General features: G+C 72.6%; 53 protein-coding genes (1 of these 53 running past the window's edge). 32 read left to right on the top strand and 21 right to left on the bottom strand.

The genetic code is table 11. The annotated features are described in order from the left end of the window. Positions 1–159 carry the beginning of a DUF6221 family protein gene (locus AB0M80_RS22325; RefSeq protein WP_308671184.1) on the bottom strand. 234 nt of this gene lie to the left of the window's left edge, so the window shows 159 of its 393 coding nt (coding positions 1–159); the start codon lies at positions 157–159; its stop codon lies beyond the left edge, outside the window. A gap of 258 nt (positions 160–417) precedes the next feature. Continuing rightward, positions 418–1,434, bottom strand: coding sequence for a DNA polymerase domain-containing protein (locus tag AB0M80_RS22320; RefSeq protein WP_364567886.1), 1,017 nt, complete (start codon positions 1,432–1,434; stop codon positions 418–420). Positions 1,435–1,511: 77 nt separating this feature from the next. Here AB0M80_RS22320 and AB0M80_RS22315 point away from each other — a divergent pair, with 77 nt between their 5' ends. From AB0M80_RS22315 to AB0M80_RS22280, 8 genes are all read left to right on the top strand, one after another. Next, positions 1,512–2,186: a TVP38/TMEM64 family protein gene (locus AB0M80_RS22315; RefSeq protein ID WP_364567883.1), complete on the top strand. Its 675-nt coding sequence runs from the start codon at positions 1,512–1,514 to the stop codon at positions 2,184–2,186. A gap of 115 nt (positions 2,187–2,301) precedes the next feature. After that, a complete protein-coding gene (locus AB0M80_RS22310; protein WP_364568560.1) occupies positions 2,302–3,954 on the top strand; it encodes a protein kinase in 1,653 nt (550 codons plus the stop codon). A gap of 53 nt (positions 3,955–4,007) precedes the next feature. Further along, a complete protein-coding gene (locus AB0M80_RS22305; RefSeq protein ID WP_176176147.1) occupies positions 4,008–4,313 on the top strand; it encodes a hypothetical protein in 306 nt (101 codons plus the stop codon). 19 nt (positions 4,314–4,332) lie between these two features. Next, a complete protein-coding gene (gene msrB, locus AB0M80_RS22300) occupies positions 4,333–4,755 on the top strand; it encodes a peptide-methionine (R)-S-oxide reductase MsrB (RefSeq protein ID WP_364567880.1) in 423 nt (140 codons plus the stop codon). Between the two features lie 90 nt (positions 4,756–4,845). After that, the gene (locus tag AB0M80_RS22295) at positions 4,846–5,751 is read left to right on the top strand and encodes a TIGR04222 domain-containing membrane protein (protein ID WP_364567877.1); all 906 of its coding nucleotides are present in this window, start codon (positions 4,846–4,848) and stop codon (positions 5,749–5,751) included. Positions 5,752–5,817: 66 nt separating this feature from the next. Continuing rightward, the gene (locus AB0M80_RS22290; RefSeq protein WP_364567874.1) at positions 5,818–6,717 is read left to right on the top strand and encodes a TIGR04222 domain-containing membrane protein; all 900 of its coding nucleotides are present in this window, start codon (positions 5,818–5,820) and stop codon (positions 6,715–6,717) included. Next, positions 6,710–7,510 carry a DUF692 domain-containing protein gene (locus tag AB0M80_RS22285; protein WP_364567871.1) on the top strand — a complete coding sequence of 267 codons (801 nt, stop codon included), beginning with the start codon at positions 6,710–6,712 and terminating at the stop codon, positions 7,508–7,510. The genes AB0M80_RS22290 and AB0M80_RS22285 overlap by 8 nt, the downstream gene beginning before the upstream one ends. Continuing rightward, positions 7,507–7,845 carry a hypothetical protein gene (locus tag AB0M80_RS22280; RefSeq protein WP_364567868.1) on the top strand — a complete coding sequence of 113 codons (339 nt, stop codon included), beginning with the start codon at positions 7,507–7,509 and terminating at the stop codon, positions 7,843–7,845. The genes AB0M80_RS22285 and AB0M80_RS22280 overlap by 4 nt, the downstream gene beginning before the upstream one ends. 16 nt (positions 7,846–7,861) lie before the next feature. On the opposite strand, the gene AB0M80_RS22275 is transcribed toward AB0M80_RS22280, so the two are convergent. The 4 genes from AB0M80_RS22275 to hemE form a co-directional block, all read right to left on the bottom strand. Continuing rightward, a complete protein-coding gene (locus AB0M80_RS22275; RefSeq protein ID WP_364568559.1) occupies positions 7,862–9,202 on the bottom strand; it encodes a CoA transferase in 1,341 nt (446 codons plus the stop codon). 59 nt (positions 9,203–9,261) lie between these two features. Further along, positions 9,262–9,954 carry a hydrogen peroxide-dependent heme synthase gene (gene hemQ, locus AB0M80_RS22270; protein WP_013224514.1) on the bottom strand — a complete coding sequence of 231 codons (693 nt, stop codon included), beginning with the start codon at positions 9,952–9,954 and terminating at the stop codon, positions 9,262–9,264. Between the two features lie 76 nt (positions 9,955–10,030). Continuing rightward, a complete protein-coding gene (gene hemG, locus AB0M80_RS22265) occupies positions 10,031–11,431 on the bottom strand; it encodes a protoporphyrinogen oxidase (protein WP_364567865.1) in 1,401 nt (466 codons plus the stop codon). Next, positions 11,428–12,513 (bottom strand): uroporphyrinogen decarboxylase, encoded by a 1,086-nt coding sequence (gene hemE / locus AB0M80_RS22260; protein ID WP_364567863.1) that lies wholly within the window; start codon positions 12,511–12,513, stop codon positions 11,428–11,430. Before hemE ends, hemG begins: the two co-directional genes overlap by 4 nt. Before the next feature lie 88 nt (positions 12,514–12,601). Between hemE and AB0M80_RS22255 the strand changes: the two genes are divergently transcribed. The 4 genes from AB0M80_RS22255 to AB0M80_RS22240 all read left to right on the top strand — a co-directional run bounded on the left by AB0M80_RS22255 (position 12,602) and on the right by AB0M80_RS22240 (position 17,179). Then, entirely contained in the window at positions 12,602–13,165 is a 564-nt protein-coding gene (locus AB0M80_RS22255; protein ID WP_364567860.1) for a DUF3000 domain-containing protein, read from the top strand. 721 nt (positions 13,166–13,886) lie between these two features. Next, positions 13,887–14,603 carry a response regulator transcription factor gene (locus tag AB0M80_RS22250; protein ID WP_033291604.1) on the top strand — a complete coding sequence of 239 codons (717 nt, stop codon included), beginning with the start codon at positions 13,887–13,889 and terminating at the stop codon, positions 14,601–14,603. 98 nt (positions 14,604–14,701) lie between these two features. Then, positions 14,702–15,928, top strand: a complete 1,227-nt coding sequence (locus AB0M80_RS22245; RefSeq protein ID WP_364568557.1) for a ribonuclease D — start codon at positions 14,702–14,704, stop codon at positions 15,926–15,928. Between the two features lie 126 nt (positions 15,929–16,054). Further along, positions 16,055–17,179 (top strand): toll/interleukin-1 receptor domain-containing protein, encoded by a 1,125-nt coding sequence (locus tag AB0M80_RS22240; protein ID WP_364567857.1) that lies wholly within the window; start codon positions 16,055–16,057, stop codon positions 17,177–17,179. A 194-nt stretch (positions 17,180–17,373) separates the two neighbouring features. Here AB0M80_RS22240 and AB0M80_RS22235 read toward each other — a convergent pair whose 3' ends face one another. After that, positions 17,374–18,039, bottom strand: coding sequence for a helix-turn-helix domain-containing protein (locus tag AB0M80_RS22235; RefSeq protein WP_364567855.1), 666 nt, complete (start codon positions 18,037–18,039; stop codon positions 17,374–17,376). Positions 18,040–18,220: 181 nt separating this feature from the next. Here AB0M80_RS22235 and AB0M80_RS22230 point away from each other — a divergent pair, with 181 nt between their 5' ends. The 9 genes from AB0M80_RS22230 (at position 18,221) to AB0M80_RS22190 (ending at position 31,691) form a co-directional block, all read left to right on the top strand. Then, on the top strand, positions 18,221–19,690 hold the full coding sequence (locus AB0M80_RS22230) for an amino acid permease (RefSeq protein ID WP_364567851.1): 1,470 nt from the start codon (positions 18,221–18,223) through the stop codon (positions 19,688–19,690). A 12-nt stretch (positions 19,691–19,702) separates the two neighbouring features. Further along, entirely contained in the window at positions 19,703–20,536 is an 834-nt protein-coding gene (locus AB0M80_RS22225; RefSeq protein ID WP_364567848.1) for an urea amidolyase associated protein UAAP1, read from the top strand. Then, positions 20,533–21,168 carry an urea amidolyase associated protein UAAP2 gene (locus AB0M80_RS22220; protein WP_364567845.1) on the top strand — a complete coding sequence of 212 codons (636 nt, stop codon included), beginning with the start codon at positions 20,533–20,535 and terminating at the stop codon, positions 21,166–21,168. The genes AB0M80_RS22225 and AB0M80_RS22220 overlap by 4 nt, the downstream gene beginning before the upstream one ends. Beyond that, complete coding sequence (uca, locus tag AB0M80_RS22215; RefSeq protein ID WP_364567842.1) at positions 21,165–24,713, top strand: urea carboxylase; 3,549 nt, start codon at positions 21,165–21,167, stop codon at positions 24,711–24,713. Before AB0M80_RS22220 ends, uca begins: the two co-directional genes overlap by 4 nt. After that, positions 24,710–26,314, top strand: a complete 1,605-nt coding sequence (locus AB0M80_RS22210; protein ID WP_364567839.1) for an allophanate hydrolase — start codon at positions 24,710–24,712, stop codon at positions 26,312–26,314. The genes uca and AB0M80_RS22210 overlap by 4 nt, the downstream gene beginning before the upstream one ends. A gap of 31 nt (positions 26,315–26,345) precedes the next feature. Next, positions 26,346–27,578 (top strand): hypothetical protein, encoded by a 1,233-nt coding sequence (locus AB0M80_RS22205; protein WP_364567836.1) that lies wholly within the window; start codon positions 26,346–26,348, stop codon positions 27,576–27,578. 59 nt (positions 27,579–27,637) lie between these two features. Further along, positions 27,638–28,261, top strand: a complete 624-nt coding sequence (locus tag AB0M80_RS22200; protein ID WP_364567834.1) for a DUF998 domain-containing protein — start codon at positions 27,638–27,640, stop codon at positions 28,259–28,261. A gap of 127 nt (positions 28,262–28,388) precedes the next feature. Beyond that, the gene (locus AB0M80_RS22195) at positions 28,389–29,579 is read left to right on the top strand and encodes a thiolase family protein (RefSeq protein ID WP_364568554.1); all 1,191 of its coding nucleotides are present in this window, start codon (positions 28,389–28,391) and stop codon (positions 29,577–29,579) included. After that, positions 29,580–31,691: a 3-hydroxyacyl-CoA dehydrogenase NAD-binding domain-containing protein gene (locus AB0M80_RS22190; RefSeq protein WP_364567831.1), complete on the top strand. Its 2,112-nt coding sequence runs from the start codon at positions 29,580–29,582 to the stop codon at positions 31,689–31,691. Here the strand turns inward: AB0M80_RS22190 and AB0M80_RS22185 are convergent. From AB0M80_RS22185 to AB0M80_RS22170, 4 genes are all read right to left on the bottom strand, one after another. Next, on the bottom strand, positions 31,688–32,116 hold the full coding sequence (locus tag AB0M80_RS22185; RefSeq protein ID WP_364567828.1) for a hypothetical protein: 429 nt from the start codon (positions 32,114–32,116) through the stop codon (positions 31,688–31,690). The genes AB0M80_RS22190 and AB0M80_RS22185 overlap by 4 nt on opposite strands. A gap of 78 nt (positions 32,117–32,194) precedes the next feature. Next, the gene (locus AB0M80_RS22180; protein WP_364567825.1) at positions 32,195–33,319 is read right to left on the bottom strand and encodes a HAMP domain-containing sensor histidine kinase; all 1,125 of its coding nucleotides are present in this window, start codon (positions 33,317–33,319) and stop codon (positions 32,195–32,197) included. Continuing rightward, the gene (locus AB0M80_RS22175) at positions 33,316–33,993 is read right to left on the bottom strand and encodes a response regulator transcription factor (RefSeq protein WP_072480390.1); all 678 of its coding nucleotides are present in this window, start codon (positions 33,991–33,993) and stop codon (positions 33,316–33,318) included. Before AB0M80_RS22175 ends, AB0M80_RS22180 begins: the two co-directional genes overlap by 4 nt. A 35-nt stretch (positions 33,994–34,028) precedes the next feature. Next, positions 34,029–35,531, bottom strand: coding sequence for a PucR family transcriptional regulator (locus AB0M80_RS22170; RefSeq protein WP_364567822.1), 1,503 nt, complete (start codon positions 35,529–35,531; stop codon positions 34,029–34,031). 97 nt (positions 35,532–35,628) lie between these two features. Between AB0M80_RS22170 and AB0M80_RS22165 the strand changes: the two genes are divergently transcribed. From AB0M80_RS22165 to AB0M80_RS22150, 4 genes are read left to right on the top strand one after another with little or no spacing between them, the layout of a single operon-like run. Continuing rightward, entirely contained in the window at positions 35,629–37,074 is a 1,446-nt protein-coding gene (locus AB0M80_RS22165) for a sodium:solute symporter (protein WP_364567820.1), read from the top strand. Further along, positions 37,067–38,011: an agmatinase gene (gene speB, locus AB0M80_RS22160; RefSeq protein ID WP_364567817.1), complete on the top strand. Its 945-nt coding sequence runs from the start codon at positions 37,067–37,069 to the stop codon at positions 38,009–38,011. Before AB0M80_RS22165 ends, speB begins: the two co-directional genes overlap by 8 nt. Continuing rightward, complete coding sequence (locus AB0M80_RS22155; RefSeq protein WP_364567815.1) at positions 38,008–39,660, top strand: thiamine pyrophosphate-binding protein; 1,653 nt, start codon at positions 38,008–38,010, stop codon at positions 39,658–39,660. Before speB ends, AB0M80_RS22155 begins: the two co-directional genes overlap by 4 nt. Then, positions 39,657–41,015, top strand: coding sequence for an aminobutyraldehyde dehydrogenase (locus AB0M80_RS22150; protein WP_364567813.1), 1,359 nt, complete (start codon positions 39,657–39,659; stop codon positions 41,013–41,015). Before AB0M80_RS22155 ends, AB0M80_RS22150 begins: the two co-directional genes overlap by 4 nt. Positions 41,016–41,126: 111 nt before the next feature. Here AB0M80_RS22150 and dxs read toward each other — a convergent pair whose 3' ends face one another. Next, positions 41,127–43,040 (bottom strand): 1-deoxy-D-xylulose-5-phosphate synthase, encoded by a 1,914-nt coding sequence (gene dxs, locus AB0M80_RS22145; protein ID WP_364567811.1) that lies wholly within the window; start codon positions 43,038–43,040, stop codon positions 41,127–41,129. A 175-nt stretch (positions 43,041–43,215) separates the two neighbouring features. Between dxs and AB0M80_RS22140 the strand changes: the two genes are divergently transcribed. Next, the gene (locus AB0M80_RS22140) at positions 43,216–44,685 is read left to right on the top strand and encodes an aldehyde dehydrogenase family protein (RefSeq protein ID WP_364567809.1); all 1,470 of its coding nucleotides are present in this window, start codon (positions 43,216–43,218) and stop codon (positions 44,683–44,685) included. Positions 44,686–44,820: 135 nt separating this feature from the next. On the opposite strand, the gene AB0M80_RS22135 is transcribed toward AB0M80_RS22140, so the two are convergent. Genes AB0M80_RS22135 through AB0M80_RS22125 form a run of 3 tightly spaced genes read right to left on the bottom strand, consistent with a single transcriptional unit; the run spans position 44,821 to position 48,639 of the window. Then, on the bottom strand, positions 44,821–45,384 hold the full coding sequence (locus AB0M80_RS22135) for a TIGR03086 family metal-binding protein (RefSeq protein ID WP_364567806.1): 564 nt from the start codon (positions 45,382–45,384) through the stop codon (positions 44,821–44,823). Positions 45,385–45,415: 31 nt separating this feature from the next. Next, positions 45,416–46,603, bottom strand: coding sequence for a class I SAM-dependent RNA methyltransferase (locus AB0M80_RS22130; RefSeq protein WP_364567803.1), 1,188 nt, complete (start codon positions 46,601–46,603; stop codon positions 45,416–45,418). Then, positions 46,600–48,639 (bottom strand): APC family permease, encoded by a 2,040-nt coding sequence (locus AB0M80_RS22125; protein ID WP_364567800.1) that lies wholly within the window; start codon positions 48,637–48,639, stop codon positions 46,600–46,602. Before AB0M80_RS22125 ends, AB0M80_RS22130 begins: the two co-directional genes overlap by 4 nt. A 121-nt stretch (positions 48,640–48,760) precedes the next feature. On the opposite strand from AB0M80_RS22125, the gene AB0M80_RS22120 reads away from it, so the two are divergent. Both AB0M80_RS22120 and AB0M80_RS22115 read left to right on the top strand, forming a co-directional pair. Next, a complete protein-coding gene (locus tag AB0M80_RS22120) occupies positions 48,761–49,453 on the top strand; it encodes a TrkA family potassium uptake protein (RefSeq protein WP_364567798.1) in 693 nt (230 codons plus the stop codon). Further along, on the top strand, positions 49,450–50,106 hold the full coding sequence (locus tag AB0M80_RS22115) for a TrkA family potassium uptake protein (RefSeq protein ID WP_364567796.1): 657 nt from the start codon (positions 49,450–49,452) through the stop codon (positions 50,104–50,106). The genes AB0M80_RS22120 and AB0M80_RS22115 overlap by 4 nt, the downstream gene beginning before the upstream one ends. A 50-nt stretch (positions 50,107–50,156) precedes the next feature. Here the strand turns inward: AB0M80_RS22115 and AB0M80_RS22110 are convergent, their stop codons facing one another. Together AB0M80_RS22110 and AB0M80_RS22105 are read right to left on the bottom strand one after the other, a co-directional pair. Beyond that, complete coding sequence (locus AB0M80_RS22110; RefSeq protein WP_364567793.1) at positions 50,157–50,876, bottom strand: DUF3159 domain-containing protein; 720 nt, start codon at positions 50,874–50,876, stop codon at positions 50,157–50,159. Positions 50,877–50,885: 9 nt separating this feature from the next. Continuing rightward, positions 50,886–51,266 (bottom strand): OB-fold nucleic acid binding domain-containing protein, encoded by a 381-nt coding sequence (locus AB0M80_RS22105; protein WP_364567791.1) that lies wholly within the window; start codon positions 51,264–51,266, stop codon positions 50,886–50,888. Positions 51,267–51,401: 135 nt separating this feature from the next. Here AB0M80_RS22105 and AB0M80_RS22100 point away from each other — a divergent pair, with 135 nt between their 5' ends. Beyond that, on the top strand, positions 51,402–52,085 hold the full coding sequence (locus tag AB0M80_RS22100) for an alpha/beta hydrolase (RefSeq protein ID WP_364568551.1): 684 nt from the start codon (positions 51,402–51,404) through the stop codon (positions 52,083–52,085). Positions 52,086–52,144: 59 nt separating this feature from the next. Here AB0M80_RS22100 and AB0M80_RS22095 read toward each other — a convergent pair whose 3' ends face one another. Next, positions 52,145–52,813 (bottom strand): DUF3710 domain-containing protein, encoded by a 669-nt coding sequence (locus AB0M80_RS22095; RefSeq protein ID WP_364567788.1) that lies wholly within the window; start codon positions 52,811–52,813, stop codon positions 52,145–52,147. Further along, the gene (dut, locus tag AB0M80_RS22090; protein WP_364567785.1) at positions 52,813–53,316 is read right to left on the bottom strand and encodes a dUTP diphosphatase; all 504 of its coding nucleotides are present in this window, start codon (positions 53,314–53,316) and stop codon (positions 52,813–52,815) included. The genes AB0M80_RS22095 and dut overlap by 1 nt, the downstream gene beginning before the upstream one ends. Before the next feature lie 24 nt (positions 53,317–53,340). Between dut and AB0M80_RS22085 the strand changes: the two genes are divergently transcribed. Continuing rightward, positions 53,341–53,823 (top strand): DUF3093 domain-containing protein, encoded by a 483-nt coding sequence (locus AB0M80_RS22085; RefSeq protein ID WP_364567782.1) that lies wholly within the window; start codon positions 53,341–53,343, stop codon positions 53,821–53,823. Positions 53,824–53,970: 147 nt separating this feature from the next. On the opposite strand, the gene AB0M80_RS22080 is transcribed toward AB0M80_RS22085, so the two are convergent. Then, a complete protein-coding gene (locus AB0M80_RS22080) occupies positions 53,971–54,279 on the bottom strand; it encodes a DUF4193 domain-containing protein (RefSeq protein WP_013224476.1) in 309 nt (102 codons plus the stop codon). A gap of 501 nt (positions 54,280–54,780) precedes the next feature. Here AB0M80_RS22080 and cei point away from each other — a divergent pair. After that, entirely contained in the window at positions 54,781–55,464 is a 684-nt protein-coding gene (gene cei, locus AB0M80_RS22075) for an envelope integrity protein Cei (RefSeq protein ID WP_364567779.1), read from the top strand. A gap of 49 nt (positions 55,465–55,513) precedes the next feature. Here the strand turns inward: cei and AB0M80_RS22070 are convergent, their stop codons facing one another. Next, positions 55,514–56,332, bottom strand: coding sequence for an inositol monophosphatase family protein (locus AB0M80_RS22070; protein ID WP_364567776.1), 819 nt, complete (start codon positions 56,330–56,332; stop codon positions 55,514–55,516). Positions 56,333–56,399: 67 nt separating this feature from the next. On the opposite strand from AB0M80_RS22070, the gene ppgK reads away from it, so the two are divergent. Then, entirely contained in the window at positions 56,400–57,164 is a 765-nt protein-coding gene (gene ppgK / locus AB0M80_RS22065) for a polyphosphate--glucose phosphotransferase (RefSeq protein ID WP_364568549.1), read from the top strand. Positions 57,165–57,193: the final 29 nt, after the last annotated feature.

Genomic DNA, 57,193 nt, shown 5'->3' with positions numbered 1-57,193 from the left:
GAGCTCGAGATCGGTCAGCCCGCGGATCCGCTGCTCCACGGCGACCTTCGTCTCGCCGCGGTTCATCGTCTCGCCGGCCTTCGCCTTGTTGACGGCCTGCATGATCAACGCCTGCCGCGCGCCCACGCGCGCCGCGAGGAAAGCGATCAGGTCGTCCACGAAGGGCCTCCCTCCTCGAACCCGCCCCCCGAACGTCCCGGGGAGTCGTAGATTCGCCGACCGCACGTTACGCCGTCGGAGACCAAGATCGTGACATCGCGATCGGCCGTGCAACATTTGTGACCCGAAAGGCGACAGCGGGCGCTTACGTGATCACTGCGCGCATTGCCGACTGCGGCAATCGGCGCAGCTTGGCTGCGCATTTACGCCCCCGCTGTGGTTCCCGTTACAAAGCACGGACCGCCGAAGTGCAACGGGTCACTCGGGTCGCGCTTTGCTCGGCTGGACCCGCTTCGGTTCACCCGGCATCTTCGGGTAGTCCGGCGGGTAAGGCAGTTCGCCGAGCCCGTGGTCCCGCTCGTCGCGTTCGTACCACTCCAGCGCCGTCTCCAGGCCGAACGGCTCGTCGTCCATCGCCGCGTGCAGGTCGCCGTGCTGGGCGAGGAATGCCGGGATCGTCAGGACGTCGAAGTCGTCCGCGTCCACTTCGGCCAGCAGGTCCCACGTCAGCGGGGTCGACACCGTCGCGCGCGGGGTGCCGCGGACCGACCAGGCCGACGCCACCGTCCGGTCGCGGGCCGCCTGGTTGTAGTCGAGGAACACCCGGCCGCCGCGTTCCTCCTTCCACCACGAGATCGTCGCCTTGTCCGGGATGCGCCGCTCGACTTCGCGGCCGAGCGCGATCACCGCGTGCCGGACCGCGATGAAGTCCCACTCCGGCCGCAGGCGGACCAGCACGTGCACCCCGCGGCCGCCGGAGGTCTTCGGGTAGCCCGTCAGCCCCGCGTCGGCCAGGACCTCGCGGACCACCTGCGCGACCTCGACCGCGTCGGCGAACCCGGCCCGGTCCGGCGGGTCGACGTCGATGCGCAGCTCGTCCGGGTGGTCGACGTCCGCGCGGCGCACCGGCCACGGGTGGAAGTCGAACGTGCCCAGGTTGGCCGCCCAGGCGAACACGGCGGGCTCGGTCGGGCACACCTCGGCGGCCTTCCGCCCCGACGGGAAGGTGATCTCGGCCGTCTCGAGCCACGCGGGCGCGCCCTTCGGCACGCGCTTGGCGTAGAACCACTCCCCCTCGACGCCGTCGACGTAGCGCTTCAGCGTCGTCGGCCGCTCGCCGATCGCCCGCAGCAGCGGGCCGCCGACGGCGATGTAGTGCTCGACGACCTGCCGCTTCGTGATGCCGCGCTGCGGGAAGTACACCTTGTCCGGGCTCGTGACGCGGACCGTGCGCCCGCCCACCTCGTACTCGACCGGGTCACCGTGCTTGGGCATGCGGCCACGCTAGCGGTGATCGTGCTCCCGCGGCGCCCGCGAGGATGCGGGCGCGCCCCGCCGGTACGCTGGAACGGGTGTCCGGCCGCAGCAAGCTGATCGTCGCGCTCGCCGTGCTCGCCGCCTTCGCGGCGGCCGCGGTGCTGCTGCCGATCCCCGGTCCGGCCGACCTGCGGGCCTGGGCCGCCACCACCGGCCCCGCCACGCCGCTCGTGCTCCTCGTCGCGTACTCGCTGCTCACCGTGGCCCCGATCCCGCGGACGGTGTTCAACCTCGCCGCCGGCCTGCTCGTGGGCACCGTGGCCGGGATCGCGATCGGCCTGGTCGCCACCACCATCGCGGCGGCCCTGTCCTTCGGCCTGGCCCGCCTGCTCGGCCGCGACCTGGTCACCCGGCACCTGCACCGCTCGGCCGTCCGGACGGTGAACGACCGCCTTTCCGGCGGCGGTGTCCTCGCGATCACCTCGCTGCGGCTGATCCCGGTCGTACCGTTCGCGCCGTTCAGCTACCTCTGCGGCGTGTCGTCCGTCCGGCTCGCCCCCTACCTGGCCGGTACGCTGCTGGGGAGCGTGCCCGGCACGGTCGCCGTGGTCGTCCTCGGCGACGCCCTGACCGGCGACACGCCGCCCGCGCTGCTCGCCTGTTACGGCGTCTTCGCGCTGGCCGGGGCGATCGGGCTGGTCAGGGTGCTGAGGAAACGGGCACCGGCGGCACCGGTGCCCGAACCGGAGCCGGCCGGACCGGCTGGCTGACGCGAACAGCACGAGGCCGACCGCTACACTCGATCGGGTGCGCGAAGCGGAAACGCGCTGAGCAGGGCCACCACCGGGAATTTCGTCAGGAGCAGTCGCCATCGACACCGGTCAGCTGATCGCGGGGCACTATCGCCTCGTCGAACACATTGGTAGCGGTGCCATGGGTGTCGTGTGGCGCGCCACCGACGTGCGCCTCGAACGCACCGTCGCGATCAAGCAGATCCTCCCGCAACCGGGCGTCTCCGAGACCGAACGCGACAACATGCGCCAGCGCGCGATGCGCGAGGCGAAGAACGCGGCCCGGTTCCAGCACCCGAACGCCATCGTGGTGTTCGACATCGCCGAGCACAACGGCGACCCGTGCCTGGTGATGGAGTACCTGAACGGGCCCAGCCTCTCGACGATCCTCGCCGAGGAGGGCACGCTCCCGCTCGGCCGGATCGCCCGGATCGGCGAGCAGGTCGCGTCCGCGCTGGTGGCCGCCCACCGCGCCGGGATCGTGCACCGCGACGTCAAGCCGGGCAACATCCTCATCGACGAGACCGGCACCGCGAAGATCACCGACTTCGGCATCTCCCGCGCGGCCGGCGACATGACACTGACGGCGACCGGCCTGATCGGCGGCACGCCCGCCTACCTGGCGCCCGAGCTGGCCCGCGGCGCCGACCCGGTGCCCAGCTCCGACGTCTTCGCCCTCGGCGCGACCCTCTACCAGGCGATCGAGGGCACCACGCCGTACGGCAACACCACCAACCAGCTCGCGCTGCTCTACGCGGCGGCGAACGGCCAGATCAACCCCCCGGTGCAGGCGGGCGCGGCCACCGCGCTGCTGATGAGCCTGCTGCGCAGCGAGCCGGGCGAGCGGCCGAGCATGGCCGAGGCCCGCGAGCGGCTGGCCGCCCTGGCCCGGACCGAACCCGGCGGCATGACGGCGTCGCCGCCGCTGCTCTCCGGTGGCGGCGGCCGCAAGCCCGCCACGCCCGCGGACGACGGCGAGCGGCCGCCGTGGCAGCGGACCGGTGCCTCGGCGCCGTCGTCGCCGCCGGTCGGCACGCCGGTGCCCGCGACCAAGGCGCCGTCGAACCCGCCGCGCCCGACCGCGGCGTTCATGCCGATGCGGTCCCCGGCCGCGCCGCCGAACACACCGCCCAGACCGGTGCCCGCGGCCGCGCCGACGGCCAGGGCGCCCCAGTACTCGACGAACGCGCCGAAGACCGACAACAAGCGCAAGTACGCGCTGTTCGCCGGGGCCGGCGCCGCGGTCGTCGTGATCGCGGTGATCGTGTTCCTGGTGCTGAACTCCGGCACCGGCAACACCGGCGGCAACCAGATCGCCCAGTCGCCGGGCAACCAGCCGACCGCGGGCCAGAACACGCCCAGCACCAGCAAGAGCTCCAGCAGTGCCCCGAACACGCCGGCGGACCTGGAGAAGACCTCGCCGGAAGGCCGGATCAGCGATTACCAGGGTGCCGGCCAAGCGCTGACCAGCTTCTTCGCCAACCCGGCCGGGGGCTGGTCGAAGCTCACCCCGGCCGCTCAGCAGGTCTACGGCAGCGAACAGGAGTTCGCGACCTACTGGTCGAACCACAAGGTCGGCGGCTACAACGGCGCCCACGCCGACAGCGGCGGCGCCAACGCCGACGGTTCGATCACCATGGGCCTGACCGTCGACGGCACGCGGCGGAGCTACCGGATCGTGATCGTCGGCGGCCAGATGCTGATCGACAGCGACACCCGGTCCGGAAAGGCGACCACGGGCAACTGAGACGTAACGCGCGTCCGGTGGGCTGACGGGCGCGGATGGCCTACCGTGGGGGCATGGCCGACGACGGAGCTTCGCTGCCGGGCCAGAATCCTCGCTTCCACGAGGACCTGGTCGGCCTGGACCCGTACGACCCGGAGGCGCGCGCGTTCGCCGAGCACCTCGACCGCATCGAGCGGTGCGGCCCGAACTTCACCATCGAAGCCGCCCTCGACGGCGTGGCCGACTTCGCCGATTCCAGCAACCGCCTCGGCGGGCTGCGCTACTGGGTGTCGGCCCTGATCGTGGTCCTCATCGTGCTCGGCGTGATCGTGGCCGCATGGGACATCGTGGTGCACGCCCTCGCCTGGCTCGCGGCGTAACGTGGATCGGGTGAAAGGTATGAAACCCGTTGTCGGCGCGACCCCGCGCGTCGTGAAGTCCGAGCAGGAATGGCGGGAGCAGCTCAGCCCCGACGAGTTCGCCGTGCTCCGCCAGGCGGGGACCGAACGGCCGTTCACCGGCGAGTACACCGACACCAAGGCCACCGGCGTCTACGAGTGCCGCGCGTGCGGTGCCGAGCTGTTCCGCAGCGACACGAAGTTCGAAAGCCACTGCGGCTGGCCGTCGTTCTACGACCCGGCCGACTCCGACGCCGTGCTGCTGCGCGAAGACCGGGCCATGGGCATGAAGCGCATCGAGGTGCTCTGCGGCTCCTGCCACAGCCACCTCGGGCACGTCTTCGAGGGCGAGGGCTACCCGACCCCGACCGACCAGCGCTACTGCATCAACTCGATTTCGCTGAAATTGGTCCCCGAGTCGTAAAAACCCCCAGGCCTAAATCCACCTCAAGCCGGCAACCCACCGCCCTTCCTCGAACGTAGTCTCCGCACACGGACGAGGGAGGGCGGACTCATGACCGACACCTGGGGTATTCCCGGACCGGTGTTCGCGGGCGGCTACCTGGGCCTGCTGCTGCTCACGGCGCTGTTCGCCGCGGTGCGGGCCGGGCTGCTGCTGCGCGGCCACGCCGGTGGCGCGCCCGAGCGGCCCGAAGAGCTCGCGCTGCTGACCGGCGGGCGCGCCCGCGCCGGCGAATTCGTCGTCGCGACGCTGCTGGAGCGGCAGGTCGTCCGGCTGGACGGCACCGGACGCCTGCACCGCGTCAAGGCCACGGCGCCGGACGACCTGGGCCGCGCCGCGCTCGTGCGGATCGGCCAGACCGGCAGCTCCGTCGACCGGGTGGCCGCCGAGGTGCGGGACCACCCGGCGCTGACGGGATCGGAGGCCGGGCTGGTCGCCCGAGGTCTGCTCACCGACGTCCGAAAACTGCGCCTGACGTGGGTGTTCACCGCTGTGGCGTACTCGGCGCTCGGCGTGCTCGCCATGGTCCGGCTGATCGCCGGGTCGGCCGCGGGGCACGCGGTCGGCTACCTGGGCGCGATGCTGATCCTGACCATCCTCGCCGCCGTCTTCGCCACCGTTCGCGCCGCGAAGACCCCGCCGGTCAAGGCCACCGCCGCCGGCCGGGCGGCCGCCCAAGAGGCCCGCCGCGCCGGGACGCTCGTCGCCGGGGCCACCGGAGCGGTCGCGGCGGACGGCCTCGGCGGGCACCCCGACAAAGACGTCCGGCTGGCCGTCGGCCGCGCCACGCAGCGGTCCACGGTTCGCTACCCCGGCCGCCGCGCACGCTGGGCGAACGCCGGGGGTGGCGCGGCCGTCGGCTACTACGGCGGCAGCTCCTGCAGTGGGGGAAGCAGTTCGTGCGGCGGCGGGGGCAGCTCCTGCGGTGGGGGCGGCGGCGGAGGCTGCGGCGGTTGAAACGCCGACGCGAGCGCGTGCGTCTCACAGCTACGGTAACCGCGACACACTGAGGGGAGACGGGCGATGGACGACCCGTGGGGCATTTCCGGCCCGGATTTCGTGGCCTTCTACGTCACGCTGCTCGTCGCCGTGCTGCTGATCCGGCTCGTCGTGACCGGGATCGCCGTCGCCTGGGCCCGGCGGCCCGGCCGCGCGCAGCCGGGCCCGCCGCCGACCGTCTACCAGCTGGCGTTCCTCGCCGGCGGCCCGGACCGCGCGGTCGACGCGGCGATCGCGGCGCTGGTGGAACGCGGTCAGCTGCGGGTGAACAGCTACAAGCAGATCAGCAAGACCGGGGCGCAGCCGCTGGAACCGCTGGAGCGGGCCGTCTTCGACATCGCGAAGCTGAAGACGACCGCGGTGATCCGGGCGAAAGTCCGCGGGTCGGCGGCCATGCGGGCGCTGGCGGACAGCCTGGACCAGCGGGGGCTGCTGTCGTCGGCGAACCGGCAGGCCAGGACGTTCGGGCTGGTCCTGCAGCTGGCCGTGCTGGTGCTGGGCGTCGCGCGGCTGGTCAACGGCATTTCGCTCGGCAGGCCGGTCGGCATCCTGCTCTTCCTGACGCTGCTCGCGGCCGTGCTGACGCTGGCGTCCGTGGCCGGCCTGAAGAAGGGTGTTCGCCGGCCGTCAGCCGCCGGGCACCGCGTGCTCGGCCAAGCGCGCGCCGCGGCGAGCGGGCCGGTCCCCGGCGGGATGCTCGCCGGCGGCGTCCTGCTCGGCGGCGCGGTGGCCGCGGTCGCCCTGGGTGGCTGGGCGATGTACCCGGACGACGAGCTGAGCGCGGCGCTGATGCCGTCCGCGGGCTCCGGGGGCGGCGGTTCGTCGGGCGGTGGTTCCTCCTGCAGCAGCGGGTCGTCCTGCTCGAGCTCGTCCTCGTGCGGTGGTGGCGGATCGTCGTGCGGCGGGGGTGGCTGCGGTGGGTGAGCTGGGCATCGGAATCGGCTGGCGGCACGAGCTCGACCTGTCCATCGCCCGGCTGCCGGGCGTCGACTGGGTCGAGGTCGTCGCCGAGAACCTGCACGCCGACCACCTGCCGGAGACGCTCGTGCAGCTGCGCCGGCGCGGCCTGCCGGTGCTGCCGCACGCCGTCTCGCTGTCCCTCGGCGGGGCCGAGCCCCTGGACACCGGCCGCGTCCAGCACCTCGCCGAGGTGGCGCGGGCCCTGGACGCGCCGCTGGTCAGCGACCACGTATGCTTCGTGCGCGCGGGCGGCCTCGACTCGGGGCACCTGATGCCGCTGCCCCGCACGCGCGAAGCCCTGGACGTGCTGGTGGCGAACGTCCGGCTCGCCCAGTCCATCGTGGACGTGCCCTTCGCGCTGGAGAACATCGCCGCGGTGCTCGACTGGCCGGACGCCGAACTGACCGAGGAGCAGTTCCTCACCGAGCTGACCGAGCGGACCGGGTGCGGGCTGATCATCGACGTCGCGAACCTGTACGCCAACGCCCGCAACATCGGCACCGACCCGGCGGCGTTCCTCGACGGCATCCCGTGGGAACGGCTGGCGTACGTGCACATGGCGGGCGGCATCGAGCGCGACGGCGTCTACCACGACACGCACGCCCACCCGGTGCTCCCGGAGGTGCTCGACCTGCTGGCCGAGCTGCGCCGCCGCACCGACCCGCCGGGCGTGCTCCTGGAACGCGACGACGACTACCCGGCCGACGACGAGCTGGCGGCGGAACTGGCGGCCCTGCGGGCGGCGGTGACGGGGTGAGCCGCGAGGACCTGGCCCGGCGCCAGGCGGAACTGCTGCACGCCCTGCTGGCCGACGGCCCGCCCCCGCCGGGTTTCGACGCGACCCGGCTGCGGGTGGAGGCGAACGTGCTGCGCCGCAAGCACGGGCGCGTGCTGGCGTATCAGCGCCCGGAGCTGGCCGAGACACTCGGGGAGCGGTTCGGGCCGCTGTTCGCGCAGTTCAACGCGAGCCGGCCGAAGAAGGCGGCCGAGCGTTCGGGGGCGTACGCGGACGAGTTCGTGACGTGGCTGATCGCGGGTGGCCACCTGCCGAAGCCGAAGCGGAGCTTGCGGGCCCGGCTCCGGCGCCGCTGAGCTCCCACCCCTCGAGTCAGGGGGTCCAAGTCGGTTTGTCGACTCCCGGAACCCGCGTCCCGAAGTCCCAGTGCGGCTCCGCGCCCGGCAGGCCGCCGGCCATCCGGACCCGCGTCAACCGGCCGTAACCGCTGTCCGCTTCCTCCAGCAGGTCGCGGTAGCCGACCTCGGCGGCGGAAGGATCCTTGCGCCCCAGGGAATCCAGCCACCGGCCCGTGCCCGCCAGCGACAGCCGGGCCCGCCACGTGCCGCCGTCGGTCACCTGGCGTCGCACCGCCGTCATCACCGCCGCCGCCGCGAGCCAGCCCGTGGCGTGGTCCAGCGCCTGGACCGGGAGCGGGGACGGCTCTTCGGGACCCCACGCGAGGCCGCTGGACATCTGGACCAGGCTGTCGAACCCGCGCCGCCGCGCCCAGGGGCCTTCCCAGCCGTACGCGCTCAGGTCCGCGATCACCAGGCCCGGCCGCAGCTCGGCCAGTTCGTCCGGCCCGAACCCGATCCGGGCCAATGCCCCCGGCCGGAACGACTGCACCAGCACGTCGGCCCGGCTGATCAGCTTCTTCAGCCGCGCGCGGCCGCCCTCGGTGTCCAGGGCGACGAACGCCGATCGCTTGCCCTGGCCCGTGTCCCGCACCAGCGCCTCGACCCGCGGCAGGTGCGCCGCGCCGACGTGCAGCACGTCGGCGCCGTGCGCGGCCAGCACTCGGCCGGCCACCGGCCCGGCGAGCACGTGCGTCAGCTCCAGCACCCGGACCCCGCCCAGCGGGCGGTCCGAGTAGAACAACGTCCGCTTCGGCGCGTCCCCGAGCGGCGCCAGGTCCACCAGCGGCAGCGACGCCACCGCCGCACCTTGGGGATGCGCGGCCCAGTCCTCGGGCGTGCGCAGCTCGGCGGCCGCTCCCCCGGCGCTGACGACGGCGTGCTCGATCTCGCGCGCGGTCCGCCCGGCGACCGCCTTCGCGACCGCGCCCCGGCTCCCGGGCACGCCCAGGCCCCAGCACACCGCCGATTCGTGACGCGGGTAGTTGGCGTGCAGGCGCACCCAGCCGTCGGCCGCGCGGTAGTCGCCCGACAACGGCGCCCAGACCGAGCCGGCCTCGGCACCGTCCACGCGCAGCAGCTGCTCGCTCCGGAACGCCGCCGCCGCGTGCCGCGTGTCGGCCGTGACGACGCCCGGCTCGATCTCGCGCAGCTTCAGCAGTTCGCCGGCCGCCAGGGTCGCCGCCGCGATCGAAGCCGTCGCGGCGGCCGCCACCCGGTACGGACCGGGCAGCACGTCTTCCGCGCCGGTGAGTTCGACCGGTCCGGGCTGTTCCCCGGTGAGGGCGTGCCAGACGCCGTCGAGCACCTCGGGCACGGCGATCTCGGGCACTGTGGTCTTGGGTACTGCGGTCTCGGGCACGGTGGGCTCGAGCACTACGGGAGGGCCGCGACGAGCTCGGCGGGCGGCACCCGGGTCCCGGTGTAGAACGGGATTTCCTCGCGTACGTGCAGCCGCGCCTCGGTGCCGCGCAGGTGGCGCATGAGGTCGACGATCCGGTGCAGCTCGTCGGCTTCGAAGGCGAGGATCCACTCGTAGTCGCCGAGGGCGAACGACGCGACGGTGTTCGCGCGCACGTCCGGGTAGTCGCGGGCTTCCTTGCCGTGGTCGGCGAGCATCTTGCGGCGGTCGGCGTCCGGCAGCAGGTACCACTCGTAGGACCGCACGAACGGGTAGACGCAGATGAACTTGCGGGCCTCTTCCCCGGCCAGGAAGGCGGGGATGTGGCTCTTGTTGAACTCGGCGGGCCGGTGCAGCGCGGTCTGGCTCCAGACCGGCGTCGAAGCGCGACCCAGCGGCGTCCGGCGGAACCCGGCGTAGGCGGCCTGGACCTGCTCGATCTCCTCGGCGTGCCACCAGATCATGAAGTCGGCGTCGGCGCGCAGCGCGGACAGGTCGTACACGCCGCGGACGACGACGCCCTTGGCCTCGAGCCCGTCCAGGTACTCCGCGGTCTCGCGGCCGGCGGTCCCGCGGTCCTCGCCCAGCCTGCCCGGTTCGATCCGGAAGACCGACCAGGTGGTGTAGCGGATGGTGTCGTTGAGCTCGTTGTAGTTGACCCGCGCCATGGCTCCATCCTGTCACCGCGGCGTCGCGGCCGCCGCCACGGGTCGGGTGACCGCACTCACGCGGCCGGGCAGCCGCTCAGGCGCTCAGGTGGGCCGCGATCCGCTGCGCCGCGGCCTCCGCGGTCGCCACGCACGCCGGCAGCCCGACGCCGTGCAGGGTCGCCCCCGCGACCGCCAGCCCCGGCACCTCCGCCACGGCCTTCTCGATCCGCTCGACCCGCTCCAGGTGCCCGGTGCCGTACTGCGGCAGCCCGCCGCCCCACCGCGTCACCAGCGTCTCCACCGGTGCCGCTGTCACCCCCGTCAGCCGGGCCAGGTCGTCGCGGACCACGCGGACCAGCTCGACGTCGTCGGCCCGCAACGCGCCCGGCTCGCCGAACCGGCCGACCGAGCCGCGGACCAGGACCGGGCCGGTGCCGTAGTGGCCCCACTTCCGGGACGAGAACGTGAACGCCTTCGCCGCGTACGGCTTTCCCGAAGAGTCACGCTCACCCTGACCGATCAGGATCCCCGACGCGTCGGGCAGCGCGGTGCCGGGTGGCAGGGCCAGCGCGACCACGGCCATCGACGCCAGTTCGACCTCGCCGAAGGCCGCCGAAGCCGCGGGAACGAGGTCGGCGAGCAGGCGGCGGGCCGACGGCGCGGGCACCGCGAGCACCACCGCGTCGGCTTCGGCGATGTTGTCGGCCGGCGCGTGCGCGGTCGGTGCCGCGCCGATGCGCAGCCGCCAGCCGGCGCCGTGCCGGTCGATCTCGCACACCGGCAGGCCGGTCCGCAGCTCGGCGCCGGACGCCGCGGTGAGCCGGTCGATGACCGTGCCCAGGCCGCCCGGGACGGTGCCGAACACCGGCGCCGTCGAGGGGTTCGCCGGGAGCTGGGCGGCGGCCGCCGCGGTCAGCGAGCCCGCGCCCGCCGCCAGCGCCGAGGCCAGGCCCGGCATGGTCGCGCGCAGGCCGAGGCCGTCGGCCCCGCCCGCGTAGACGCCGCCGAGCAGCGGGTCGACCAGCCGGTCCACCAGCTCGTCGCCGAAGCGTTCGCGCAGCAGCGGCCCCAGCGGCACGTCCCCGCCCGGCAGCCGCAGTTCCGGCAGCGACGGCTCGGCCTCGACGGCCCGCCGCCCGGCCTCCGAAAGCACCCCGGCCACCGACTCCGCCGACGCCGGCACGCCCATGACCGTGCCGGGCGGCAGCCCGGTGACGCCGCCGCCCGCGTGGATCTTCGCGCGCGCACCGGTGGGGTGCACGACGTCGAGCCCCAGCTCCCGGACCAGCGCGAGCATCTCGGGGCGGCGGACGAGGAACGCCTCGGCCCCGACGTCGTAGGGCACGCCGGCGAGTTCGGCCGTGCGCAGCTTCCCGCCCGGCGCCGTCGTCTTCTCGAACACGGTGATCTCGGCTTCGGGGCCGAGCAGCCGCCGCAGCCGGTACGCCGCGGTCAGCCCGGAAACGCCGCCCCCGACGACCGCGATGCGCTTCACAGCTCGTGCACCAGCCCGACCACGCGGGTCAGCACGTCGGGGTCGACCCCCGGCAGCACGCCGTGGCCCAGGTTGAAGATGTGGCCGTCGGCCGCCTTGCCCTCTTCGGCGATCCGCCGGACCTCGGCCTCGAGCACCGGCCAGGACGCGTGCAGCAGCGCCGGGTCGAGATTGCCCTGGACGATCGCACGGCCACCCAGGCGCCGCACGGCTTCGTCGAGGGGGATCCGCCAGTCGACGCCGACGACGTCCGCGCCCGCGTCGCGCATCGCGGCGAGGAGCTCGCCGGTGCCGACGCCGAAGTGGATGCGCGGCACACCGTAGGCAGCGACGCCGTCGAGGACCTTCGCCGAGTGCGGCAGGACGAACTCGCGGTAGTCGCGCTCGGACAGCGCGCCGGCCCAGGAGTCGAACAGCTGGATCGCGTCGACCCCGGCGTCGAGTTGCGCGCGCAGGAACGTCAGCGCGACGTCGGCCAGCCGCCCGGCCAGCTCGTGCCAGACCTCCGGCGACGAGTGCATCAGCGCCTTGGTGTGCTCGTGGTTGCGGCTCGGGCCGCCCTCGATGAGGTAGCTGGCCAGCGTGAACGGCGCGCCGGCGAAGCCGATCAGCGGGGTTTCGCCGAGCCGCTCGACCAGCAGCCGGACGCCGTCGGCGACCTTCGAGACCTGGTCGGGCTCGAGCTCCGGCAGGGCTTTCACGGCGGCGAGGTCGCGCACCGGCGCGGCGGCCACCGGGCCGGTGCCGGGCACGATGTCGATGTCGACGCCGGCGGCCTTGAGCGGCACCACGATGTCGCTGAAGAGGATCGCCGCGTCGACGCCGTGGCGGCGGACCGGCTGCAGCGTGATCTCGGCGAGCATTTCGGGGTCGAAACAGGCGTCGAGCATGGGCACGCCCTCGCGCAGCGCGCGGTACTCGGGCAGCGAACGACCGGCCTGGCGCATGAACCAGACGGGCGTGCGGGCCGGGCGTTCGCCGCGCGCGGCGGCCAGGAACGGGGCTTCGGGCAGCTCGCGGCGGCCGGACGAGGCGACCTGGCGCGGCGGGGGCGCGGGATGAGACGGCGTGGGATGAGACATCGCCGTCAATCGTGCCACGAGCCCGGGAGCGCCGTTCTCTCGGCGCGCCTGCGCCCGCGACCGGGCGTGCCCGCCCTAAAGTCGGTGCGTGACCGCGATGACGCCAGTGCCCGAACTCTTCCGCGAAGCAGTCGCGGCGCTGCAGTCCGTCCGGCCCCGCCGGGAGGTGCTGCTGGAGCCGATGCGCCCGCCGCAGCGGCTCGCGCCGTGGTCGTACGCGGTCAGCTGCGAAGTGTCCGGGCCCGCCGACGTGCTGGCCTCGGGACGGCTGGTCCTGCTGCACGACCCGGACGGCCAGGAAGGCTGGGACGGCGTGCTGCGCCTCGTCATGTACGTGCGCGCGGAGCTGGACCGGGAACTGGCGTCGGACCCGTTCCTGCCGGCCGTCGGCTGGTCGTGGCTGACCGACGCGCTGGAGGTGTCCGGGGCGAGCTGGAAAGCGCTGGGCGGCACGGTGACCGAGACGTCGTCGGCCCGCTTCGGCGACCTCTCCGGGCCCGCCCGCACCGACGATCTGGAGCTGCGGGCCTCGTGGACGCCGACGGACGGTGCGCTGGGGCCCCACGGGCAGGCCTTCTGCCAGGTCATGGCCAGCGTCGTGGGCCTGCCGCCGGTCGGGGTGACCCTCTTCGGGCAGCGCCAGGGCTCCTGACCGGCCGTCCGGGCGATCTTCGGCCACGAATCGGCGACGGCGGGGCGCCGGCGGCCGCCGGGGACCGGCTCCCTGTACGGATGTGAGCAAAATTCACGTCTGCTGAACGCCGTGCAACCCGCTCCGGCGGCGCCGGAGAGCGCCTCTGTGCGCCCCTGAGCCGTCCCGAGAGCCACCGCCCGACGTTCCTGAGGCGATTTCACGTCTTCGGGTGGTGCCCCCGTTCGTGAACCCGGCGCCGTCACGCACCGCTACAAGATCGAGATCCGGCGCCGGCCCCGGAAGGCACGCGGCGGGCGACACGGACGGTGACCGCCACGGGCTCCGCAAGGCTCCGGCGGCGCCTACCGAGGGAGTTGATCACGCCCCGGCCGGAGCCACATTCCGCGGGCGGCGGACGCCCATCCGGACCCTCGTCACTAGGCGCACCGGCAGCTGCACGGCTCATCTGCACGGCCATTTGGGCGCCGGTAACTTCATTGCATCGTGTTCACTGGGCTATCCGTTAGCAACCGGCCGTGTACTAGCCCGATCGTGTTACTACGAACCCACTGAGTGACTGTTCGTTTGAGATAGATACCCATTCGATCCCCCCGCAACAGGCTCAGGGCGGCTACAGTGCCTTCGACGACACCACTTTCGGTCTAAAGCTGGCGCGGCTGAACGGCCGAAGGTCCCGGTGCCGGTCGGGGGGCACGACCGACTCCAGGGAGGTAGTGACGTGGCTACCGTCGGCTTATCTCAGGCCGTCCGATCCACGCCAGCCGGTGCTTTGCCGGCGAGCATGGTTCCGCACCCGCGGGAAGAGCTTTTTTCCGTGTTGGTGGTCGATGACCACCCGCTGTTGAGGGAGGCAATCGCAGCAAGACTCGCACAAATGGGTGCGGGTACCGTCCACGAAGCCGCCACGGTGGCCGAGGCGAGGGCGCGAGCACAGGCCACTGGGCCTTGTGACCTGGCGATCCTCGATCTCGGACTGCCGGACGGCAGCGGCATCGAACTGGTTACGGAACTCCGTAGCCACGGCTGGCCGCGCGTGGTGGTCCTCGCATCCTCGGACGACCCGTACGCGGTCCGCTCGGCTTTCCAAGCCGGGGCCCAGGCGTACCTGCTGAAGTCCGCGTCGCCGGTCGTCGTGACCGACGGCGTGCGGCGTGTGCTCGAGGGCGGCGTCTACGCCGACCCGAGCGTGGCTCCGGTGCTGGCCACCGGGACCCGCGTCGCGGGCACCGACAACACCCCGCGCGAGCTGTCCGCTCGTGAGGTGGAGGTGCTCCAGCTGGTCGCCGACGGACAGTCCAACAAGGAGATCGGCGAGGAGCTTTCGCTCTCCGCCCTCACCGTCAAGTCCCACCTGTCCCGGATCGGGCGCAAGCTCGGCACGGGCGACCGGGCCCAGATGGTGGCGCTGGCCATGCGAGCCGGCGTGATCCGCTGACGAAAGCGAACAACCCTGCGGGGCGGGCGGACCAGGCGCGGTACGCCCGTCCCGTAGGGTCGTCATCCATGGGAAGCACTGAGGCCGAGGACACCGGGATGGAGATCGAGTCCACGGGCGGCCCTGTGCTGCTACGCGAACCCGCCGAGGGCACGCCCCCGGTGATCACCGACCCGGCCGCACTGGCCGAGGCCTGCGCAAAGCTCGCCGCGGGCACCGGTGCGGTGGCCGTCGACACCGAACGCGCGTCCGGCTACCGGTACTTCCCCAAGGCCTACCTCGTGCAGCTGCGCCGCGAAGGTTCCGGCACGGTGCTGATCGATCCGATCGCCGTGGCCGACGACCTCGCCCCGCTGCGCGAAGTCCTGAATTCCCTGGAGTGGGTGCTGCACGCCGCCTCCCAGGACCTCCCCTGCCTCGCCGAGCTGGGCCTGCGCCCCGCGGCGCTGTTCGACACCGAGCTGGCCGGACGGCTGGCCGGCTACGAACGGGTCGCGCTGGGCACGCTCGTCGAGCTGCTGCTCGGCTACACCCTCGAGAAGGGGCACAGCGCGGCCGACTGGTCGAAGCGGCCGCTGCCGGTCGATTGGCTGAACTACGCCGCCCTCGACGTCGAGCTGCTCATCCAGCTGCGCGAAAAGCTGGAGGCGGAGCTGGGCGCCCAGGGCAAGCTGGAGTGGGCGCGGCAGGAGTTCGAATTCGTGCGGACGACCCCGCCGCCGCCCCCGCGGGCCGAGCCGTGGCGCCGGACGTCCGGCGTGCACAAGATCCGCAGCCCGCGCGGGCTCGCGGCGGTCCGCGAGCTGTGGCAGGCGCGGGACGAGCTGGCCCGCAAACGCGACCGCGCGCCGAGCCGGATCCTGCCGGACAGCGCGATCGTCAACGCCGTCACGGCCGACCCCAAGACGGTCGAAGAGCTGCAGGCGCTGCCGGTGTTCAGCGGCCGCGTCCAGCGCAAGTACACGGCGAACTGGCTGCGGCACCTGCAGGCGGCTCGCGCTCTCCCCGCCAGTGAGCTGCCCTCACCGTCCCAGCCGACGGACGGCCCGCCCCCGGTGAACCGCTGGGCGGACAAGGACCCGGACGCGGCGGCCCGCCTTTCGGCGGCGCGCGCGGCGCTGACGGCGATCGCGGAGGACCGCCGGCTGCCGGTGGAGAACCTGCTGCTGCCGGACCTGGTCCGGCGCACGTGCTGGCGCCCGCCGGCCGAGACGGACGAGGACTCGGTGGCGGAGGTCCTGCGGGCGGGCGGGGCCCGGCCGTGGCAGGTGGAGCTGACGGTGACGGCCCTGAGCAAGGCCCTGCAGACCACCGCTTCTTCCTGAGCTCCCGAGCTTCCTGAACGGACAGATCCGGGACAATTCCGGAGTAACTCCCGGCACCGTCCCGCCCGGATCATCGGCTGCCCTAAGCTGCGCCGGAAACGCCGCACCGCCGCCGAAGGTATCTCGATGCCCGATTTCATGTCCGATCAGCCCGCCGTGCAATGCTTTCTCAGCTTCACCCACGAAGATGACAGTTTCCTGAATTTCGTCACACCACTCAAGAATTCCCTGGAGAAGTTCTGCGCCTCCGCGCACGGGCGCAAGATCGAAGTGTTCGTCGACCGCGAGAGCATCGGGTGGGGCGAGGACTGGCGGACGAAGATCCAGGACGGGCTCAACGCCGCGATGGTGTTCCTCCCGGTCATCTCGATGAACTACTTCTACGAAAGCGGCGCCTGCCGGGAAGAGCTCACCGCGTTCTACGCCAAGGCGAACGAGCTCGGCCTCACCCAGCTCATCCTGCCGCTGATCGTGCTGGGCCACGAGCTCATCACCGGCCAGAGCGACGACGCCAACATCCGGATCATCGAAAAGCTCCAGTACGTCGACATCAAGGAAGCGGTCCTGTCCGGCGCCGGCACCGCGGAATGGCGGCGCACCATGGACCTGGTGGCGGACCGGCTCATCAAGGCGATCCGGTCCGCGGAGGCGGCTCTGGAACAGCTCAAGAAATGCGACCAGCTCCTGCTCGACGGCTTCACGCCGGAGAAAGACGGACCGGGCCTCCAGGAATACAACCAAAACCTCACGCAGATCGGCGAGCTGCTGGAACGGCAGTTCGACGCGATCAGCCACTCACTGGACGAACTGGCCGAGGAAATGCGCCAGGTGACCGGCGACGTGGCCGGGCTGGCCCCGGAAGCCATCAAGGCGCGGGTGGTCCGCGCGGCCGACACGATCAAACCGATGGCGGTCAACATCCAGCAGGTCGGCACGGCGTTCGAGGCGACGGTCGCGGAAACCGATTCGACGATCCGCTCGTACATGCGCCTGATGGACTCGCACCGGACGCCCGAGCTGCTGGACCGCGCGCGCCGCGAATACGACGAATTCGTCGAAATGCTGAACGGGCTGATGGAACTGGAAGCCCGGATCACGGAGTTCCTGACGCAGATCCGCCCGCTGGAAGCGATCAACGCGCCCTTGCGCGCCGCGATCCGGCCGCTGCGCGTCGGAGCGCAGTCGATGCAGCTGGGGATGCGCACGATGCGCGAACTGTCCCGGATCATCAGCAACCTGCTGGGCGGCTGACCACGGCCCACGGCCCTGACCGCGGCCTACCCTGACCGCGGCCCACGGCCCTGACCGCGGCCCGCCCCCGGCCGCGGCCCACCCTCCCCGGGGGTCCGCCCCACGTCCAGTGTATCGGCGGCACCCGACGAAAAGCCGGAAAAGGCGTGGCCAGAGCGTTGCCATCCCCATCTCGGCCACCCTGTGGACAACCGCTAATCGGCGAGGTCCGCCAGCAGCGTGTGCGCCTCGGCCCGCAGCTCGTCCGACGGCTCGGCCGGCCCCACCAACCGGACCACGCCGTCGGCCGCCTCGCGCACATGGGCTTCGACGTCCAGCGCCGGGTCGTCCCTGCGGATCACCGCGATGCTCTCCACCAACCCGAACACCAGGTCCGTCCGGATGCCGGCCGCCTCCGGGGGCACGCCCGACGCGGCCACCAGGCGGCCGTACGCCGCCTTCAGCTCCGCGCGCTCGGTGCGGAAGCGGGCCAGGTTGGGCGAGCCGACCTCGGGCAGCAAGTACAACGCGCCCAGGTTGTGCCGGGCGCCACCGAGCAGGCCGATGTCCGCGTACGCCAGTGCCCACAACCGGACCGCCGCCGGCGCCGCGCCCGCGACGAGCCGGGCCGCCAAGGCCAGCGACGGGCGGACCGTTTCGGCGAGCAGCGCCGCGAGGATGTCCTCCTTCGCCGGGAAGTGGTAGTAGAGCGACGCCTGGCGCAGGCCCGCGCGTTCGGCGATCGCCCGCGTCGTCGTGGCCGCGTAACCGGCTCCGGTGAACAGTTCTCCCGCCGCGTCGAGCACCGCCTGGCGCGCGTCCGGCCGGTTCGCCGCCGCTCCGCTCGCCCTCGGCCTGCCGACTCCCGACCCTTTGACCACGTGCGTGATCTTGCCAGGTCCGGGGCCGGGGCACCCGCACCGAGGTGGGTGTTACGCCCGGATGTCGCCGTTGACGGCCCGTCGGCGCGAGCGTTAACGAGTCCCTAACCCGCCGGAGATCACGGCGTCGTGCCCGGAACCTAATTTCTGTCGAGCGATCGAAACCAGGTCAGGAGCCCGCATGACCCCACCCGACGAACTCGCCGCCTTCGGTTACCGCCAAGAACTTCGCCGGTCGCTGGGCGGGTTTTCCGCCTTCGCCGCCGGCTTCTCCTTCGTCTCCATCCTCACCACCGTCTTCCAGCTCTTCGGCTTCGGCTACACCTTCGGCGGCCCGCTCTTCTTCTGGACGTGGCCGGTCGTCCTGGCCGGCCAATTGCTCGTCGCGCTGGTCTTCGCCGAACTCGCGGCGCGCTACCCGCTCGCCGGATCGGTGTACCAGTGGGCGAAACAACTGACGAAGGGGTTCCTCGGCTGGCTCGCCGGCTGGATGATGCTGCTCGGCTGCGTCGTCGCGCTCGCGGCGGCCGCGATCGCGCTGCAGGTCGTGCTGCCGTCGGTGTGGGACGGCTTCCAGTTCGTCGGCGGGGACCCGTCGGTGACGTCGCCGTCCGGGGCGGCCAACGCCGTGCTGCTCGGCACCCTGCTGCTCGTCTTCACCACCGCGGTCAACACCGGCGGGGTCCGGCTGATGGCGCGGATCAACGACGTCGGGGTCGCGGCCGAACTGCTCGGCGTCGTCGTCCTGGTCACCGGGCTCGGGCTGTTCGCCGTGCGGGGCCCGCAGGTGGTGCTGCACGACGCGCCCGGCACCAGCGCCGGGATCGGCGGCGTGCTCGCTTCGGCCCTCATGGCGGCGTACGTGCTCTACGGCTTCGACACCGCCGCGTCGGTCGCGGAGGAGACGAAGGACGCGCGAAGGGCGGCTCCGCGGGCGGTGCTGCGGGCCGTGCTCGTGTCGGGGATCGGCGGCTTGGCGGTGGTCGTCACGGCGCTGATGGCCGCACCCAGCCTCACCGACGGGCAACTCGCCGGCCACGGCCTGCCGTACGTGATCACCGCCGTCTTCGGGGACACCCTCGGCCGGGTCTTCCTCGCCGACGTGGCGATCGCGGTCGTGGTCTGCACCCTCACTATCCAGACCGGCACCGTCCGGCTGATCTACGCGATGGCCCGCGACGGCGCGCTCCCCGCGTCCACCCGCCTCGCCGGGGTCAGCCCGCGCACCGGGACCCCGGTCGCGCCCGCGCTGCTGTCCGGCGGGCTGGCCATCGGGCTGCTGCTGCTCAACGTGGGCAACCCGACGCTGTTCAGCACGATCACCGGGACGTCGGTGGTGGTCGTCTACTTGGCGTACCTGCTCGTGACGGGGCCGCTGCTGGTGAAACGGCTGCGCGGGCAGTTCCCCGCGGAACCGGGCCGGTTCTCCCTCGGCCGCTGGGGTCTTCCGCTGAACGGGGCCGCCGTTCTCTACGGCATCGGCATGATCGTGAACATCGCCTGGCCGCGTGCGGAGATCTACGACCTCGCCGGTTCGGGCTCCCCCTGGATGCTCTTGTTCCCGATAGAGTTCGTCGGCGGCGCACTGGTGATCGGCTGGCTCTGCTGGCTGCGGCTGCGCCCCGCTCCCGCCCTCGAACCCGCGACCTGAGAGAGGACGACCATGAGCACCACCGCGACGACCTACGGAGCGCGCGACCACGCCCGCGCCCAGGCCGGCACCGTGGTCGACACGATGCCGTCGATCCCGGCGAGCACCTGGCCGTCACCGCCACCCGGGGTCGCCCCCGAAGCGCTGACCTGGGCCGAAACCGTGGCCGGCGGCGGGTACACGCACAAGGTGCTGGCCCGGGGGACGCGGCTGCGGCTGACCGACGTCGACGGCAACGCGTGCGCGCACCTGCTGCTGTTCAACGCCGAAGGGCCGTGGGAGCGGCTGAACGTCGCCGACACGGTGAAGGTGCAGTGGAACGCCTACCTCGGCCAGTCGGTGGCGCTGCTGTCGGACCAGGCGCGGGTGCTGGCCACGATCGTGGCGGACTCCGGCGGGCGGCACGACGCCCTCTGCGGCACGTCCACTGTGGACGGCAACACCGAGCGCTACGGTGACGGTTCGCCGCAGGGCCCCTCCCCCGCCGGGCTGCCGCTGTTCACCCTGGCGGCGGCCAAGAACGGCCTGGGCCCGCGGGACCTGCCGCCGAGCCTGTCGTTCTTCCAGGGCGTGCGGGTCCAGCCGGAAGGCGGGCTTGAGTTCACCGGCTCCGCCGGCCCGGGCCAGACCGTCGAGCTGCGGATCGAGATCCCGTCGATCGTCCTGCTCGCCAACGTCGCCCACCCGGTCGACCCGCGCCCGGACTACACCGTCTCCCGGCTCGAAGTCATCGCCTGGCGCGACCGGCCATCCACTCCGGACAGCCCGGAATGGACCCACACGCCGGAGGCGCAGCGCGCCTTCGAAAACACCGCCGACTACCTCACCGCCCGGGGGATCGCATGAGCACGGCGTACGAGTCCCGGCTGGAGATCGGCTACGACGTCCCGGCGCGGGCGCCGTTCTCCACGGTGCTGAAGCAGGGTCAGGAGCTGACGATCGTCGACCTGGGCGGCAACCAGGCCGTCGACTTCCTCTGCTACGACGCGAACGACACGACGAAGCGCTACAGCGCGGCCGCGACGATCGCCGCGCAGGGCAACATCTTCCTGACCACGGGCAGCGTCCTGCGCACCCAGGAAGGCGCCCCGCTGCTGACCGTCGTCGCCGACACCTGCGGCCGCCACGACACGCTCGGCGGCGCGTGCAGCAAGGAGTCCAACAGCCTCCGCTACGGCCAGCACACCCGGTACCAGCACGCCTGCGTCGAGAACTTCCTCATCGAGGGCGCGAAGTGGGGGCTGGGCAAGCGTGACCTGGTCAGCAACGTCAACTGGTACATGAACGTGCCGGTCGAAGCGGACGGCACCCTCGGCATCGTCGACGGCATCTCCGCGCCGGGCCTGGAAGTCCGGCTGCGCGCGGAGACCGACGTGCTGGTGCTCGTGTCCAACTGCCCGCAGATCAACAACCCCTGCAACGGGTTCGACCCGACGCCGGTGCGGCTGGTCGTCACCTCCTCCGGAGGCGGCGAGTGAGGCTGCTCGTCGCCAACCGCGGCGAGATCGCCGTCCGGATCCTGCGCAGCGCGAAGGAACTGGGTCTCGAGACCGTCGCGGTGTACTCCGACGCCGACCGCCTCGCCCCGCACGTGCGGCTCGCCGACCGGGCCGTGCGCCTCGGCCCGGCGCCCGCGGCGGAAAGCTACCTGCGGGCCGGCGTGATCGTCCGAGCCGCCCTCGACACCGGCTGCGACGCGGTCCACCCCGGCTACGGCTTCCTCTCGGAGGACGCGGCGTTCGCGCGGGCCTGCGAAGACGCCCGGATCGCGTTCACCGGGCCGTCCCCGGAGCACCTGGAGGTGTTCGGCAGCAAGCACACCGCGCGCGAGGCGGCGATCGCGGCGGGCGTGCCGCTGCTGCCCGGCACCGGCCTGCTGTCCGATGTGGACGAGGCGCTGGCGCGCGCGGAGGACATCGGCTACCCGGTGATGCTCAAGGCGACCGGCGGCGGAGGCGGGATCGGCATGCGCGCCTGCGCGTCGCCGGACGAGCTGCGCGCCGCCTGGGACACCGTGCGCAGCGTCGCGGCCAAGAGCTTCGCCAGCTCCGGCGTCTTCCTCGAACGGCTCGTGCGCCGCGCGCGGCACGTCGAGGTCCAGGTGTTCGGCGACGGCTTCGGCGAGGTCCTGGCCCTGGGCACGCGCGACTGCTCGCTGCAGCGGCGCAACCAGAAGGTCGTCGAGGAGTGCCCGGCGCCGGAGCTGCCCGGGGACATCCGGCGGCAACTGGTCGATGCGGCCGTCGCGCTGTGCTCGTCGGTGCGGTACCGCTCGGCGGGCACGGTCGAATACGTCTACGACCCCGAGCGCGGCGAGGCGGCGTTCCTCGAGGTCAACACCCGGCTGCAGGTGGAGCACCCGGTCACCGAAGCGGTCTACGGCGTCGACCTGGTCGCCTGGATGCTGCGGCTCGCCCAGGGCGATCGCGCGATGTTCCGCGCGGTCCCGGTCGCCCGCGGCCACGCCGTCGAAGCGCGGGTGTACGCCGAGGACCCGAGCGCCGGGCACCGGCCGAGCGCGGGTCTCCTCACCCGCGTCACGCTGCCCGAAGGCGCCCGCGTCGACACGTGGGTCGAGCCGGGCACGACCGTCACGACGCACTACGACCCCTTGCTGGCCAAGGTGATCTGCACCGGAACCGACCGTGCCGAGGCACTGGCGAACCTGCGGGGTGCGCTCGCCGCGACCCGGTTCGACGGGGTGCAGACCAACCTCGGGCAGCTGCGGGCGGCGGCCGCCGACGCGGCGTTCGCCGCCGCCGCGCACGACACGTCCGCTTTGGACGAAATCGGGGACGCCGAACCGCGGATCGACGTGGTCCGCGGCGGGACGATGACGACCGTGCAGGACTGGCCGGGCCGCACCGGGTTCTGGCCCGTCGGGGTGCCGCCGAGCGGGCCGATGGACGACCGGTCGCTGCGGCTGGGCAACCTCGCGCTCGGCAACCCCGAGGGCGCACCCGGTCTGGAGTGCACTGTGGACGGCGTCGCGCTGCGGTTCTCCCACCCCACCGAGGTGTGCGTCACCGGGGCACCGGCGACCGTGCTCGTCGACGACGCCGAGGTTCCCCTGTGGACACCCGTCGAGGTCCCCGCGGGGGCGGCGCTCGACGTCCGGGCGTGCACGGCCGGGCTGCGCAGTTACGTGCTGGTCCGTGGCGGGGTGGACGTGCCGGGGTTCCTCGGCAGCGCGGCGACGTTCACGCTGGGGAAGTTCGGCGGGCACGGCGGCCGCGCGCTGGCCGCCGGGGACGTCCTGCGGCCCGGACCGGCCCCCGCCGACCCGGTCGTCGGGCCGGTCGCCGAAGCCGATCGTCCCGCGATCGCCGGCCGGTGGACGATCGGCGCGCTCGAAGGACCGCACGCGGCGCCGGAGTTCTTCACCCCGGAAGACGTCGACACGTTCTACGCCACGGACTGGCAGGTGCACTTCAACTCCGCGCGCACCGGCGTCCGGCTGGTCGGGCCGCGGCCGAAGTGGGCGCGGGCCGACGGCGGCGAGGCGGGCCTGCACCCGTCGAACATCCACGACACGCCGTACGCGATCGGCGCCGTCGACTACACCGGCGACCTGCCCATCCTGCTCGGCCCGGACGGGCCCAGCCTGGGCGGGTTCGTCTGCCCGGCGACGGTCGCCACCGGCGAGCGGTGGAAGCTCGGGCAGCTGCGCCCGGGCGACACCGTGCGGTTCGTGCCGATCGGCACCGATCACGCGGCGGCGCTGCGGACGCGGCCGGTGTCGGCGGTCGAGCCGAGCCGGCCCGCGCGCGACGACGGTGGCGTGCTCGCGCGGCTGTCCTCTTCGGACAGTTTGGAATCTTCGGGCGAGCCGTCGGTCACCTACCGCCGCAGCGGGGACGACAACCTGCTCGTCGAGTACGGCGAGATGAAGCTCGACCTGGCCCTGCGGATGCGGGTGCACGCGCTGGCCGAGCGGCTCGCGGCCGAAGGCGTGCCGGGGATCGTGGACCTCACGCCGGGCATCCGGTCGCTGCAGGTGCACGTCGACCCGGACGCGCTGCCGGTCGGCAAGGCGCTGGGGCTGGTGCGCGAGCTGGAGCGGGACCTGCCGCCGACGCACGACCTCGTGGTGCCGAGCCGCAGCGTCCGGCTGCCGCTGTCGTGGGACGACCCGGCCACGCGCGAGGCGATCGAGCGGTACATGACCGGCGTCCGCGACGACGCGCCGTGGTGCCCGTGGAACATCGAGTTCATCCGGCGCGTGAACGGGCTGTCCAGTGTGGACGACGTGTACCGGACGGTCTTCGACGCGGAGTACCTGGTGCTCGGCCTCGGCGACGTCTACCTCGGCGCGCCGGTGGCGACGCCGCTGGACCCGCGTCACCGCCTGGTCACGACGAAGTACAACCCGGCGCGGACGTGGACGGCGGAGAACTCCGTCGGCATCGGCGGCGCCTACCTCTGCATCTACGGCATGGAAGGCCCGGGCGGCTACCAGTTCGTCGGGCGGACCGTCCAGGTGTGGAACAGCTGGCGGGCCGGCGACCAGCCGTGGCTGCTGCGGTTCTTCGACCGGATCTCCTGGTACCCGGTGTCGGCCGAGGAACTGCTCGACCTGCGGGCGCGCAGCGCGTCCGGGCAGCTGGAACTCGACACCACCGAAGGCTCCTTCGCCCTGGCCGGCTACCAGAAGTTCCTCGCGGACAACGCCGGCAGCATCGCCGAGTTCCGGGCGACGCAGGCGGCGGCGTTCGAGGCGGAGCGGCAGGCGTGGGCGGCGGCGGGCGAGTTCGACCCGAAACCGGAGCCGGTCACCCGGCCGCCGGCGCGGGTCGAGGCGCCCCCGGGCGGGCACGTCGTGGAGGCACCCTTCGCGGCGACGGTGTGGCGGGTGGACGTCACCGCGGGCGAGCGCGTCGAGAACACGCAGTCGCTGGTGACGCTGGAAGCGATGAAGACGGAGGCGCGGATCCCCGCGCCCGCGAGTGGTGAGGTGGTCGAAGTGCTCGTGTCCCCCGGTGACCAGGTGGCCCCCGGCACGCCGCTGGTGGTGCTGGCATGAGTGTCGCCGTCGAGCGGGTGCGGGCCGCGTACCGGCGGATCGAGCAGGTGGACCGGCCGGAGATCTGGATCGACCTCCGGCCGGAAGCCGACGTCCTGGCCGAGGCCGCCACGCTGGAGGAACGCGGGTTGCCGCTCTACGCCAAGCTCGTCGCGGTCAAGGGCAACATCGACGTCGCGGGGCTGCCGACGACGGCGGGCTGCCCGGAGTACGCGTACAAGCCGGAGGCCGACGCCCCGGTCGTCGCGCGGCTGCGGGCGGCCGGGGCGCTGGTGCTCGGCACGACGAACCTGGACCAGTTCGCGACCGGGCTGGTCGGGACGCGCAGCCCGTACGGCGCGGTCCGCAACGCCGTCGACCCAGCTTACGTTTCCGGCGGATCCAGCTCGGGTTCGGCGGTGGCGGTCGCGCTGGGCATCGTCGATCTGGCGCTGGGTACGGACACTGCCGGGTCCGGCCGGGTGCCGGCGGCGTTCAACGGGATCGTCGGTCTGAAGCCGACCCCGGGCCTGCTGCCCACCGAAGGGGTCGTGCCGGCGTGCGCGAGCATCGACTGCGTGTCGCTGTTCGCGCGGACGGTCGAGGAGGGGGCGTTCGCCCTGACCTGCCTGGCCGAGCCCGCGCAGGTCCACACGGGACGGTTCCGGCTCGGCGTGCCGTCACCGGAGCAGCTGGGCCCCCTGGCTCCGGGCTGGGCGGAGGCGTTCGAAGCCACGGTCTCGGACTACGCGGCCGCCGGGGCCGAAGTGACCACTGTGGACATCTCGGTGTTCCTGGAGGCGGCGCAGCTGTTGTACGGCGGCGCGTTCGTCGCCGAGCGGTACACCGCGGTCGGGGAGTTCGTCGACGCCCACCCGGACGCCGTCGACCCGGTCGTGCACTCGATCATCGGCCCGGCGCGGGACATCCCCGCGCACCGGCTGTTCGCCGACCAGGCGGCGCTGGCGGGCCTGCGCACGGAAGCACTGGTGGCGTTGGCCGGTGTCGACGCGATCCTCCTCCCGACGACGACCGAACACCCCACGCTGGCGGAGGTGGCGGCGGACCCGGTGGCGGTCAACGCCCGCCTGGGCCGGTTCACCAACTCCACCAACCTGTTCGGCCTCTCGGCCCTCTCCGTCCCGGCGGGCTCGGTGGCCGGGCGCCCGTTCGGCGTGATGTTCCTCGGCGCCCCGCACGACGACCTGAAGCTGGCGGCGCTGGCGGCATTGCGCCCGTCGCGCATCCCGATCGTGGTGGTCGGCGCGCACCTGCGGGGCCAGCCGCTGAACCACGAGCTGACCTCCCGCGGCGGTCGGTTCGTGTCTGCGGTTTCGACGGCGGCTTCGTACCGGTTGTACGCGCTGGACACGGTGCCACCGAAGCCGGGTCTGATGCGGGTCGCGTCCGGAGGGGTGACGGTGGCCGCGGAGGTCTGGGAGCTGCCGGCGAAGGGTTTCGGCGAGTTCGTGGCCGGAATCCCGGCCCCGCTGGCGATCGGCAAGCTCGAACTGGCCGACGGCCGGTCGGTGTCCGGCTTCCTGTGCGAACCGGCGGCCACGGAGGGCGCGGAGGACATCTCGGCGAAGGGCGGCTGGCTGGCGCACCTCGGCGTCCGGTAATTCGGTTGCGCCCCCGGTCGACACTGAAGTGGTGAAAGTTCTTCCGTGCGGCCATCTCGCTCCGGCCGCCGGGGCGCGGGTTTGCGCCCACCTCACCACCGACAACGGACCCGGGTGCTTCCGCGTGCTGACCGGCGCCGCCACCCACTTCGACCTGCTGTGCGGCCCCTGCGCCGACCTCCCGGCCCCGGAGCTGCTCGACGCCTGCGTCGGCTGCTTCGACCGCGCCGAGGAACTGGCGCACCTCGGCTGGCGCGGCTCGCCCGAGGTCCTGCTGCGGGACCGGGAACTCGACGGTACCTGGGCGACGCGGCCCTGCCCGGTGCGCCCGCTGAACGACCGGTGCCTCGTGCCGGTGCCGGGCGGCTGGCTCGCGCTCACCGAAGCGGGTTTCGTCCGGATCGACCACGAGGACCAGTGGCTCCTCGGGCCGGTTGTGCTGCCCGAGGAGCGTGACGTCGAGCGGAACGACGGGCCGGAGCGACCTCGCGGCCCCGTACTGCACGCTTCGCGCGACGGGCGGTTCGCGGCGATCGTCTCGGACTACGGGCAGTACGGCACCGTCGTCGACCTGGCGGAGTGGGTCACCGTGCTCGACCTCGACCGGGACTGGGACGACAACGAGTGGACCCGCTTCCCGTTCGCCTTCCTCGACGGGGACAGGTTCGTCGCGGCCACCGGCTCGAACCGGCTCGACGTCTTCGAGGCGGCCACCGGCCGCCTGCTGACCGAGCGCCCCACCACCCGCGAGGACAACCCCGAGCACTACCTCGACTACTACTTCGGCGCCCTGCTACCCAGCCCGTCCGGCCGTTCGCTGCTCACCGACGGCTGGGCCTGGCACCCGGTGGGCATCCCGCTGATCATCGACTGCGCGGCGTGGCTCGCGGGCGACCGGCACGCCCCCGAACACGGACGCCACCTCGCCGACCGCGGCAACACCTGGGACACCCCGATCGCCTGGCTGGACGAGGACACCGTGGCCCTGCAAGGCATCGGCGACGACGAACCACTTCTCGACGGCGTCGAGCTGCGCGACGCCGCGACCGGGCGCCGCACCGGGATGTTCGCCGGGCCTGCCGGGCGGATGTGGGCCCACTCCGGCCTGCTGTACGTCGCCGCCGAAGCCGGGTTCGAGGTCTGGGACCCGGCCGAAGGCGCCCGGGTCGGCTTCGCCCCCGGGTTCCACCCCATCGCCCACCACGACGGCGCCTTCGCCGAGCTGCGTAACGATCAGCTGAGGATCTGGACAACTCCCCGGTAACAAGCCTCATCCGTGGGCACCTCCCGGCCGATTCACCTCAGTGAACCCCGGAGGCGGCCATGACGACGGCGACCACATCCCCGCAGAACACCCTCGTCCACTCGTACCTGTTCCTCCGGCGCGCCATCGGGCTCATCGGCCTGGCCCTGCCGGTCGTTCTGATCCTCGGCAAGCAGCTCGTCCAGGGCGGCGCCCTCATCGGCTCGCTCAGCGGCTACTACTACACCGACCTGCGGGACGTCCTCGTCGGTGCCATGTGCGCGGTCGGCGTGTTCCTGCTCGCCTACTACGGCCATGACTACGTCGACAACGTCGCCAGCACCGTCGCCGGGCTGGGCGCGATCGGGCTGGCGCTGTTCCCCACCACCCCGGCCCGCGACGTGACGGCGTGGGACCGGACGTCCGGGGTCCTGCACCTGGTGTTCGCGGCCGTGTTCTTCCTCGCCCTCGCCTACTTCTGCCTCCGCCTGTTCCCCCACGACGGCGAGCAGCGGTTCGGCACGCTCTACCGTGCCTGCGGGATCGTGATCCTCGCCTGCCTGGTACTGATCGCCCTGGCCAAGTACCTCGCCATCGCACCTTCGCTGCGCCCGGCGCTGTGGCTGGAGGCCATCGCCGTGGAGGCGTTCGGCATCGCGTGGCTCGTGAAAGGACGGACGCAGGAGCCCAAGAGTGTGCCGTAGCCCACTCGACCGGGCCACTCCCCTGGTTACCGGTGGGTAACAAGGGCTATCGTGCGGTCAAAGACCTCTACTTCATGGAGCATTCGTGGCCGCACCAGCAACGCCGCTCGCGCCGAACGCGCGGGGCGTGCGCAACGTCGCCTTCGTCGAAGGGGTACGGACCCCCTTCGGCAAGGCCGGCGACAAGGGCATGTACGCCGGGACCCGCGCCGACGACCTGGTCGTCAACGCCATTCGCGAGCTGCTGCGGCGGCACCCCGAGCTGCCGCCCGAGCGCGTCGACGAGGTGGCCATCGCCGCCACCACGCAGATCGGCGACCAGGGCCTGACCATCGGCCGCACGGCCGCGCTGCTGGCCGGGCTGCCGAAGTCCGTCCCGGGCTTCGCCATCGACCGGATGTGCGCCGGCGCGATGACCGCCGTCACGACCGTCGCGTCCGGCATCGGCTTCGGGGCCTACGACATCGCCATCGCCGGTGGCGTCGAGCACATGGGCCGCCACCCGATGGGCGAAGGCGTCGACCCGAACCCGCGGATCATCGCCGACAAGCTCGTCGACCCCACCGCGCTCGTCATGGGCCAGACCGCCGAAAACCTGCACGACCGGTTCCCGGCGATCACCAAGCAGCGCACCGACGCCTACGCCGCGCGCAGCCAGGAGCGTTACGCCGAAGCCGTCAAGACCGGCAAGATCGGCCCCGAGCTGGTGCCCGTCGCCACCCGGTCCGCCGAGCTCGGCTGGGGCCTGGCCACCGAGGACGAGCCGCCGCGGCCGGGCACCACGGTCGAGCAGCTCGCCGGCCTGAAGACGCCGTTCCGCCCGCACGGCCGGATCACCGCGGGCAACGCGGCCGGCCTCAACGACGGCGCGACCGCTTCGATCCTCGCCGACGAGGAAACCGCCCGCGAGCTGGGCCTGCCGGTCGCGATGCGGCTGGTCGGCTACTCCTTCGCCGGCGTCGAGCCGGAGGTCATGGGCATCGGCCCGGTGCCGGCCACCGAAAAGCTGTTCAAGCGCACCGGCCTGAGCATCGACGACATCGGCCTGTTCGAGATCAACGAGGCCTTCGCCGTGCAGGTGCTGGCCTTCCTCGACCACTTCGGCATCGACGACGAAGACCCGCGCGTGAACCAGTGGGGCGGCGCGATCGCCTGCGGGCACCCGCTGGCCTCGTCCGGCGTCCGGCTCATGACGCAGCTGGCCCGCCAGTTCGCCGAGCGGCCCGACGTGCAGTACGGCATGACCACGATGTGCATCGGCATCGGCATGGGCGGCACCGTGATCTGGGAGAACCCGGCGTTCGAGGGGACGAAGTAAATGACGTTCACCGCTGAAGAGGCGAAGGCCGCGTTCCCGGACGAGGTCGTCACCCACGCGAAAACCCGCCTGATCAAGGTCCCCGGCCTGACCAAGCAGGTCGCGCTGATCACGCTCGACAACGGCCACGACCACACCCGGCCGAACACCTTCGGCCCGCAGGGCCTGGTGTCCCTGAACGCCGCGCTGGACGAGGCGTTCGCCGCCGAACCGGCCGCGATCGCCGTCACCGGCAAGCCGTTCATCTTCGCCGTCGGCGCCGACCTGTCCGGCGTCGAATCCGTGAGCGACCCGAAGCTCGCGCGCGAGATCGCCCAGACCGGGCACGACGTGTTCCGCCGCCTGACCGAGTCGAAGATCCCGACGTTCGGCTTCGTCAACGGCGCGGTCATGGGCGGCGGCTTGGAGCTGGCGCTGTCCTGCCACTACCGGACGCTGTCGGAGAACACCGCCGCCATCGCGTTCCCCGAGGTGTTCCTCGGCCTGTTCCCGGGCTGGGGCGGCACGCAGCTGCTGCCGAACCTGATCGGCGCCGACGCCGCCGTCACGGTGATCATCGAGAACGCCCTGGCGCAGAACAAGATGCTCAACGTCAAGCAGGCGGCCGAGCTCGGCATCGTCGACGAGGTCTTCGGCTCGGCCGACTACCTCGAGCAGTCGCTGCTGTGGCTGGCGAAGGTCGTCAACGGCGAGATCACGCCCGCCCGCCGCGAAATCGACCGCGGTTCCGCGTGGGACGCGGCCATCGCGCGGGCCAAGTCCATTGTGGACGGCCGGACGCACGGCGCGTCGCCGGGCGCGACCAAGGCCGTCGAGCTGCTGGAGCTGGCCCGCGAAAACGATCTGGACCGCGGGTACGCGGCCGAGACCGACGGCTTGGCCGAACTGCTCATGTCCGACGTCCTGCGCGCCGGGCTGTACTCGTTCAACCTGGTCAACAAGCGCGCCAAGCGCCCGGCCGGCGCGCCGGACAAGTCCTTGGCGCGCAAGGTGAACAAGGTCGGCATCGTCGGCGCCGGCCTGATGGCCAGCCAGCTCGCGCTGCTGTTCGTGCGGCGGCTGAAGGTGCCGGTCGTGCTGACCGACGTCGACCAGGAGCGCGTCGACAAGGGCGTCGGCTACGTCCACGCCGAAATCGACAAGCTGCTGGGCAAGAAGCGCGTCTCCCCGGACGGCGCCAACCGGCTCAAGGCGCTGGTCTCCGGCTCGCTCGACAAGGCCGCGTTCGCCGACGCCGACTTCGTCATCGAAGCCGTCTTCGAAGAACTGGGCGTCAAGCAGCAGGTGTTCGCCGAGCTGGAGCAGCACGTCAAGCCCGAGGCGATCCTGGCGACGAACACCTCGTCGCTGTCGATCACCGCGATGGCGTCGAAGCTGCAGCACCCCGAGCGGGTCGTCGGCTTCCACTTCTTCAACCCGGTGGCCGTGCTGCCGCTGCTGGAGATCGTCCGCGGCGAGAAGACCGACGACGCCGCCCTGGCGACGGCGTTCTCGGTGGGCAAGCAGCTGAAGAAGTCCAGCGTGCTGGTGAAGGACGCTTCGGCGTTCGTCGTGAACCGCCTGCTGCTGCGCTTCCTCGGCGAGGTGCTGGTCACCGTCGACGAGGGCACGCCGTTCGAGGTCGCCGACTCCGCGCTCGAGCCGCTCGGCCTGCCGATGACGCCGCTGACGCTGATGCAGCTCGTCGGCCCGGCCATCGCGCTGCACGTCGGCGAGACGCTGCACGAGGCGTTCCCGGACCGGTTCACCGTGTCCGACAACCTCGCCAAGTTCGTCAAGGCGGGCAAGAAGGGCGTCTGGCTCTGGGACGCCCAGGGCAACGCCTCGGTGGACCCGGAGGTCGCTTCGCTGTGGACGCAGGGTGACCAGCCGTCCACTTCGGAGCAGGTGCGCGAGCGGGCCCTGTCCGCGATCGCCGAGGAGATCCGGATCATGCTCGACGAGGGCGTGGTCGCCGAGGCACAGGACATCGACCTGTGCCTGATCCTCGGCGCGGGCTGGCCGTTCTGGAACGGCGGCATCACGCCGTACCTGGACCGGTCCGGCGTGTCCGAGCGCGTGAACGGCAAGCCGTTCCTCGCCCCGGGCGTGGCTTCGGTCCCGGCTCCCTAGTATTCGCCCTCTCTGGGGCACTTCGGCGGCGGCGCGGTGAGTTTCAGCTGCGCCGCCGCCGCGTCCAGGTCGAGGACCGTCACCCGCTCGGCGGTCCGGAAGCGGGCGTGCAGCTCCTGCGCCCAGGCCTTCAGGTCGGTGCCGGGGACGGCGAGCAGGGAGACCGACGGCGGGTCCACGTACACCCGCCGTGCCTGGGGGTCGTCGCGGAAGGACGGCACGGCCGCCCGCATCTCGGCGTCCGAGGGGAAGACCACGACGACCGCCGCGCACAGCTTGTGCCCGGCCAGCGGCGCCGGGTGCGTGTCCACCGGCAGGTCGGGCGGCCGGACCAGGGCCGCGACGAAGAACGCCAGCCCGGCCCCGGCGGCCAGTGCCAGCGCGATCACCGGCACCAGGACCTTGACCAGTGGCTTTTCCGTCACGCAGAGAGCACAGCACACGTCGGCCGCCAAAACACCGCCCGTTCACCCCTACACCAGGCACTGCCGCGGCATCACCCGTCAGCGGACCGGGAGGTGGACCGTCACCCCCAGGCCGCCGCCGACGATCGGTTCGGCCGTCACGCTTCCGCCGTGGGCCTGGACCGCCGCCCGGACGATCGACAACCCCAGCCCCGCCCCCGAGCGGGCCGTGCGGGCCACCCCGGCCCGGCGGAACGGCTCGAACAGCTCCGGCACCGCCGCCGGGTCCACCAGCCCGCCCGAAGACCGGACCCGCAGTGTCGACCACCGCGGCCCCGGCTGCGTCACGACCTCCAGCCAGCCGCCGTCGACGTTGTGGCGGACCGCGTTCTCCAGCAGGTTGCCCGCGATCCGCTCCAGCAGCGCCGGGTCGCCGAACGCGGGCGCCGGCGGCGTCGTGAACGAAGCCCGGATGCCCCGCTGCTCGGCTTCGCGGTGAACCGCGTGCCACGCCCGGTCGACGACCACCGCCAGATCCACCGGCTCGCGTACGCCGAGCCCGGCGCCGTCGGTGCGGGCCAGCAGCAGCAGGGAGTTGACCAGCTGCCCGGCGCGCTCGGTCGCGTCGCGGACCACGCCGCCCATCCGGCGGAGCTCGGCTTCGTCGGCGGCGTCGTCGGCGAGGGTGACGTCGAGTTCCGTGCGGATCACCGACAACGGCGTCCGCAGCTCGTGGCTGGCGTTCGCGACGAAGTGGCGTTGCGCGTCGAACGCGGCCTGGAGCCGGTCGAGCATGTCGTCGAACGTCCCGGCCAGCTCGGCGAGCTCGTCGTGCGAACGCACCTCGCCGATCCGCTCCCCCATCGACTCGACCGACAGCCGCCGCGCGGTCCCGGTGATTTCCCGCAGCGGCAGCAGCACGCGCGAGGTGAACGTCCAGGCGAGGATCGCCGCGGCCGCCACCACCAGCAGGAACGCCAGCGACCCGAACAGCAGCATCCGGTCGCGGGCGTGCACGCGCAGGCGCTCGGCCAGCGTCGAGGCGTCGACCTCGACGCCGTCGACGACCACCGTGCTGCCCGGCGGCATCCGCGGCACCGCGTCGAGCGCGTCCCGGACCAGCGTCCAGGCCAGCCAGAGCAGCAGCAGGCTGACCGCGGCGACCAGCACGGTCGCCAGGAGGGTGATCCGGGCGCGGAGCGTGCGGGTGCCCGGCAGGTTCACGCGCGCGGCGCGCCGGGCTCCGGCACCCGGTACCCGGAGCCGACGACGGTCTCGATGATCCCCGGCTCGCCGAGCTTCTTGCGCAGCGTCATCACGGTGACCCGGACGGTCGTGGTGAAGGGGTCGGCGTTCTCGTCCCACACCCGTTCGAGGAGTTCCTCGCTGCTGACGACCGATCCGGCGGCCTGCAGCAGCACCTCGAGGACGCCGAACTCCTTGCGGGTCAGCTCGACCGGCCCGCTCGCCCGGCGGACGGTCCGCTTCGCCGGGTCGAGCTCGACGTCGCCGGCGGTGAGCAGCGGCGGCGCGGCCGGCGTGGCGCGGCGGCCCAACGCCCGCACCCGCGCGACCAGCTCGGGGAAGGCGAACGGCTTGGCGAGGTAGTCGTCGGCGCCCAGCGACAGCCCGTCCACGCGGTCGGACACCGAACTGCTCGCGGTGAGCATCAGCACCCGGGTCAGCTCCCCGGACGCGACGATCTCCCGGCACAGCTCGTCCCCGGACATGCCGGGCAGGTCCCGGTCCAGCAGCACGACGTCGTACCGGGTGACGGCGGCCTTCTCGTGCCCGTCGTCCCCGGTGAGCGCGACGTCCACCGCCATTCCCTCGCGGCGCAGCCCGCGGGCGATCGCGTCGGCCAGGGGTTCTTCGTCCTCGACTACCAAAACTCGCACGAGCCCACAATCCCATATTTTCCTGAGAGGGCCCTTTAAGGACCCGGGGCGGCCCAGCGCAGGGCGAACCACAGCCTCATCCGGGTCTCCGGATCGGCCAGGTCCACGCCCAGCGCCCGCTCGACCTGGGCGATCCGGTGCCGGACGCTGTTGCGGTGGACACCCAGCTCCGCCGCCGTCGGTTCCCAGGCGCCGTGGTGGGCCAGCCACGTCCGCAGCGTCAGCACGAGCGACCGGTCACCGGCCTCGTCGAGGGCTGCCAGCGGTTCCAGCGTCTTCTCGGCGAACCCACGGGAAGCGCCCGGGTCCAGCAGGGCGTCGAAGTCCGGCGGCCCGCTGCCCGCCACGACCGGACGGCCCAGGGCGCGGGCCCGCGCCAGCAGCAGTTCGGCCTCCGCCGAAGAACCAGCCAGCTGCTCGGCGGGCACCGGCGAACCGACGGCCGCCAGCCAGCCGTGCTCGCGCAGGTCCTCCAGCACCGGAAGCGAGACGGCCCCGGCGACGGCCGTGAACCGCATGCCGGCGCCGACCTCGACCAGGGGCGTGTCCAGCCGGGCCCGCAGCCAGTCCGGGCGCCGGGCCACCTCGTCCGGACCACGCCGGTGGGCCGCCCCGGCAACCAGCCGGACGACCTCCGACCCCAGCAACGACCGGGCCGCGTCCCCCGGGGTCACCCGGCCGAGCAGCAGGCCGGTGGCCGCCGCGCCCAGCTCGGCCGCGTCCGAGCCCGCGCGGCCGACCAGGCCGAGCAGGGCCGCGCCGACGGCGAGGATCGCCCGCCCGGCGCCGTCGAGCCGCCGGGGCCGGCCGACGACCACCAGGTGCGACGCCGTGGCCTGCGGGTACACCGGCTGGACGACGACGAACCCGCCGGCGAGCTCGGTGGTCGCGCTCCGGATCCCGCTGCCCGCCCGCACGGTCGCCATCAGTTCCCGCACCTGGAGCGGCAGCGGCGTGGGCGCGTCGTGCGCGGAGGCCAGCACGTCCCCGGCGCCGACCAGGGCGACCCAGGACCCCAGCACCGCCGCCAGCGACGAGGTCAGCTCGCCGAGCCCGCCACCCGCCGCGCGCGTGAGCGTCTCGCGCGCCGCCGTGATCCGCCGCTGCTCCCGCTGCCCGGCCTCGGTCAACGCCACCGAGACCGCCCGGTTGACCGCCAGGAACGGCGTGCGCGACGGCACCACCAGCAGCGGCAGTCCGCGCCGCGCGCACGCCCGGCGCAGGGGTTCCGGCAGGGTCTCGTGCACTGTCGGGGTGAGTCCGAAACCCAGCGCCGTCACGCCGGCGTCGCGCAGCCCGCGCACGTACCGGTCGATCCGCTCCGGCAGGTTGACCCCCGCGGTGAGGATCAGCTCGCCGCCCAGCAGGTAGGGCGCGGGGTCCTGGAGCTCGCTCACGTGCGCCCAGCGCACCGGGGCGTCCAGGGCGCCCGGCCGCAGCGTCTCGGGGACGACGTCGAGCGCGAGCTCCCGGTTGCCGACCACGTCCCGTAACGGGACATTCACCTCGGTGGACAGCGAATCCGTGATGGGGGTCATTTCATCCCTGGCGATGTCGACTTGGGGATGAATCATCCCATGCCGAGAAGGTGGCGGGCGAATCTACGGTGGCCCGAAACGACGTGAGGAGGACACCGTGACCGGCGACTACGCGGTGATCGCGCTGTACATCGCGGGCATGCTCGGGGTCGGCTGGTACGGCCTGCGGCTCGCGAAGACGAAGTCCGACTACCTCGTCGCCGGACGGCGGCTGGGCTGGTTCATGTACTCCGGCACGATGTCGGCCGTCGTCCTCGGCGGCGCGTCCACGGTCGGCGGCGTCAAGCTCGGCTACACCTACGGCCTTTCCGGCATGTGGCTGGTCGTGAGCATCGGCGTCGGCATCCTCGTGCTGCACGCGCTGTTCGCGCGGCGGCTGGTGCGGCTGAAGGTCTACACCGTCGGCGAGATGCTCGACCTGCGCTACGGCGGCCGCACCAGCGCGGTGTCCGGCGTCGTGATGTGGGGTTACACCCTGATGCTGACGGTGACCTCGACGCTGGCGTTCGCGACCATCTTCAAGGTGCTGTTCGACCTGCCGAACTGGGCCGGGATCGCGATCGGCGGCGCGATCGTGGTGCTCTACTCGGTGCTCGGCGGCATGTGGTCGATCACGCTCACCGACATCGCCCAGTTCGTCATCAAGACCATCGGCATCCTGGCCATCCTGCTGCCGGTCGCGATCAGCTCGGCCGGCGGCTTCTCCGGCATGAGCGAGAAGCTCGACGCGAGCTTCTTCAGCTTCACCTCGATCGGCACGGACACGATCATCACCTACTTCGTCATCTACACCTTCGGCCTGCTGATCGGCCAGGACATCTGGCAGCGCGTGTTCACCGCCCGCACGCCCGCGATCGCCACGTCCGGCGGCCTCACCTCCGGGGTCTACTGCCTGGTCTACGGCCTGGCCGGGGCCCTGATCGGCACCGCGGCGCACGCCCTGTACCCGGACATCGCCAGCGCGCAGGACGCCTTCGCGACCATCGTCGAGCGGCTGCTGCCGACCGGCGTCCGCGGCCTGGTGCTGGCCGCCGCGCTCTCGGCGATGATGTCGACGGCGAGCGGCGCGCTGATCGCCTGCGCCACCACCACGACGTCGGACCTGCTGACCAAGCTCGGCCTGAAGAAGGGGGGCGAGGTCAGCCGCAACCGGGTCGCGACGCTGGTGCTCGGGCTGCTCGCGATCGGCATCGCGATGGTCGTCGACGACGTCGTCGACGCGCTCACCATCGCCTACGACATCCTGGTCGGCGGCCTGCTGGTGGCGATCGTCGGCGCGTTGTCCTGGAAGCGTGGCACCCGGCAGGGCGCGTACGCGTCGATGGTCGCCGGCACGGTGTCCGTGATCGCCTTCATGATCATCGACGGCGTCGAAGCCAACACCCCGATCTACTGGGGCCTCGGCGTGAGCCTGGTCGTGTACCTGGCGGTCAGCCTCGCCACGCCCCGCACGCCGGATTCCGTCCTTTCCGTCTGGACCCGCCGCCTGAGCGGGGAAGAAACGCCCATCTCGCCCCGGGAACAGGAGCCCAGCAGTGCCTAACATCGGACCCCTCGATTCGTCACGCGTCCCCCGGTTCGCCGGCTTCGCGACCTTCGCGCGGCTGCCGCGGATCGACCAGGTCGAGCGCGCCGACGTCGCCGTCGTCGGAGTGCCCTTCGACTCCGGGGTGTCCTACCGGCCCGGCGCGCGGTTCGGCCCGGCGGCCGTCCGCGAGGCGAGCCGGCTGCTGCGGCCGTACCACCCGGAGCTGGACGTCTCGCCGTTCGCCGAGCGGCAGGTCGTCGACGCCGGTGACATCGCCGTCAACCCGTTCGACATCGGCGAAGCGATCGAGACGCTGCAGCAGGAAGCCGAAGCGCTGCAAGCCGACGGGACGCGGCTGGTGACCGTCGGCGGCGACCACACCATCGCGTTGCCGCTGCTGCGGGCCGCGGCGAAGAAGCACGGACCCGTGGCGCTGCTGCACTTCGACGCCCACCTCGACACCTGGGACACCTACTTCGGCGAGCCGTACACCCACGGCACCCCGTTCCGCCGGGCGTCGGAGGAAGGGATCCTCGACACGAGCGCGCTGTCGCACGTCGGCACGCGCGGGCCGCTGTACGGCAAGCGGGACCTCGAAGAGGACCGCCGCCTCGGCTTCGGCATCGTCACCTCGGGCGACGTCATGCGCCGCGGGGTCGCCGAAACCGTCGACGCGCTGCGGCAGCGCATCGGCGACCGGCCGCTGTACGTCTCGGTCGACATCGACGTGCTCGACCCGGCCCACGCGCCCGGCACCGGCACCCCCGAGGCGGGCGGGCTGACCAGCCGTGAGCTCCTGGAAATCCTGCGCGGGCTGCGGGACCTCAACCTGGTCGGCGCGGACGTCGTCGAGCTCGCCCCGGCCTACGACCACGCCGAGATCACCGCGATCGCGGCCTCCCACGTCGCCTACGACCTGGTGAGCCTGCTGACCCTGGGGAAGGGCGCATGACGGATTCGGAGCGCATCGGCGGCGACGTCGTCGTCGAGACCCTGCGGGCGCTGGGCGCCGACACGGTGTTCGGCCTGCCGGGCCAGCACGCGCTGGGCCTGTTCGAAGCCCTGCGGCGCGCCGGCGACGTCCGGGTGATCAGCGGGCGCGTGGAGAACAACCTCGCCTTCGCCGCCGACGGGCACGCCCGCGCGCGGCTCGCGGCGGACCCGGACGGCCCGGTGCCGGTGACGCCCCTGGTCGTCTCCACCGGCCCGGGTGCCTTGCTCACGCTGGCTTCGCTGCAGGAATCCCGGGCCGCTTCGGTGCCGGTGCTCGGGATCTCGAGCCAGGTCCCGGTGGACGGCCTCGGCGGCGGGCGGCACGGCTACCTGCACGAACTGCCCGACCAGCAGGCGAGCTTCCGCGATGTCGTGAAGTCGGTGCACGTCGTGCGCCGCGCGAGCCAGCTTCCGACGGCACTGCGCGAGGCTTGGACGTCGGCGGCGACCGCGCCGTACGGCCCGGTGTGGGTCGAGATCCCGCAGGACGTGCTGCTCGGCCCAGCCGGGATTCCGCCGATCACGTCGGTGACGGCCGCTCCCCCGCCCCTGGAACCGCTGCCGGAACTGGTCACTTCGGCCGCCGAGCTGCTGGCGGCGGCGAAGAACCCGGTGATCCTCGCCGGGGGCGGGGCGTTGCGGGCCGGCGCGCACGCCGAGCTGCTCGCCTTGGCCGAAGCCTTGCGCGCGCCGGTGATCTCGACCTTCGGCGGCAAGGGTGTCTTCCCGTGGGACCACGAGCTGTCCGGGCGGTCGTGGCTGGAGGACTGGCACACCACGGAGTTCCTCGCCGCCGCCGATGTGCTGCTCGTACTCGGCTCCGGCCTCGGCGAACTGTCCAGCAACTACCGCGAGTTCGCCCCGCGCGGCCGGGTGCTCCAGGTCGAGGCCGACCTCGGGAAGCTGGAGTCGAACTACCCCGGCCTGGGCATCCATGCCGACGTGCGGCTCACGCTGCAGGCCCTGCTGGAGTGGGTGCCGATGCGGGCGTCCGACGGCCGTGCCGAAAAGGCGGTTGCCGGACTCCTCGCGCGGGTCGAATCGCGATTGGACGGTCAGGACCTGGCTGTCGAGCGGAAGCTGATCGACGACATCCGCGCGGCGCTGCCCGAAGGCACGCAGACGTTCTGGGACATGACGATCGCCGCGTACTGGGCCTGGTCGGCGTGGAACCCCGAGGGCGCGCCGATCCACACCGCGCAGGGCGCGGGCGGGCTGGGCTACGGGCTGCCGGGCGCGCTCGGCGGCGCCGTCTCCGGTGGTCCCACGCTCGCCGTGTCCGGCGACGGCGGCGCGATGTACGGCATCGCCGAGCTGGCGACCGCGGTGCAGCACGGCCTCGACGTCACGTGGCTGATCGTCGACGACGGCGGGTACGGCGTCCTGCGCGAGTACCTCACCGGCGCCTTCGGCCACACGACGGCCACCGAGCTGACCCGGCCCGACTTCGTGGCCTTGGCTTCGTCCTTCGGAGTGCCCGCCACCTTGTCCTCTTCGGACACCGTGGGCGCGGACCTGGCCGAGGCGCTGCGCACGCCGGGGCCGTCCGTCGTCGTTCTTCCCGCCTTGCTGAAGCTGTTCGCGCCGACCCACCTGGAGCAGGCATGACCCGCACGCTCGACCTGACCGACCCGGCGACCGGCGAGGTCTTCGGCACCAGCACGGTCGCCACCGAGTCTGATGTGGACACTGCGCTGGCCTCGGCCGCGCAGGCGTTCGCGGTGTGGCGGCGCAGCACCCCGGCCCAGCGGCAGCTCGCGCTGCTGAAGATCGCCGACGCGCTGGAGGCGCGGGCCGCGGAGTTCGCCGACCTCGAGGTGCGCGAGACCGGCAAGATCCGGTCCGTCGTGCTGGACGAAGAGATCCCGGAGTGCGTGAGCGCCCTGCGGTTCTTCGCCGGGGCCGCGCGGCAGCTGGAGGGCACCGCGGCCGGGGAGTACGCGCCGGGCCACACGTCGGTCGTCCGCCGCGAGCCCGTCGGCGTCTGCGCGCAGATCGCGCCGTGGAACTACCCGCTGATGATGGCGGTCTGGAAGATCGCGCCCGCGCTGGCCGCGGGCAACACCGTGGTGCTCAAGCCGGCGGAGACGACGCCGTCGACGGCGGTGCTGCTGGCCCGCGTCGCGGCGGAGTTCCTGCCGGAAGGCGCGTTCACCGTGCTGTGCGGCGACCGCGAGACCGGCCGCGCCCTGGTGCGGCACCCGCGCACCGACCTGGTCTCGATCACCGGATCGACGCGGGCGGGCATCGACGTCGCCACCGTGGCGGCGGCCGACCTCAAGCGCACCCACCTGGAACTGGGTGGCAACGCGCCGCTGCTGGTCTTCCCCGACGCAGGCCTCGCCGCGACGGCGGAGGGCATCGTGGGCGCCGCGTTCTACAACGCGGGGCAGGACTGCACCGCGGGCAGCCGGGTGCTGGTGCACGCCTCGATCCACGACGCCTTCGTCGCGGAGCTGACGAAGGTCGCCGCGGCGCAGACGCCGGGCGTCGACTACGGGCCGTTGAACAGCGCGGCGCAGTTCGCGCGGGTCCAGGGCCTGATCGACCGGCTGCCACCGCACGCCCACGTCGAAACGGGTGGCACGCGCTTCGGCTCGCGGGGGTTCTTCTTCGCCCCCACGGTGGTTTCGGGGCTGCGCCAGGACGACGAGATCGTCCAGGAGGAGATCTTCGGGCCGGTGCTGACCGTCCAGTCTTTCGGTGCCGAAGCCGAGGCCGTGGCGCTGGCCAACGGCGTGCCGTACGGGCTGGCGTCCTCGGTGTGGACGAACGACCTCGCCGTGGCCGCCCGGGTCTCGGCGGAACTGGACTTCGGCTGCGTGTGGGTCAACACGCACGGGCCGCTGGTGGCCGAGATGCCGCACGGCGGGTTCGGCCACTCCGGCCACGGCAAGGACCTCTCGGCGTACGCCTTCGCCGAGTACACCCGCGTCAAGCACGTGATGACGAGGTTCGCGTAGCGAGGTCCCCGAACGCCCCAATGCGGCCTTGGTGGCGTTGGATCAGCCAAGGTGGCCCTCGGTGCGTCTGACGCACCGAAGGCCACCTTGGGCGCTTGAGCCGGGAACCGCTCAGCTGCGGTCGGCGCTCTTCTCCGTCTGCTCCGCGGGGGAGCCCAGGCGGCCCGAGGCCCACTCCGTCACCCGGCGGGCCACGTCCTGGGCCGTCAGGCCGATCCGCCCCAGCACCTCGTCGCGGCTGCCGTGGTCGTGGAACGACTGCGGTACCGCCAGGTCGCGCAGGGGGACGTCGCACTCCGCGTCGCGGAAGAGCGTCGCCAGCGCCGAACCGAAGCCGCCGTGGCGGCCGCTGTCCTCCACCGTCACCACCAGCTTGTGCTGCGCCGCCAGCGCGACCAGCTCGGCCGGCACCGGCAGCACCCAGCGCGGGTCGACCACCGTCACGCCGATGCCCTGGTCGGCCAGCCGGTCCGCGGCCGCCAGCCCCAGGGTCGCGAACGCGCCGACCGTCACCAGCAGCACGTCGGCGCCCTCGGCCGGGCGGCGCAGCACGTCGACCGTGCCGATCCGCTCGACGGCGGTCACGTCCGTGCCGACCTTGCCCTTCGAGAACCGCAGCGCGGTCGGCCCGTCGGCCACCGCGACGGCCTCGCGCAGCTCTTCGCGCAGCGTGGCCGGGTCGCGCGGCGCGGCCACCCGCATCCCCGGCACCATGCCGAGCAGCGAAAGGTCCCACATGCCGTGGTGGCTCGGCCCGTCCGGCCCGGTGATGCCGGCCCGGTCGAGCACCAGCGTCACCGGCAGGCGGTGCAGCGCGACGTCCATCAGCACCTGGTCGAACGCACGGTTGAGGAACGTCGAGTAGATCGCCACCACCGGGTGCAGCCCGCCCATGGCCAGGCCCGCGGCCGAGGTGACCGCGTGCTGCTCGGCGATGCCGACGTCGTACCAGCGGTCCGGGAACGCTTCGGCGAACTTGTCCAGGCCGGTCGAGCGGAGCATCGCCGCGGTGATCGCGACGACGTCGGCACGCTCGGCGCCGATCTTCGCCAGCTCGTCGCCGAACACGCCGGTCCAGCTCGGGCCCTTCACCGGCGGCAGGCCGGTCTCCGGGTCGATCGGGTCGGTCTGGTGCATCTGGTCGTGCTGGTTGTTCACCGCGGGCGCGTAGCCGTGGCCCTTCTCGGTGACCACGTGCACGATCACCGCGCCGCCGAAGCTGCGGGCGCTCTGGAACGCCTTCTCCAGCGCGGCGAGGTCGTGGCCGTCGACCGGGCCGAGGTACTTCAGGCCGAGGTCGGAGAACATCGCCTGCGGGCTCAGCGCGTCCTTCAGGCCGGCCTTCGCAGCGTGCAGCGCGGCGTAGATCGGCCTGCCGACGACCGGGGTGTGCTTGAGGATCTCGCGGCCGCCGTCGAGGAGCCGTTCGTAGCCGGGCTGCAGGCGCAGCGCCGCGAGGTGGTCGGCCAGGCCGCCGATGGTCGGCGAGTACGAGCGGCCGTTGTCGTTGATCACGATGACGACCGGGCGGTCCTTGTGCGCGGCGATGTTGTTGAGCGCTTCCCAGCACATGCCGCCGGTGAGCGCGCCGTCGCCGACGACGGCGATCGCGTGCCGCCCGCCCCCGGCCAGCTCGAACGCCTTCGCCAAGCCGTCCACATAGGACAGACCGGACGACGCGTGGCTGCTCTCCACCCAGTCGTGCTCGCTCTCCGCCCGCGACGGGTAACCGGTGACCCCGCCGGTCTGGCGCAGCAGGTCGAACCCGGCCGCGCGGCCGGTGACGAGCTTGTGCACGTACGCCTGGTGACCGACGTCCCACACGATCGCGTCGCGGGGCGAGTCGAACACGCGGTGCAGCGCCAGGGTGAGCTCGACGACGCCGAGGTTCGGCCCCAGGTGGCCGCCCGCCCGGCGGACCTTGTCGACGAGGAAGTCCCGGATCTCGGCGGCCAGTTCGCCGAGGTCCTCGACACTCATGCGCTTCAGGTCCGCCGGTCCGCTCACGGACTCCAGCATCGTCACTCGTCTCCACCTCACTCGCTCGGTTCCGGCCAGTCTACGGAGACCCGCCAGGGCACCACCGCCCGCCGCGGCCGGGGTCACAGCCGGAGTGCGACCGCAGGTCATCACGCGGGGTGAACCTCGTCTCCCCGCGGCGCTGTGGCGGTCACGCGGCGTGGCCCCGAGAATGGACGGCATGGCGGATTTCTTCATCGGGGGCGAATGGGTGGACGCGGTGGACGGCGCGCGGCGGGAGATCCGCTGCCCGGCCGACGGCTCGCTGGTCGCGACGGTCGCCGAAGGCAGCGCCAAGGACACCGAGGCCGCCATCGCGGCGGCGCGCCGGGCGTTCGACACCGGCCCGTGGCCCGGCACCCCCGCCCACCTGCGCGGCGACCTGCTGCTGCGGACCGCCGACCTGCTGGATCGCGACGCGGAGGCGTTCGCCCGCGCCGAGTCGCTCGACACCGGCAAGCGCCTGGTCGAGAGCCGTTACGACATGGCCGACATCGCCGCCTGCCTGCGCTACTTCGGCAAGCTCGCGGCGCAGGACGCCGGGCGCGTCGTCGACACCGGCAACCCGGACGCGTTCAGCCGGATCGTGCACGAGCCGGTCGGCGTCTGCGGGCTGATCACGCCGTGGAACTACCCGCTGCTGCAGACCGTGTGGAAGATCGCACCGGCGCTGGCCGCGGGCAACACGTTCGTGCTCAAGCCCAGCGAGCTGACCCCGCACACGTCGATCCTGTTCCTCAAGCTGCTCACCGAGGCGGGCCTGCCGCCGGGCGTGGGGAACCTGGTGCTCGGCGCGGGCGCCGAGGCCGGCGCGCCGCTGGCTTCGCACCCGGACGTCGACCTGGTGTCGTTCACCGGCGGGCTGGCGACCGGGAAGGTGATCGCCGCGGCGGCGGCCGCCACGGTCAAGAAGGTGGCCCTGGAGCTGGGCGGGAAGAACCCGAACGTGGTGTTCGCCGACGCCGACTTCGAGACGGCGGTCGACTACGCGCTGACGGCGGTGTTCCTGCACTCCGGGCAGGTGTGCTCGGCGGGCGCGCGGCTGATCGTGCAGCGGGAGTGGCACGACGAGTTCGTGGCCGAGCTGGTGCGCCGGGCCGAGCGGATCCGGCTGGGCGGGCCGTTCGACTCCCACGCGGAGACCGGGCCGCTGATCTCGGCGGCGCACCGGGAGAAGATCGAGGCCTACGTGGCTGCCGCACTGGCCGAGGGCGCGGTGCTGCGGACGGGCGGCCGCCGTCCGGACGACCCGGCGCTGCAGGACGGCTTCTACTACCTGCCGACCATCCTCGACCAGGTGAAACAGGGCTCCTCGGCGGTGGTGGAGGAGTCGTTCGGCCCGGTGCTGACGGTCGAGACGTTCACCGACGAGGACGACGCGGTCCGCATCGCCAACGACACGCACTACGGCCTGGCCGGCGCGGTGTTCACGCAGGACGCGGGGCGCGCTCAGCGCGTCGCCGGCCGGCTGCGCCACGGCACGGTGTGGATCAACGACTTCCACCCGTACCTGCCGCAGGCCGAGTGGGGCGGGTACAAGCAGTCCGGGTTCGGCCGCGAGCTGGGCCCGACCGGGCTGGCCGAGTACACCGAGGTCAAGCACATCTACCAGAACCTGCGGCCGGCGCCGCAGCACTGGTTCGGCGGCTGAGCGCACCCCGAGCTTGGCCGTGCTCCGGCTCGGCCCCGAGCGGACCGCAAAGCACCGCCCGCCACCCCTCCTCAGCCGTGGAAGGTCGGCGCGCCCCGGTCCCCCGGCGCGGCTTGCACCGCCCGCCGCCCTTCCTCAGCCGTTCACCGCCTTCCGCCCCAGGAAGGCCGCCAGCCGGTCGGCCGCCGTCGCTTCCGGCGGGGCTGGCACCTCCGGTCCGAACGGCCCGCCCGGTTGCCGCGGCGCCGATCCGAACCGGGACCGCCACTGCGTCAGCGCCTGCGTCGCCAGGTCCGGCAGCAGGTCCGTCGGCTGCCCGGTCGCGTCCGCGATGTCCCAGCCGTGCACCACGTACTCGTTCACGCGCATGTGCACCAGGAACACGCCCGGCACCTCGCCCAGCGGGGTCGTCACCGTCCGGGCGAACAGGCCCGGTGCGGCCAGCACCTCCCGCGCCGCCGCCACCGAGGCGGCGAACGCCTCCGCCGGCGCGGCACCCAGGTGGTCGCCGTCCGGGGCCGGTGGGCCCGTGCCCGCCCAGAACGCCACCTTCGCGTTGCCGTGCGCCAGGTGGTTCACCACCGCGCGCACGTCCCAGTCCGCGCACGCCGTCGGGAGCGTCCACTGACCAGGACCGATCGCCGCGACCAGGTCGGTCACGGCCGAAGCGGCCAGGTCGAAATCGCCGAGATGAGTCACGGCACGAAGTGTGCCGACCACCACCGACAATTCAGGACAGCAGCGCCACGCACTCCACGTGGTGCGTCATCGGGAACGCGTCGAACGCCCGCAGGGCCGTCAACGAATACCCGTGGGACGCGAAGGTCGCCACGTCGCGCGCCAGCGCCGCCGGGTCGCAGGCCACGTACACGATCCGGTCCGGGGCACCCGCCACGATCGACTCCACGACCGCCTTGCCCGCGCCCTTGCGGGGCGGGTCCAGCACCACGACGTCGACCGGCTTGGGCGCCGACTCCAGGACGTGCTCCACGCGCCCGGCGCGCCACGAAACCTGCGGCAGGTCCGCGAGGTTGCGCTCGCCGTCGGCGACCGCGCGCCGGCCGGACTCGACCGCCAGCACCCGGCCCGCCGCACCGACCTGGCCCGCCAGCACCGACGCGAACAGCCCGACCCCGGCGTAGAGGTCCCAGGCCGACCCGCCCGCCGGTGCCTCCGCCCACTCCCCCACGACCGCGGCCAGCGTCGACGCCGCCGCCGGGTGGACCTGCCAGAAACCGTGCGCGTCCAGCTGCCAGTCGCGGCCCGCCGCGTGCTGGACCGCGATCCCGCCCGTCAGCTGCCGCGCCCGCACCTTCCCGCGCACCGTCGACAGCTCCCGCACGTGCACCCCGCCGTCGCCGTCCTGGGTGACCTCCAGCTCGCTGCCCGGCCGCCAGCGCCGCGCCAGGACGTCGTCGAGCTCGCCGGGGACGGCGATCGGGCAGTCCGCCAGGGGCACCACCCGGTGGCTGTGGTGGGCGCGCAGCCCGGCGCGCCCGTCGTGCCCGGCGACCAGCCGGACCCGGCTGCGCCAGTCCAGCGGCCCGCCGTCGAGGACCTCCACGACGACGTCCCGCTCGATCCCGGCCAGCCGCTGCAGCTGCTCGGCCACCACCGCGGCTTTCAGCTCGCGCTGGTAGTCCGGCGAAGCGTGCTGCCAGTCGCACCCGCCGCAGCCGCCGGGCACGGCCAGCGGGCACGGCGGCGGCACCCGGTGCGGGGACGGGACGAGCACCTCGACGGCGTCGGCGCGGCAGAACGAGCCGCCGTTGTCCTCGGTGATCTCGACGCGGACCTGCTCGCCCGGCAGCGCGTGCCGGACGAACACGACCCGGCCTTCCGCGCGCGCGACGCAGTGGCCGCCGTGCGCCACCGCACCGACCTCCACCTCCAGGACCCGGCCCAGCCAGCTCGTCATTCGGCCGGCTCCTTCGGCTTCGCGGCGCGGACGTCGGGCCGTTTCCCGCCGGGGGTGAACCCGCGCCGGACGTCACCGGCGGCCGGCCATTCGTTCCGGACGCGCGCGGCCGCCTTCGCCGACGACTCCAGCTGCCACGGCACGCTCGTGACCATCACGCCGGGCTGGAACAGCAGGCGGCCCTTGAGCCGCAGCGCGCTCTGGTTGTGCAGCACCTGCTCCCACCAGTGCCCGACCACGTACTCCGGGATGAACACCGTGACCACGTTGCGCGGGTTGTCACCGCGCACGCGCTTCACGTAGTCGAGGACGGGTTTCGTGATCTCGCGGTACGGCGACTCGACGACTTTCAACGGCACCTTGAAATTGTGCGCGTCCCACTCGGCGGTCAACCGGCGGGTGTCCGCGTCGTCCACGTTGACCGTCACGGCTTCGAGGACGTCCGGGCGCATCGCCTTGGCGTAGGCCAGTGCCCGCAGCGTCGGACGGTGCAGTTTGGACACGAGCACGATCGCGTGGTTGCGCGACGGCAGCACGGTCGGGGTGTCGCCGAGGTCCTTGAGCTCGTCGGCGACCCGGTCGTAGTGCTTCCGGATCGCGGTCATCAGCACGAAGATCGCCACCATCGCCGCGATCGCGATCCACGCGCCGAGCAGGAACTTGGTGATGAGCACGATCACCAGCACGACGCCGGTCATCGTCAGGCCGACCGCGTTGACCGTCTGCGAGCGCCGCATCCGCCGCCGCTTGCCGGGGTCGGTTTCCTTGGCCAGCAACCGGTTCCAGTGCCGGATCATGCCGGCCTGGCTCACCGTGAACGACACGAACACGCCCACGATGTAGAGCTGGATGAGCCGGGTGACCTCGGCGTCGAAGGCGATGATCAGCACCAGCGCGAACGCGGACAGGAACAGGATCCCGTTGGAGAACGCCAGCCGGTCGCCGCGCGTGTGCAGCTGCCGCGGCAGGTAGCGGTCCTGCGCCAGGATCGAGCCCAGCACCGGGAAGCCGTTGAACGCGGTGTTCGCGGCCAGCAGCAGGATGATGCCGGTGGAGAAGGAGATGTAGTAGAACGCCGGCGGGAAGTCGGCGAACACCGCGTGGGCGATCTGCGCGACGATCGTCTTCTGCTCGTAGCCGGGGGGCGCTCCGGCGAGCTGCTCCGCCGGGTCCTCGGCGAACTTGACGTCGGTGATCGAGGCCAGGGTGATGATGCCGACCAGCATGGTCACCGCGAGCAGGCCCATCATCAGCAGCGTGGTCGCCGCGTTCTTCGACTTGGGTTTCTGGAACGCCGGGACGCCGTTGCTGATCGCCTCGACCCCGGTCAGCGCCGCCGCCCCGGACGAAAACGCCCGCAACACCAGGAACGCGTACGCGACGCCCGCGAAGGTGCCCTCGGAGCTCAGCGTGAACCCCGCGCTCTCGGCCTTCATCTCGGTGCCGGTGGCCGCCTGGACCAGTCCCCAGACGACCATGATCATGATGCCCAGGATGAACCCGTAGGTCGGGATCGCGAAGGCCTTCCCCGACTCGCGGATGCCCCGGAGGTTCAGGGACGTCAGCACGACGACGATGACGATCGAGGCGAGCACCTTGTGCTGCGCGACCCACGGCACCGCCGACCCGATGTTGGCCACACCGGACGAAGTGGACACTGCGACGGTGAGCACGTAGTCGACGAGCAGCGCGCTCGCCACGGTGAGGCCGAACCGGCCGCCGAGGTTGGTGTTGGCGACCTCGTAGTCACCGCCGCCGCTCGGGTAGGCGTGCACGTTCTGGCGGTAGGACGCGACGACGACGAGCATGACCAGGGCGACCATGATGCCGATCCACGGCGCCAGCGCGTAGGCGGACAGACCCGCGACGCTCAGCGTCAGGAAGATCTCTTCCGGGGCGTAGGCCACGCTCGAGAGCGCGTCCGACGCGAAGATCGGCAGCGCGATGCGCTTGGGGAGGAGCGTGTGAGCAAGCCGGTCACTGCGGAACGGACGTCCGAGGACCAGGCGTTTCAGCACGGTCGGCAACTTCGACACCACCGGAGGGTACTGCGGAGCGAAGCTCCTCCGTTGAGGGCGGTGGCGGGGAGGACGGTGGAGCTGACGGTGTGCCCGCACGGTAGGTTCGGCGCTGGTATGTCGGGGTAGGTACGGGCGGGTGAACCGGCCGGGCAGGAGGCAGGGCGTGCACGTGGTGATCATGGGATGCGGCCGGGTCGGCGCGTCCCTGGCCGCTGCGCTGGAGCGGCTCGGCCACGAGGTGGCCGTCATCGACAAGAACCAGCAGGCGTTCCGCCGGCTCGGCAGCGACTTCCACGGCCAGCAGGTCATCGGGGTCGGGTTCGACCGCCGGGTGCTGATCGAGGCCGGCATCGAGCGGGCCGGCGCGTTCGCGGCGGTGTCCAGCGGGGACAACTCCAACATCATCTCGGCCAGGGTCGCCCGCGAGAACTTCGGCATCGAGCACGTCGTCGCGCGGATCTACGACCACAAGCGCGCGGCCGTGTACGAGCGGCTGGGCATCCCGACGGTGGCGACCGTGCCGTGGACCACCGACCGGTTCCTGCGCAGCCTCCTGCCGGAGGGCGTCGCGTCGGCGTGGCGGGACCCGTCGGGCAACGTCGCGCTGCTGCCGCTGCCGTTGCACGAGGGCTGGGTCGGGCACTCGGTGCGGTCCCTGCAGGAGGCGACCGGCGCGCGGGTGGCGTTCATCATGCGCTTCGGCACCGCGGTGCTGCCCGACACCAAGACCGTGCTGCAGGCCGACGACGTGGTGTGGGTGGCCGCGCGCTCCGGCACCGTCACGGACGTCAGCAGCGTGGCCAACCGCGAACCGGAGGACGAGGCATGAGGGTCGCGATTGCCGGCGCCGGGGCGGTCGGCCGCTCCATCGCCGCCGAGCTGATCGACGGCAGGCACCAGGTGATGCTCATCGAGCGCGAGGCCGACCAGTTCGAGCCGCACGCCGTCGACCAGGCCGACTGGGTGCTCGGCGACGCCTGCGAGGTGTCGATCCTGGAGGAGTCCGGGATCGAGCAGTGCGACGTCGTCATCGCCGCCACCGGCGACGACAAGGCGAACCTCGTGGTGTCGCTGCTGGCCAAGACGGAGTTCGCGGTGCGGCGCGTGGTGGCGCGGGTGAACAACCCGGCCAACGAGTGGCTGTTCACCGACGCGTGGGGCGTCGACGTCGCGGTGTCGACCCCCCGGATGCTCGCGGCGATGGTCGAGGAGGCGGTCAGCGTCGGCGACCTGGTCCGGCTGATGACGTTCCGGCAGAGCAACGCGAACCTCGTCGAGCTCACCCTGCCGGCGGAGACGCCCCTGGCGGGCAAGCCGGTGAGTGAGCTGGCGCTGCCCCGTGACGCGGCCCTGGTGACCATCCTGCGCGGCGACCGCGTGATCGTGCCGCAGCCGGAGGACCCGCTGGAGCCGGGCGACGAGCTGCTGTTCGTGGCGACCGCGGACGTCGAGCCGGAGATCCGGACGGCGCTGGGGTACTGAGCCCACGGGAAAGGCCCCCTGACGAGCGTCAGGGGGCCTTTCCCGGGGATTCAGGCTTCGGGAGCCGCGTACTTCTCGCGCAGCCGCGCTTCGACCTCCGCGTCGGTCTCCGGCGCCGGCTCGGTCTCGGCGAGGGCCTTGAGGCGCTTGTCCGACCGCCGGACCGCCCACACGACCACCAGCAGGCCCAGCGCGTACAGCGGGTAGCCCATGGCGATCTTCGCGAAGGCCAGCCAGCCGGTGTAGTCCTCCTGGTAGAGCCACCGCTGCACGACGAACCGGGCGGCGAAGATGAGCGCCATGGCCAGCGTGGCGACGTCGTAGCCGTAGCGGGACGGCTTGTCCTTGCGCCAGGCCTGGCCGGTGCCGTTGAGCATGTTCCAGACCACGCCGGCGATCGGCCGGCGCACCAGCACCGACAGCACGAAGATGGCGCAGTAGACCAGGCTCGCGTAGATCCCGAAGAGGAAGAAACCCTTCGCGGACCCGGTGCGGTAGGCGATGAACGCCGCGATCGCAACGCCGAAGAAGCCGGAGATCGCCGGCTGCAGCGGCTCCTTGCGGACCACCCGCAGCACGGTGATGGCCACCGCGCTGCCGATCGAGGTCCAGATGGCCGCGGTCAGGCCGAAGAACGAGTTCGCCAGCACGAAGACGAGCACCGGCACCGACGAGTAGATCAGGCCGGACACGCCGCCCATCTGCTCGAGCAGGGTCGGCTGCGGCTCATCGCCGTCGGTCTTCTTCTCGCTCGGGGCGGGTTCAGTCACGATGGGTGATCAACTCACTGGGCTCTGGAGCTCGTAATAGGGGTTGTACAGCACCTTCTGGCCGTCACGCTCGGCCATCCGGCCGCGCACCTTGATCGTCCGGCCAGGCTCGATGCCCGGGATCCGGCGGCGGCCGAGCCAGATTAGCGTCACGCCCTGTGTTCCGTCGAACAGCTCGGCCTCCAGCGTGGCGGCCTCGTTGGTCGGGCAGAGCTCGACGCTGCGGAGCCGCCCCATCACGGTGGCCTCTTCGCCCGAGCGGCAGTCGCAGGCCCGCTGCGCCCCCTCGGCGCCCGACCTCATCGACATCTCGTCGGCGTCGAGTTCCTCGACGTCGCTGGTCAGCTTGCGTACCAACCGGCTGAAGTAGCCGCCGTCTTTGGCGGACATAGGTGCTCCTGTGCTCCGGGGCCCCCGACAAAGTGTTCGCGGCCCGTGCGATTCCAGCGTACTGCGGTCCCCGCCAGGGAAACGCCTTTGCGCAAAGATCGCAACGTGACGTCCGCAATCGAAGTTCCCGCCGCGGTGCTGCTGCCCGGCACCGGCTCGGACGAGGTGTTCGTCCGGGCCGTCTTCGCCGGGCCGCTGCGCGCCCTCGGTGTCCCGCTCATCGCGCCACCGCCGCCGCCCGGGGCGGCGCTCGCCGAGGGCTACCTGGCGACGCTGGACGCGCTGGCGGACGAACACGGCGAACTGCTCGTAGGCGGCATTTCGTTCGGTGCCCACCTGGCCGCGGAGTGGGCGGTGCGCAATCCGGGCCGTTGCGGGGGCCTGCTGGCCGCGCTCCCGGCCTGGAACGGCGTCCCGGACTCCGCACCCGCGTCGCACGCCGCGACGCTGACGGCGGATCTGGTGGCCGGTTCCGGGGTCGACGCGGCCTTGGCGCAGACCGCCGGCAGCCCGGACTGGCTCCGGGCGGAACTGGACCGCGCGTGGCGACGGCACGGCGGCGGGCTGGCCGACGGCCTGCGCGTCGCGGCGGGCCGCCCGGCGCCGACCCGCGCCGAACTGGCGGCGCTGGCCGTCCCGGCCGGGATCGGCACGTGCACCGACGACCCGGTGCACCCGGCGGAAGTCGCGTCGGAGTGGGCGAGCGCCCTCCCCCGCGCGGCCCTCGGCGAGACGACGCTCACGGCGCTCGGCGCCGACCGCGAGTCCCTCGGCCGGGCGACGGTCCTCGCGTTCCTGAGAGCGGCACAAAAGCCGTGAATGCCACACCGAGGGACGTCAAGGCCCTGGATGTGGCATTCACGGCTTTTCGGGCGAGTTCAGCCTTGCTCCTGCTGGGCCGCGATGTGCTCCGCGACCGCCTCCGGCAGCGTGATGGTCAGCGGGGTCCGGACCGGCATGGGGGCGTCACCGCGGTCGACGATGGTCCGCCGCACGATCTCGCGCAGCACCTCGACGGCGGCCGCGGCCTCCGACTGCGGCCCGGCGATGACGCCGCGCAGCATCCAGCGGGGGCGGTCCACGCCGACGAAGCGCAGGGCGACGTCGCCGATGATGGCCGAAATCTCCAGGCCCCAGACGCCGCGGCCCAGGTTGACCTTGGCGCCGTCGGCCCGCAGCTGGTCGGCCAGTTCGGCGCTGACCTCCCGCCACAGCCCGCCCGAGCGCGGCGCGGCGTACGCGCTGACCGTGATCTGGCCTTGCTCGGTGACGACGTGCACGGCGCGCACGCCCCCGGCCTCCGGGTCCATCTCGACCTGGACCTGGGAACCGTCGGGCACCGGCACCTTCACCGAGCCGAGGTCGATCCGCGGGATGCCGTCGTCGGAGAAGTCCGCGACGTCGTACGGGCCGTCGGAGACGTCCGACAGCTCCGCCCCGTCCTCGTCTTCGTACGCCTCGTCCCCGATCGTGTCGCCGGCCTCGGGCGCGGCGTGCCGTCCGGCGGACTCGCCCTCGGTCCGCCGCTTGCGTCCGAAAATCCCCACTACTTCTCCGTTCCTTCCCCCGTGCCGGCGCTCGCGGCGAGCGCCGGTGCTCCCAGTGTGGCGTGTCCACCCGTGGAGCCGTAGCCTCCGTCGCCCCGCTCGGTGGCACCGAGCTCCGCGACCTCGACGAACTCCGCGTGCTCGACCCGCTGCACGACCAGCTGGGCGATGCGGTCGCCGCGCGTCAGCCGTACCGGCTGCACCGGGTCGTGGTTGATCAGGCAGATCTTGATCTCCCCGCGGTAGCCCGCGTCGATGGTGCCCGGGGTGTTCACCACCGAGAGGCCGACCCGGGCGGCCAGGCCGGACCGCGGGTGGACGAACCCCGCGTACCCGGGTGGGAGGGCGATCGCGACGCCGGTGCCGACGACGCCGCGTTCCCCGGGTCCGAGCACGATATCCGAGGTGGTGACGAGATCGGCGCCCGCGTCGCCCGGTCGGGCGTAGGCGGGCAGCGGGACATCCGGATCGAGCCGGGAGAGGAGTACCTGAACGCTGGACACGGGCGGCGAGATTACTCTCTACCCGTGGGTGAATCAGCGAAGACGGCCGCGAACGCCTCGGTCCGGCACTCCGAACGGCTGTACGTCCCGTGGTGGGGCTGGCCGCTGCCGGTGCTGGGCGCGGCCCTGCTGGCGGCCGAGATCGACCTCGGGTACCCGGGGATCCGGGCGTGGCTGCCGTACGTGATCGCGTTGCCGGTCGTCGTGGCGCTGCTGCTGTCGCTGGGCCGGTCGAAGGTCCGGATCACCGGCGGTGACGAGCCGGAACTGTGGGTCGGCGACGCGCACCTGCCGCTGCGCTTCGCGGGCGAAGTGGAGATCTTCGACAAGGACGCCAAGCGCAAGGCCCTCGGACGCGACGGCGACCCCGCGGCCTACGTGCTGCACCGCGGCTGGGTCGGCCCGGTCGTGCGCGTCCGCCTCACCGACGCGGACGACCCGACGCCGTACTGGCTGTTCAGCACCCGGCACCCCGAGCGCGTCGCCGAGCTGCTCAAAAGTGCTTGACCCCGGCTCCGGCCCCGCAAGACATGGGAAGGGGGCCGGCCTGCCGGCCGGCCCCCTTGTCCCCAGCGCCCTTCGAGCCTCCCCCGTTCCCTCGAGGCTCTCCGCGGCGTCTGTTCGTCCCCTGTGTCCGAGAACCCCTCTGCGCGGTCAGGCGCAGTCGCGGCAGATCAGGCGTCCGCCGTTGTCCTCGGCCAGCCGGCTGCGGTGGTGCACCAGGAAGCACACGGAGCAGGTGAACTCGTCCGCCTGCTTCGGCACCACCTTCACGGTCATGTCCTCACCGGAAAGCCCGGAAAGGTCGGCACCCGGCAGCTCGAAGTTCTCGGCGGTCGCGTCCTCGTCGACGTCGACGACTCCGGACTGGTTCTCGTTCCGCCGGGCCTTGAGCTCCTCCAACGAGTCTTCGGCCAGCTCGTCGGCTTCGCTGCGGCGCGGAGCGTCGTAGTCGGTAGCCATGTGTCCCTCACCCCTGCGATCAGCTTGTGTAGTCGTTTACCCGGACTCGCGGATGCGCCCGTGAGTCCGCCGTGCCGCTGGTCAACGTTCCAGGGCCCTCGTTTGTGCCCGACGGCCGAAGTGACCGAGGTCTCTTCTTTTCGCGCCTCTTCCTGCGGCCGGAGCCCGGGAAGGGTAGCTCACCGCTCTGCGGGTTCTGCAACGAGTCAGACATTGCCCGGCAATCGTCACCCGACAGGGGGAACCCGCAGGTAAGACGCGTTGTCGTCCGTTCGGGTTGCGCCCGCGTGGAGAACTTCACGCGCGGCCCCGGTTCGCTTGCCCCGGCCGGCCCCGCCGTGGTGCGATCGCTGCACGGGGATCGGGCCGGGTACCGCAGGCCGGGCCGGGGGAACACAGGGTGACCCTGGACGTGGCGCGCCGGCCGCAACACCTAGGCTGAGAGGCCTCGACGGTGCCCGGTACGCACGGTCGGTTCGGTGTTCGGGAAGGGACGGGCAGGTGGCGTCGGGGAACGGCATCGGGGACCGTGGGACGCGGCCGTATCGCAGGCACAAGCCGCTGCCGGCGCTGATCGTCATCGGGGTGCTCGCCGTCGGTGCGATCATCGTCTGGGTGAACGCCGCCATCGGCAAGGGTGACGTCGACGAGGCCGTCAAGTGCGACCCGCCCGCGAGCCCGCCGCCGGGTGTCACGTTCAGCACCCTCCCCCACAACGCGCTCGACGACCGCGCCCCCGTCCCGCCGGACAAGATCGCCTACCGGGTCCTCAACGCCTCGGGCTCCCGCGGCCAGGGCGGCATCACCACGACCACGCTGCGCGAGCTCGGGTTCACCGGCGCCGGCGAGCCGGTCAACGACCCCGCCTACGACGGCCGCAAGGCCGAGTGCCGCGGCCAGATCCGCTTCGGGGAGAACGGCGTCACCGCGGCCCGGACGCTCAGCCTCGTCGTCCCCTGCGCCGAGCTGGTCCAGGACAACCGCAAGGACGCGAGCGTCGACGTGGTCACGGGCACGCTGTTCGGCGACATCCGGCCCCGCGCCGAGGCCCGCCGGATCGTCTCCCAGCTCGCCGACTGGTCCAAGACCCACCAGGGCGGCGGCGGCAACGAACAGTCCGCGGGCGCGAAGGCCCCGGTCGTCGACCAGACCCTCCTGGCCTCGGCCCGCGACGTGGAGTGCTGACCACCCCTCCCACCCCGCGGGTCGTCCCTCCAATCACGCGTGATGCCCGTCAGACCTCCGCCGCGCCGCAGTCCGCCAGGACCTGCCGCAGCGGGTCCGCGATCGACGGAGCCGCCGCGTACGTCGCGTCCGCACCCAGTTCCGGCGCCGCACCCGGGACGAACACCTCCGCGCCCGCCTCGGCCGCGATCAGCGCCCCCGCCGCCCAGTCCCACCGGTTGAGGCCGTGCTCCACGTACGCGTCCAGCCAGCCCGCCGCCACCGCGCACAGGTCCAGCGACGCCGCCCCGTTGCGGCGGATGTCCCGCACCCGCCCCAGCAGCTCCGCCGCGAACCGAGACTGCCGCATCCGCCGCTGAGGTGAGTACGCGAAGCCGGTGCCGACCAGCGTCACCTCCAGCCGCTCGGGCGCCGACACGGCCAGCCGCCTGCCGTCCAGGAACGCGCCCCGGCCGCGGGCCGCCGACCACACGCGGCCGCTCGCCGGTTCGACCACCGCTCCGGCCAGCGACACCCCGCCGACCTGCGCGGCCACCGAGACCGCGAACCACGGCAGCCCGTAGAGGAAGTTGACCGTCCCGTCGATCGGGTCGACCACCCACGTCACGCCGTCGCCGGCCGCGCCGCCGCCCTCCTCGCCCAGCACGGGCTCCCCCGGCCGCAGCTCGGCCAGGCGCGCGCGTACGAGGCGTTCCGACTCGTGGTCCACCGCGGTGACCACGTCGGTGGCCCCGGACTTGGTGCCCACGTCCACCGCACGGCCGTCCGCCATGCCTTCCCAGGCCTCGCGGACCAGCTCGGCGGCTTCGGTCGCGACCTGCACCGCGACGCTTTTCAGCAACGACTCGTCAACTCCCACGTCCGACATGTCACCACATCCGGTTAAAGTCTCCGAGGCAGGCTTCTGAATCGTGCGAGAAGGGACCACGTCCGTGGTGGAGGCGACCCGCCGAGGTTTCGGCATCGACATCGGCGGCAGCGGGATCAAGGGTGCCTTGGTCGACCTGGAGAAGGGGCAGCTCATCGGCGACCGGATCCGGATCGAGACGCCGAAGCCGTCCACCCCGTCGGCGGTGGCGGACGTCGTCCACGACATCGTGACGCAGGCGGACTGGGACGGCCCGGTCGGCGTGACCCTCCCCGCGGTCGTCAAGAAGGGCGTCGCGCACACCGCGGCCAACATCGACAAGCAGTGGATCGGCACCGACGCCGACGCGCTGTTCGCCAAGCGGCTCGGCCGGAGCGTCGACCAGGTCGCGATGCTCAACGACGCCGACGCGGCGGGCATGGCGGAGATCCGCTTCGGCGACCCGGTCGCGCGCAAGGGCGTGACCGCGCTGCTCACCTTCGGCACCGGCATCGGCAGCGCGGTGTTCCAGGACGGCAAGCTCGTCCCCAACACCGAATTCGGCCACCTGGAGATCGACGGCCACGACGCCGAGAAGCGCGCGGCCGCTTCGGTGAAGGACAACGAGGGGCTCTCCTACCCCGAATGGGCCAAGCGCGTGCACCGTTACCTGACCGTGCTGGAGAACCTCATCTGGCCCGACCTGTTCATCGTCGGCGGCGGGGTCAGCAAGAAGGCCGAGAAATGGGTGCCGCTGCTGGACATCCGCACTCCGGTGCTGGTGGCGAGCCTGCAGAACAACGCCGGCATCGTGGGCGCCGCGGCCGCCGCGGCCGAGGGCATCCAGCACTGATCCGGCACTGATCAGGGCCGGATCCGGTC

Origin of the sequence: Amycolatopsis sp. NPDC051045 (assembly GCF_040682955.1) — a bacterium.
GTDB lineage: Bacteria > Actinomycetota > Actinomycetes > Mycobacteriales > Pseudonocardiaceae > Amycolatopsis.
The sequence above is the reverse complement of the archived record's forward strand: the minus strand, read 5'-3'. Positions and strand labels throughout refer to the sequence as shown.

Bases quoted from the DNA above. Each gene is read 5' to 3' on its own strand.
- hemQ (WP_013224514.1), bottom strand. From the start codon at position 9,954: ATGGCGCGGGTCAACTACAACGAGCTCAACGACACCATCCGCTACACC.
- AB0M80_RS22320 (WP_364567886.1), bottom strand. From the start codon at position 1,434: ATGCCCAAGCACGGTGACCCGGTCGAGTACGAGGTGGGCGGGCGCACG.
- AB0M80_RS22170 (WP_364567822.1), bottom strand. From the start codon at position 35,531: ATGACCCCCATCACGGATTCGCTGTCCACCGAGGTGAATGTCCCGTTA.
- hemE (WP_364567863.1), bottom strand. From the start codon at position 12,513: ATGTCTCATCCCACGCCGTCTCATCCCGCGCCCCCGCCGCGCCAGGTC.
- AB0M80_RS22150 (WP_364567813.1), top strand. From the start codon at position 39,657: ATGACCCGCACGCTCGACCTGACCGACCCGGCGACCGGCGAGGTCTTC.
- AB0M80_RS22200 (WP_364567834.1), top strand. From the start codon at position 27,638: ATGACGACGGCGACCACATCCCCGCAGAACACCCTCGTCCACTCGTAC.
- AB0M80_RS22295 (WP_364567877.1), top strand. From the start codon at position 4,846: ATGACCGACACCTGGGGTATTCCCGGACCGGTGTTCGCGGGCGGCTAC.
- AB0M80_RS22225 (WP_364567848.1), top strand. From the start codon at position 19,703: ATGAGCACCACCGCGACGACCTACGGAGCGCGCGACCACGCCCGCGCC.
- AB0M80_RS22220 (WP_364567845.1), top strand. From the start codon at position 20,533: ATGAGCACGGCGTACGAGTCCCGGCTGGAGATCGGCTACGACGTCCCG.
- AB0M80_RS22210 (WP_364567839.1), top strand. From the start codon at position 24,710: ATGAGTGTCGCCGTCGAGCGGGTGCGGGCCGCGTACCGGCGGATCGAG.
- AB0M80_RS22130 (WP_364567803.1), bottom strand. From the start codon at position 46,603: ATGACGAGCTGGCTGGGCCGGGTCCTGGAGGTGGAGGTCGGTGCGGTG.
- msrB (WP_364567880.1), top strand. From the start codon at position 4,333: ATGAAACCCGTTGTCGGCGCGACCCCGCGCGTCGTGAAGTCCGAGCAG.
- AB0M80_RS22070 (WP_364567776.1), bottom strand. From the start codon at position 56,332: ATGTCGGACGTGGGAGTTGACGAGTCGTTGCTGAAAAGCGTCGCGGTG.
- AB0M80_RS22240 (WP_364567857.1), top strand. From the start codon at position 16,055: ATGCCCGATTTCATGTCCGATCAGCCCGCCGTGCAATGCTTTCTCAGC.
- AB0M80_RS22155 (WP_364567815.1), top strand. From the start codon at position 38,008: ATGACGGATTCGGAGCGCATCGGCGGCGACGTCGTCGTCGAGACCCTG.
- AB0M80_RS22115 (WP_364567796.1), top strand. From the start codon at position 49,450: ATGAGGGTCGCGATTGCCGGCGCCGGGGCGGTCGGCCGCTCCATCGCC.
- AB0M80_RS22305 (WP_176176147.1), top strand. From the start codon at position 4,008: ATGGCCGACGACGGAGCTTCGCTGCCGGGCCAGAATCCTCGCTTCCAC.
- AB0M80_RS22105 (WP_364567791.1), bottom strand. From the start codon at position 51,266: ATGTCCGCCAAAGACGGCGGCTACTTCAGCCGGTTGGTACGCAAGCTG.
- AB0M80_RS22230 (WP_364567851.1), top strand. From the start codon at position 18,221: ATGACCCCACCCGACGAACTCGCCGCCTTCGGTTACCGCCAAGAACTT.
- AB0M80_RS22140 (WP_364567809.1), top strand. From the start codon at position 43,216: ATGGCGGATTTCTTCATCGGGGGCGAATGGGTGGACGCGGTGGACGGC.
- AB0M80_RS22245 (WP_364568557.1), top strand. From the start codon at position 14,702: ATGGAGATCGAGTCCACGGGCGGCCCTGTGCTGCTACGCGAACCCGCC.
- AB0M80_RS22290 (WP_364567874.1), top strand. From the start codon at position 5,818: ATGGACGACCCGTGGGGCATTTCCGGCCCGGATTTCGTGGCCTTCTAC.
- AB0M80_RS22080 (WP_013224476.1), bottom strand. From the start codon at position 54,279: ATGGCTACCGACTACGACGCTCCGCGCCGCAGCGAAGCCGACGAGCTG.
- AB0M80_RS22190 (WP_364567831.1), top strand. From the start codon at position 29,580: ATGACGTTCACCGCTGAAGAGGCGAAGGCCGCGTTCCCGGACGAGGTC.